Here is a 57,671-nt window from a genome sequence, read left to right as displayed (position 1 = left end):
TCTATGGGAAGCCGTTGTACATTATCTGCAAATACAATTGTAGAAGATGATGTTATTATGAAATACGGTTTTGTAGTAACAGATACTCCAAACCTTAACCAAAACGAGACTAAGAAAACTGGTGTATTAAAACGCAATAGTAAATTTGGAGCAAATGTAGTTATTATGCCAGCTGTTACTATCGGTGCTAATGTAGAAATTGGAGCTTGTTCTCAGGTTAGGCATGATGTACCAGATGATGAAATATGGTACGGAAGTCCTGCTAAATTTTACAGAAAAGTATAGTCTTAAAATATACTAATAATGGCATTAAATTAAACATTTTCTTTTTTAATCTTTATTAAGCAAAATACGTTTCTAATGGATAATAAAGAGATTTATTTAATAGGAGTAGGGAACTATACCGAAGTTATTATAGAGTTAGCTATAGATTGTGGTTACACTATAAAAGGTTTGTATCATTATAATAATGATAGAACAGGAGAACTGGTTATGGGCATAACTATTATTGGTAGTATTTACGATTTATATAAATCGAATTTAAAAGGTAAGCAATTTGCTGTTACAATAGGTGAAAATCAACAACGAAATAAAGTTGCCACAAAAATAAGAAACTTAAAAGGTGATACTCCAAACTTAATCCATCCCTCTGCCGTTATTAGTAAATCGGCAACCTTAAGTCTAGGCTGTTTTATTCATTTTAATGCAGTAGTTTGGACAAAAGCAAGTTTGGGTAACGATTGTTTAATAAGTCCAAATACTATGGTTGCGCATCATGCAACAATGAGTGATGCTTGCTCTGTAGCTTCATTCTCTGTAGTGGGAGCTTACTGTACAATAGGAAAGCGTGTACTTTTTGGAGTTAATTCTATCGTTTTGCCTAAAGTATTATCCATTGGCGACGATTGTATTGTTGGAGCTAAAGCAAATGTTACAAAAACGTTTCCAGCTAATTGTTTGCTTGTAGGAAATCCAGCAACAAAAATAAAAGATTTAAATTAAATGACGCCATTACTAAGTATTTGTTGCACAACATATAATCAGGAAAAATATATTGCACAAACTATAGATGGATTTCTAAATCAAAAAACCGATTTCCCTATAGAAATAATAATTCATGACGATGCTTCTACAGATGGCACTCAAAAAATTATTAAAGCTTACGCTGAAAAGGATGCAAGAATAAAATTAATTCTCCAAAAGGAAAATCAGTATTCTCAAAATATAAAGCCTTTACCTAATTTTTGTTTCCCAAAAGCTGAAGGTCAATATATTGCTTTGTGCGAAGGTGATGATTATTGGATAGACGATTTAAAACTACAAAAACAAGTGCATTTTCTGGAAGCTAACCCAGACTATGTAGTGTCTTGGACTAATTATAAAATTCTAAAAAATAACGAAATTATTGAAAATGATTTTAGTTATGATGAAGCAGAGGTAACCATAGATTACAACAATTTATTTACGCCATATTCTACCTATACTTTAACAACGGTATTTAAAAAAGAAGCATTAGATATAGAGTTGTATAAAACATTAAAGCATTCTAAAGACAACTCGTTATATATTATGTTTTTGCAAAAAGGAAAAGGGATTTTTCTTAATTTTTATGGAGCAGTATATAGAATACATGATGGTGGTGTATATTCTTTAAAATCAGATTTTTTTAAACACTATTCTTCGTATTTAAATATAAATGAGATTACCAAAGTAATTCCAGAATCTCAAACTAAAAACATTGAAAAAGTTCTTAAATCGTTAGCTAATGGCGCTGCATTTTCAGCTTTAAAAGCTAAATATACTGGAGAAAAACTAACCGAAGTTCAGGAGCAGTTTATGGAAAATCATTTTAAAAATGTACCATTAAAAACAAAGTTTAAATACTACAAAAGAATTTTTAAATATAAGTTTTTAAAATAAACATTTAAAAAAGAGAACAATAGCATCAAGAGTTGGGATTTTAGAATAATAACCCGAATCGTTTTTAATAAACTTATAGTAAGCCCTACTGTTTTCTTTACAGTTTCTAATAGTTCTTATCATTACCTTATCTATATGGGCAATAAATAACTCTTGATTGTAAACTTTTTTATCAGCGTTTAAAGCTATAATTTTTTTAGAGGCTTCAACAGTTTTAATTATTTCATCCTTAGTTAATCCTCTAGTTAAATTAACAGCTTTTAAATAAGAATCAATATTTGCATCGTTATAAGAAATCCCCAAATTAAGGAGTTGTTTTTTCTTAATAATAACCTCAGATTTTTTTAAATTCTCAGCCTTTGTTTGGCTAATGTTATTAGGGTGCCATCTGTACTTTAATAATGATTCTGGAATATTATAAAACTTAGTTTTAGCAATTAACTGACTCCAAAGCCCGTAATCTTCTGCAGGGACATACTCGTTTTCGAAACGTAATTCGCCTAAATGAGATTTTTTAAACATTACAGTAGGATTACCAATACAGCAGTTGTTTAACATTTGTATTTTCATTTTATCATGAGTTTCTTCATGCCTAACGGTTCTGTTTTCTTTGTCTCCAAAAAAGGTAAACCATGTGCCACAAACACCATAATCTGGATTACTTTTTAAAAAGTTTAATTGTTTTTCAAAACGTGTTGGTAATGCAATATCATCTGCATCAAGCAATGCAATATATTCTGTTTCAGCAAGCGCTATGCCTTCGTTTCTTAAATTTGCCGGACCAGCATTTTTAGACTTTGTAATTACTGTTATTCTAGAATCTCTTTGTTTATAATCTTCAAGAATTGAAGCGGTTTCATCTTGAGAGTTATCATTTAAAATTAATAATCTAAAATTAGAAAAAGTCTGATTTAAGACACTATCAATTGACTCTGCTATAAATTTTTCGCCATTGTAAACTGGCATAATTACCGTAAGTTCAGTCATAATTATTTAAATAAAAATTTTAATTGCTGAGCACTATTTTTTCCAAAAATAAAAGATTTAGAGACTTCTTTATCTTTAAAGTTTTTTATTATTTCATTAAAGTTTTTACCTTCAATGTATTCAAGAGTTGGCCATTCTTTTTTATCAAAAGGATGAAAATCTTTATGGTCCATATAATTATCTTTATTTATAGACTTCCAGAATTCAAAAAAGGAATCGACATCAAAATCGATGTTATGTCCCCAATTATCTAATTTAAATTTTAGTTCTTTTTCATCTCTACTCCACGATTGGTGAATTGAGATAAATGGAACATACCATTTTTCTTGATTCTTGTTTTTTCTAGCTCTAGTAAAGTTAGCTTTTGTTGTACCTAAATAATAGTTAGTGTACGTTGGGCAGTATAGAATACCATCCTCAAGAACCTTGTAAACATCTACCATGAAAGAACAAATTTGAACAGGTTTTCTTCCTGTTAATTTTTTTTCGTTTTTTCTTAAATAGGCTGTAAATCCTTCAAAATCTACAAAATATTCATCGGCATCTATTTGAATACAAATACCATCTCCCATTTTATCAGCAAGCATATTTCGCTCTCTGGTGTCATTCTCCATAGCATTAAGAGAAGCATCATAAAAATCGTCTTCGTAAATGGTAATCTTATTATCGGTATCAAATTCTTTAACCCATTCAAAAAAGCTTGGATCTACCGTAAACGTGTTTCCAGACCAAGTTTGTCTATTAATATCTAGTGCCAAAGTAATAGCATTTGTATGCTTGTAAACTAAGGGGATAGAGATTTTTAAAAGCTCATAATCGTATGCTACTAAGAAACCAACGTTTATTTTCATAATTTTTATTAAAGTACGAATATAAATAATTTTAGAATTTGTAAGTTGCAAAAAGTCAATTAATACTTTTTATGCAAACTAAATTAGTAACCGTAGTCATTCCTATTTATAAAACGAATTTAAAGGATTGGGAGCAAATGTCTTTAAACCAGTGTTTTAAGGTTTTAGGAGCATTTGATATTGTTTTTGCACATCCAGAAAATTTAGATGTATCCTCATTAAATGTTGATAACAAAGCGAGAACAGAAGCTTTTCCAGATCATTATTTTAAAACTGTTTTTGGTTATAATAGTTTAATGTTATCTCAAGAGTTTTACCAACGTTTTTTAGATTTTAAATACATGTTAGTCTATCAATTAGACGCTTTTGTTTTTAAAAATGAATTATTAGAATGGTGCGAAAAAGGATACGATTATATTGGAGCACCTTGGATAGCATCGCCAAATACACTATTAAATAAATTTTTAAGCCTATTCGATTCTAAAAAGAAAAAAGAACGCTCTAAAATATTTTTTAAAGTTGGTAATGGTGGGTTTTCATTAAGAAACGTTTCTAAAAGCTATGAAATAGCTAAAGCTTTAAAAGCAGAAATTGAAGTTAATTTAAAACGCGAACAAAACGATTTTTACATAATGGAAGATGTTTTTTGGTCTATAACCGTACCAAAACATTATCCAGATTTTAAAATTCCTGAATATAAAGAAGCCTTAGGTTTTGCTATGGATAGAAAACCAGATTTAGCATTAAAATTAAATAATAATAAATTACCGTTTGGATGTCATGGTTTCGATAAGTCAAAGGTTGAAGCCTTTTGGAAAGATATCTTAGCTTCAAATTATGTAGGTTAGAAATTTGCAATATATTTGTTTAACTTCCAAAAATTAAAGACTTCTATATTTGTTTAGCACATGCGTAAAGTAATAAATTCAACATATACAAAACATACCAAAACTCTAGACGATTTTATATTAAATTATGAGACTAGAGGAGAGGCCTTTGGTAATCAAGACCGAAATAGTCTGCGTCTTTTTAAATTAGAAGACAAAACACTAAATGTAAAGTCTTTTAAAAAACCAAACATTGTAAATAAAGTAGTCTATAAATTCTTTAGAAAAAGTAAAGCGCAGCGTTCTTTTGAATATGCTAATAGGCTAAAAGAATTATCTGTAGGCACGCCAGAACCAGTAGCGTTTTACGAAATTAATTCAGGGATATTATTCGGAAAAAGCTATTATATAAGCGAGCAGTTAAACGACGATATTACGTATCGAGAATTAACATCAGATTTTAATATTCCTAATTATGAAACGATATTAAGAGCCTTTACAAGGTTTACATTCGATTTACACGAAAAAGGAATTAATTTTTTAGATCATTCTCCTGGAAATACATTAATTAAATACAATAACGGAGATTATAAATTTTACTTGGTGGATTTAAATCGAATGAATTTTGAAACCATGACTTTCGAAAAGCGTATTAAAAACTTCGCAAAGCTTACCATTCATAAAAGTATGATTGAAATAATGAGTGATGAGTATGCTAAATTAATTAATGAGGATTACGAAAAAGTATTTAATTTAATGTGGCATGAAACACAAGAGTTTCAAGAGTCTTTTCACAGACGTAGAAGAATAAAGCAAAAAATTAAGTTCTGGAAAAAATACGATTAAGTTCTATTTTTTCTAAGTAACCACAATTTTATATAACGCATAAATACTACATAGCCTTGCACGTAGCCAATGGTTAAGCCTACAACGCCATCGCGAAAACCACTTTGTATAATATAATGTTTTACAAAGCCCCAAAAAGGTTTAATAAAAAAATGATAAGGAGTTAAACGGCCTGTTTTTTTGTCGTAATCTTTAGCTTGCAATGTGGCGTAACGATCCATTTTTTGCATGTAATGGTTAAAGCTACGGTAAGAGTAATGTAAGAATTTTTGTTTTAAGTGTCCAACACTTCCATTAACAATAAGTGCTTCATGTACGTGGCGATTATCGTATTTACAAACATCTCTTTTAAAAAGTCTAATCACACTATCGTTTCTCCAACCGCTATAATTAACGCGCTCTCCCATAAAATGGTTTATGCGTTTTATATTAAAAGCATCGTGTTCAATTTTATCTTGATTTAAAATAGAAAGTACCTCGGTTTTTAATTTTGGAGTAACGCGCTCATCTGCATCAACCAATAAAATCCACTCGTGTTTGGCTTGAGCAATAGCATGGTTCTTTTGAGTACCATAAAAATCAAACTTACGCTGTATAACTTTTGTTGCTAGAGTAGTTGCTTTTTCAAACGTACCATCATCACTAAAACTATCAATAACCAAAATCTCGTCTGCAAAATCTACCGATGCTATAACTGCTTCAATATTATCAATTTCGTTTTTAGTTGGTATTATAGCTGTTAGCTTCTGCATTTAAAGGTTTATAGTTTGTTGTAAAAATACATTTAATTTTTCATCAAAAAAGGCAGGAGAAAATTGTTGGTAAAGCTCCAAAGCTTCTTTTTTCATTTCCTTTTCTGTAGTATTACTATAAATTTCTGGCTTGTAATCTTTTAAATGTACAGAAACGTTTTGTTTATCATCTTCAAAAAGACTCCAATCGTCTTTACTAATCCAAGGTGAAAAAATGGCGAAGGTCTTTATATCTAAAGCTTTTGCCATATTTACAGCACCACCTTCATTACCAATTAAAGCATCGCAATGTTTGGTAATCGCTAGAAATTCACGAAGATTTTTTCCGAAGACATTAAAGAAAATAAGTTTTTGCGTTTCAGGTTTACACAAATCATAAATAGCCCGTGCTTGTTCTTTCTGGTTAGGTATATAATTGAATAATAACTGACCACCAGTTTGTTCTGCAACACGGTCTATAACCTTTGCCATAAAAGCAAAAGGATAGGTTTTGTTAGTGCCACTTCCTAAAACACTAATCATGTAAAGCGGCTTACTAAAATCTATAGCATGGTCTTTTAAAAACTGCTTGCTATTGGCAACCTCTTCGGGAGTTAAATATATTTTTGGTTTCGCTTCGGTAGTTTCAATACCTAGCGGATTTAATAATTGTAAACGGTTTACAATGGCTAAACCAGACTTAGATTCTGTTTTATTAAGCCTTTTAATATTGTGATTGTATACAAACGTAGTATAATGCTTGTAGTAAGAAATTTTTGTTTTTGCACCAGAAAAAAGAGTGATAATATTGCTAGAAATTTTAGAATAAACATCTATTATAACATCATATTTTTTCTGCTTTAAAGCTTTAGCAAATTTTAAAAGCCCAAGTTTGCTATTTTCTTCAGCTTTGGTGAACAGAACAAAATTATCGATGTTTTTATTATTTTCAACAACAGCTAATGTATGAGAATTGATAAGGTAATCTAACTGAGCTTCTGGATATTTTGTACGTAAAGCTTCAAATAATATGCTTGTTGTAAGCACATCACCAATCATTTTTTGTTGAATTACGAGAATCTTCATGCCAATTAGTTATAAGTCTATTGTTGTAAAATACAGACTATAAAGTTAAATTATTATTTATCATACGTTCATTAAACGATTGCACATAAGCCTTAATAAATTTTTCTAAAGACTTAGCTTTCTCAGGTTCTATTGAGAGTAAATTCTTTTTTAATAACGGATCGTTTTTAAAATTATACAATCCTAAAGTTTTAGTGCCGTTAAAGGCTAAATAGTAATCACCATCAATAAGGTGATAAATATTAGCAAGGTAATAAACTACAAAATCTTTATTAGAGGTGTAAGATTTACCATAGCTAATTATTTGTTTTTCAATTCCTAAATAATCTAAAACCGAAGGTAAAATATCAATTTGCTGAAAGTTCTTTTCGTGCGTACCAACTAATTCTTGGTTAGAAGGATCGAAAAATAAAACAGGAATTCTAAACTTACCAACGTTGGTATTATGTAATTCGTTTTTAATTATTGGTGAACTGTGATCGGCGGTAATAACAAAAAAGGTATTCTTGTACCAATCTTCTTTTTTTGCTGCTTCAAAAAAGCGCTTTAAAGCAAAGTCTGAATAAGCAACGGTCTCGTATATTTTAGAATTTCCTTTCGGGAATTTCCCAAGATATTTCTCTGGTATAATATAAGGATTGTGAGACGAAATTGTAAAAGCAGTACTAAAAAATGGCTCTTCAAAAGTTGTTAGTTTTGTATTAAAAAACTGTAGAAACTCTTCGTCAAATATTCCCCATCTACCATCAAAAGCTTCTGGACCGTCATATTCATCTTTTCCATAATAAGCATCGAAACCTGCGACTTTACAATATTGGTCGAAGTTTTGACTGCCATTAAAAGCACCATGAAAAAAGGACGTGTTATAGCCTTCTTCTTTTAAAATTCTAGGTAAACCATTTACTTTGTTTACGGCATAACTAGATGTAATAATAGAATGTTTTAATAAACTAGGTATACTTGTTAAAGTAGACGGTACAGCATCTATAGATAGTTTTCCGTTAGCAAAACCATTTTCAAAATAATAAGATTTTGTTATTAAAGAATCTAAAAAAGGAGTCGCTCCAATCTTCAGGTTTTCTTTTCCAAAACTTTCAAGTATTATTAAAACTACATTCTTTTTATTCGTCTCTTTTTCAGGACTAACATTTACTACTGGGCTAAAAACGGCATCTAATTCCGTCTTCGAAAAATATTTAGGACTACTTAAAGTTTCCTTTTTATTAAACGTTTTTAAAGCGCAAAAAGGAGTATTCAATACTAACGAAGCGTTGTTTAATGCTCCATAACTGCTAGAATCTATAATACGAAGTGGTTTTTTTTGTAAACCTCCTCTTCCTAAAAGTAATAAAAAACCCATTACCAGAATAAAGATAAGCGATTGTTTTGCGTAATCTATTTTAGACTGGTTTATATATAAACCAGGTCGTTTTAAGTTAGGAATAGCTTTATAAAAAGCAAAAGAAAGTATAACACCAAGTAAAGGCAAATACCAAAATTCTAATAAAAAAGAACACATAAGTCCTTTAACTTCCTTTTCCATACCTTGGGCAGTTAACATGCCGTAAGTACTACGTCTCCCAGTAAATTGATAGTAAACAAAGTCTACAAAATTGGTAAGTATAAAGAAAAGGTTTACACCGTAAAATAATATTTTAAGTACTTTTTGATAAATTACACTGTATTTAAACTTGCCAGGAATACAATGTAATAACGCAAAAAGTAAATTAGTATAAGCAATAGCAGAAAGGTCAAACCTTAAGCCTCCAATAAATGAACCTAGAAAAGGCGAATTAAAAGCATTAAAATTAAACCCTAAAAATAGTAATCTACATATTTGGTAAATTATTACAACTAATAAAATACGCTTAGCAAATAGCGTTAGACTTTTATAATAATTTGTCATTTTACTTTAATTAAACAGCCACGTTATACTCACGTAACGCATCATTTAAAGAAGTTTTTTTGTTAGTACTCTCTTTACGCTTTCCAATAATTAAAGCACAAGGTACTTGAAACTCTCCAGCAGGAAACTTTTTAGTATAACTACCAGGGATAACTACAGAGCGTGCAGGCACGCGGCCTTTCATTTCTACAGGCGCATCACCAGTAACATCTATAATTTTAGTACTCATTGTTAAAACAACATTAGCACCTAAAACCGCCTCTTTTTCTACATGTACACCTTCAACAACTATACAACGCGAACCAATAAAAGCACCATCTTCAATAATAACTGGAGCAGCTTGTAAAGGCTCTAAAACACCACCAATACCAACACCACCAGATAAATGTACATTTTTACCAATCTGTGCACAACTACCAACAGTAGCCCAAGTATCTACCATAGTACCCTCATCTACATAAGCACCAATATTTACATAACTAGGCATTAAAATAGTACCTGCAGAAATATAAGCACCATGTCTTGCAACCGCATTTGGTACCACACGGATTCCTTTTTCTTTGTAACCTGTTTTTAATGGAATTTTATCATGATATTCAAAAATACCAACCTCCAATGTTTCCATTTTCTGAATAGGGAAATACAACACAACAGCCTTCTTAACCCATTCGTTTACTTGCCAACCATCGGCAACAGGTTCTGCAACGCGTAAAGTACCTTCATCAAGTAAATCTACCACTTTTCTAATAGCAGTTTGTGTTGCATCTTCTTTTAATAAATCTCGGTTATCCCAAGCGTTTTCAATGGTTTGTTGTAATGCTTTCATTAATTGTGTGTTTTTCATTTCTGTGTTTAAGCAGAATTTATTTCAATAAAGACAGAAATCTAATCTTAAATCTATTTTTAATATTTTTTTTTGGCGTGCCCTAAAGGTCAGGCTGTCACTACTCAATCTTTTTTATTTGTTAATTCCGCTATGCGTAATCAAAAAATAAAAAAGGATTTCAAACAAACCGTTCCATCCTTCACGCAAATATAACCTCTATTTATAATTTGGCATAATATTTATGTATGTAGTATAGAATAACTAAATTTGCATAAAAATTAACAATGGCTCAAATTCTAGCAATAGATTATGGTAAAGTAAGAACAGGATTAGCTGTTACAGACGATATGCAAATTATCGCCTCAGGATTAACTACAGTGCCAACAGGAGAGTTGTTAGATTTTATAAAAAAATATACTAAAAAAGAAAACGTAGAGTTGTTTTTAGTGGGCGAACCCAAACAAATGAACAACGAAGCTAGCGAAAGCGAAGTTTTAATAGCACCTTTTATAAGTAAGCTAAGAACTTTTTTTCCAGATATCCCAGTTAAACGTGTAGACGAGCGTTTTACATCTAAAATGGCAGTACAAACCATGATTGATAGTGGGTTAAAGAAAAAGCAAAGACAAAACAAGGCATTGGTCGATGAGATTAGTGCAACAATAATATTACAAAGTTACCTTTACAATATATAATAATATGGTATTACCAATAGTCGCTTATGGCGATCCAGTTTTAAAAGTAAAAGCGAAAGAAATCGCAAAAGATTATCCTAATTTAAAGGAGTTAATAGTAAACATGCATGAAACTATGCACGGTGCTTTTGGTGTTGGTTTAGCAGCGCCACAAATAGGTTTACCAATACGTATGTTTTTGGTAGATGCATCTCCTTTTGCAGACGATGATATTCTTGATGATCAAGAGCGTGCTTTCTTAGAGACTTTCAAGCACACCTTTATAAATCCTGTTATTCTTGAAGAATCTGGAGACGAGTGGGCTTTTAACGAAGGTTGTTTAAGTATTCCAGACGTTCGCGAAGATGTGTTTAGAAAACCAAACATTAAAGTACAGTTTTTAGACGAAGACTTTAAAAAGCACACTATGGAATTAGATGGTTTAGCAGCAAGAGTGTTTCAACATGAGTACGATCATATAGAAGGTGTGCTGTTTACAGATAAATTATCTAGCCTAAAAAAACGTTTAATAAAAGGAAAGTTACTAAACATTTCTAAAGGGAAAATTGCTGTAGATTACAGAATGAAATTCCCTAACATGAAAAAGAAGCGTTAAAAACTTGCAAAACATAATCGAGTACAAGATATTTGCGCTCCTTAATAAAAAACAAATATGGCATTAGATAAAATATTAGCAATTTCAGGAAAACCAGGTTTATACGAATTAATCACGCAAACCAGAGGTGGATTTATTGCAAAGTCTTTATTAGATAATCGTAAAATTTCTGTTGGAATTCAACAAAACGTTAGTATACTAAGCGAAATAGCTATTTATACTTTAACTGAAGAAGTGCCATTACGCGAGGTTTTAGTTAAAATTAAAACTAAAGAAAATGGTGAGCAAACTTCTGTAAGTCATAAAGAATCTAAAGATAAATTAGAAGAGTATTTTTTCGAGGTGTTACCAGATTACGATGAAGATAGAGTTTATGCAAGCGATATCAAGAAAGTAATACAATGGTATAACATGCTTCAAAAAAATGATTTATTAGATTTAGAAGCTCCTAAAAAATCTGACGAAGAAGAATAGAAATTCTACTTCATTACTATAAATTAAAATCCAGCTTTTTAGCTGGATTTTTTTTGTTTTAAATATCTTTACAAAAACACTTTTTATATGAATTCTAGAGCCAATCAATTAAAAGCATTCGATCGTTTATTAACCATTATGGACGAGCTTCGTGAGCAATGTCCTTGGGATAAGAAACAAACCATGGAAACCTTACGTCACTTAACCATAGAAGAAACCTACGAACTGGGAGATGCTATTTTAGATAATGATTTAGAAGAAGTAAAAAACGAAGTTGGAGACTTACTATTACACCTCGTATTCTATGCGAAAATAGGAAGCGAAACCAACACCTTTGATATTGCAGACGTTTGTAACTCTATTTGCGAAAAACTAATACATAGACATCCACACATTTATGGAGATGTAAAAGTAAAAGACGAAGAAGAGGTGAAGCGTAATTGGGAAAAGCTAAAGCTAAAAGAAGGTAGAACAAGTGTTTTAGAAGGTGTGCCTAAAAGTTTACCCGCATTAGTAAAAGCAAGTAGAATTCAGGATAAAGTAGCAGGAGTTGGTTTCGATTGGGATGAACCAGAACAAGTTTGGGAAAAAGTAGAGGAGGAGCTTGAGGAGTTTAAAGTAGAGGTTGCTAAAAACGATGCAGATGCTATGGAAAGCGAATTTGGAGATGTTTTATTCTCATTAGTTAATTATGCGCGTTATAAAAATATAAACCCTGAAAACGCTTTAGAAAGAACCAACAAAAAATTCACAAAACGATTTCAATACTTAGAATCTAAGGCAAAAATTCTAAACAAAGATTTAAAAGACATGACACTTGCTGAAATGGATGTTTTTTGGGAGGAAGCCAAAAAACTGTAATTAAATATTTTTTTATTAAGCTAAAATTTATGTCTTTTCTCTTCTGTCATAGGCTTTTTGGACTTTTAATATATCATTCTAACTAATAAAACAAAACTTTTTTTACTCTTCGTGATCCAAAAGAGGAATGTCTGCGTATATAATACAAATGGTCTATACCTTTCATAGGAAAATTGGTTAATAGCGTAAACTTTTTAATAGATCATTTTATAAAAAAAAAATTATTTCTAGTAAGCGAAATAGAAATAATTGGTTAGTTTAGTTAGGAGCCAAAATCCTGTTTGATGTATAATCGAGCAGGATTTGGTTTTTATTATATTTTGCATTTACAAAAACAAAATCTGATTAAATACAGTTAGTGAAACTAATCTTAACGAATATTGGGATTTTATTTAGTATTTGAAGATAGTATTTGTTTAACACCTAAGTAGGTTAATAGTATCCCATTTACAAATAGAAACCAGTAGATTACATCAAAATTAGTACCAAATAACCAATGGTTATTTGAGTATTCCATGCTTACACTTATTATGAAAACAAGATTAAAAATAAAATGTAATACTATTGAATAACCTATTTTTTGAGTTTTTAGATAAATCAATCCTAGAATCATTCCAACTATAAAAGAAGGTATTAAATTATTAGGAGTTTCAATATGTATAATTGAAAAGCATAAACTTGAAATTAATAATGATACTAATTTCCCGTTTTTTTGTGCTAATTTTTCTAATAGGAATTTTCTATAAAATAATTCTTCTATTATTGGAGCAATTATAATTAATGAAATTATATTAAAAATAGAAAGGTTTATTGTTTTAGAGTTTCCTCTAAACACTGCGTTTTGAAAGTAATCTGATATTATTAATTCAAAATTCCAAAATGGTCTTAGTGCTAAATTTAATCCAAGTACAATTAACAGTATGTATAAATAAATGTTAGGATTATAATTTTTTAAAATTTGAGTTTTTTTAAAATCAAAATTTGGCTTCCAAAAGAAAACATATATTAATAAAAATGCGCCAACTTTAGATGTAATATCTATTATTCCAAAAGCGGTCGAGTTGTATTCAATTTTATAAAAAAAACCTTTAAAAGGCAATAATATTATTAGTTGAATTGCTACCCAGAAAACAAATATTAAAACTGTGTAGAAAAAAGCTTTTATTATATTCATTTTTTTTTGAAATTATAATGTCAAAAAAATGCTCATCACTAAGGACAAGCATTTGTATATTATATAATGTAAATAAAACCTTATTCTGTAGCGTCAGTATTTTCTTTAGCTTCAGCCTCAGCAGCGGCTTTTTCTTCAGCTTCAGCTTTCGCTTTAGCATTTTCCATAACCTTGATTTTTTTCAGCTTAGCTTTCCAAATTTTTAAAGATTCTGTGTGCTTTTTGATGTTATCGTAAACCGATTTTACAAGCGGATTTTTTTCATCGGCATGTTTAAAAAATAATAAGTTGTTTTCCAACTGATTGATTTCACCATTGATTTCGCTAATTTTCTGACGAATAAAGTTGTATTCATTTTCTAAAGCTCTTTGGTCTTTAGCAGAAGATAAATCTTGAAGTTTGTTTTCAAACTTCATCATTTCAACTTCATTTTTATTCATATCTAAAGCGCCAAATAAAGTGTCTAATGCTTTATTAAAATCACTTTCAATTTTTCTTTTATTTCCAGGAACACGACCAATAGTTTTCCATTTTGCAATGTAATCTTTAATGATAGCTAAATCTGCTTTTTGCTCTCCAGATAGTTTTGTGTCTGTAACAGTCTTTAAAAAAGTTTCTTTTTCAGTGTATGCTTTTTCCTCTTCAGCACTAGCTTCATTTCTTTTGGCATGAATACGATCGAAATAATGGTTACATGCAGCTCTAAATTTCTTCCAAATTTTATCGCTATCCTTTCTTGGTACATGACCAATTTTTTTCCAATCGCCTTGTATTTTTTTCATTAACTGCGTTGTAGCTTCAAAATCGTCACTGTCTTTATTGGCTTCGGCAATTTTAATTAAATCTAGTTTTTTATCAAGGTTATCGTATTGGTCTTTCTTTAGACTCTTGTAATACGAGTTCTTTTTGTGGTTAAATTCGCGCACAGCAACTTTAAATTTAGTCCAAGTTGCCTCGTTAACTTTAAGTGGTACTTTACCAGCTTTAAAAAATTCTTCACGAAGCATTTCTACTTCTTTTATCTTTTTTTGCCAATCTTTATGCGAGTTTCCTGGATCATTGGTTTTTTCTTCAATAATTGCAATAATACCATGTTTAAACTCTAAATTCTTCTCGTAAAGGCTATCTAAGTGGTTGTAATATTCTTGACGTTTATCATTAATAATCTTTGTAGCTTCTTTAAAGCGATCCCAAATAGGTTCTCTATGTTCTCTTGCAACTGGACCTAACTCTTCTTTCCACATTTTGTGTAAAGCTTGTAGTTCTCTAAATGCACGATTGTTATTTTCTTCTTTTGCTAATTCTTCGGCACGCTCAATAATTTTGGTCTTCTTTTCAAGATTGTGTTCAAAATCTTTATCGCGTAAATCTCTATCTAAGTGTAATAAATCGTAAAAACGTTCTACATTAAAATGGTAGCTATTCCAAGCATTATTATACTTGTCTCTAGGTATAGAACCTGCAGCTTTCCATTGGTCTTGTAGTTCTTTAAATTGCTTATACTTTGTGTTCATAGTTTCGTCAAGGTCCGTAAGGGCCTTAATGTCTTCTATAATTTGAAGTCTCGTAGATAAATTATCTTTTAAGCCTTTTTCTAGACTTTTAAAGTGTGCTTTTATTTTTTGACGATATTCTTTGTAAGCATCATTAAAGCTACGTTTTAATGGTGTTGTGTAATGAAAATCTATTTCGTTACCACCTTGGTCTAAAAACTCTTGTTTTTTCTCTTCTACAAGGACATTGAATTTTTCGTTAAATTCATTCTTTATAGCTTCTACATGCTTTTTTATGGCTTGTACTTTTTGGTTTTCAACCAGTTTTTCTAGCTCGATAACTAAAGCATCTAAAGACATTTCACTGTAGTCTTTATCTTCGATATTGTGACGCTCACTTACACCTTCGTCTTCTGCATCTTCTGCATTAGAGTCGTCAATCTCGTTAATTACATCATCTTCAGTACTCTTTTTTTGAGCCTCTTGTGAGTTTGTTGTTTGTTCAACTACTTCTTCAGTTGTTGTTTCAACGTTCTCATTAGATGTGTTTTCTTGTGCTTTTTTTTCTTCGTTTCCGTCTGCGTTATGCAGGTTATCTTGCTCTGACATTTTATAAAATGTTATTTGTTAAATATAATTTAGACTTTAAAGATACTAAAACTTGAGTTTTAATATGGCTTTCAAATTGTTTTTTGGTTAAAATGCTATTTTTTACTTGTTCCAAATTTCCCAAGATTTCTCAGCTTGGAATTCTAACATTCTTTGACCATTGATAATTGTTGCGTTTCTTATTTTTCCAATAGTTAAAAATTTTGTCTCGCTAGGATTGTAAATTAAATCGAATAGAATGTGTTTCTTTGAGATAAAATCGTAAGGAATATCTGGACAGATGTTAATGTTTGGATATGTTCCTAATGGCGTGCAGTTTATTATTATTTGATGTTTTGTAATAATTTTTTCTGAAAGCTCTGCATAAGAAATTTCATCTTCCTTTGATGGGTTTCTTGAAACAAATAAATATTTAATGTTTAACGTCTTTAAAGCATAGGCAATGGCTTTGCTTGCACCGCCAGTACCAAGGATAAGTGCTTTTTTGTGATGTGATTTTAAATGAGGTTTTATTGTGTTTTTAAATCCGTAAAAATCTGTATTGTAGCCAGTTAGTTTTCCTTTTTTACTTATTTTAATAGTGTTTACTGCACCAATAGCTTTTGCTTTTTTATTTAATTTATCTAAAAAAGGCATGATACTTTCCTTATAAGGTATAGTAACGTTAAAGCCTTTTATATTGTTTTCTTGTTTTAATTTTGATTGAAATAAAGTAATGTTGTCTAGATCAAAATTCTCATATGTTGTCTTTTTTATGTTTTCAGTTTCAAATTTATTTTTAAAATAGTTTTTTGAAAATGAATAAGAGATATCTTTACCTATTAATCCAAATCTACGCATATATTTTTTTTGTTTTTCTGCCGTACCATTCTAAACCTAAAACGATAATAATGCCTATAATAATATAAAATATAGCAATAAAAGTTTCGATATTATGTTCTGGAATATAACGGTAATAATTTTCTATAATATGTTTTCCGCGAGTATCTAAAATTTCGCTGCCAAAGCTATTAGTTTTAAAAATAGTTTCTTTCCATGGCCAAACAACACCTAGCGATCCTATAATAAACCCAATAATTGATGCTGTTGTAACGCTTTTGTAATGTTTTAAAATATAACTTAGTACATGCGAGAATGTAACGAGTCCAACAACAGAACCTAAAGTAAAAACACCAAGTACTTGTAGCATTCTTATGCGTTCTATATTTGCAGTAAAGCTAAAATCTCCTATAATAACTTCGGAAAAAGTATCAAAAAGCGCATTTACAGAGTCTACTAAAAGTAACACATAATTACCTAAAAGAATTAAGATGAAGGAACCCGAAAAACCAGGTAACGTCATCCCGGAAACACTAATAATTCCACAAATAAATACAAACCAAAGATTATCATTTTCCATTGCTGGATCTAGAAAACTGATGCTAATACCTATAATTGCTCCAATAATTAGTGCTAAATATGTAGTGATTTTCCAGTCTTTAAAATCTTTGCTTATGTAATAAATGGAACCGATAATCATACCAAAGAAAACGCTCCAAACATAGAGTTCATAATGTTTTATAAAGTAATCTAATATTTTAGAAATACTAAAATAACTAACCAACATTCCTAAGAATAATAAGCTTAAAAATCGCCCATTTATATAGTTAAAGAACGCTTTAAATCTACCGTTAAACAATAGTTTAAAAGCAGTGAAGTTTACACGTTTTAGTGAGTGAATAAACTCTTCGTAAAATCCTGCAACAAAAGCAACAACACCTCCAGACACACCAGGAACTTTATTGGCAGCTCCCATTCCTAATCCTTTTAAGATTAAGAAAAGTTTGTCTTTAAATGTTCGCGTGCTTTGCATTATCCTTTTTTAGAACCTATTTTTTCTAAAATAAAAATAGTTAAAAAACCTAATATTATTAATACAATAGATAATCCTAATTGATGGTTTCCTTCAAAATTAAAAGGTGATATACTTTGCTCTATAAAAGGTACTTTTTCTCCATGTGAGTTTGTGCGAAATTCTAGCACTTTTTTCCAAGGCCAAATTTTATTTAAAGAACCAATCATAAATCCAGTTAAAATAGCCAGAGTTAAATTTTTATGGTTTTTAAACATCCAATTTAATATTTTCGAAAACGCTTTAATACCAATAACTGCTCCAACTGAAAGCATTAGAAATTTAATAAAAGCATCTTTGAATAGCTCAAAATTTAAAGTAATTACACTTTGAAGTAAATCGTCTACTGTATTAATAGCTGTTTGGTAGGCTCCTAAGATAAGTAATATAAAAGCACCTGAAATGCCTGGTAATATCATAGCTATTATAGCGATAGCTCCACAAAACAACAAATAAAGGTTACTATCTGGTGAAGCAAAAGGTTCTGCAATTGTAATAAAATAAGATCCAACTGCTGCTAAACTTAATAATAAGATTACTGGAAGATTCCATGATTTAATTTGTTTTCCAATAAATAATATACTTGACAACACTAACCCAAAGAAAAAAGACCATAATAAAATAGGTTCGTTAAATAATAACCATTTTATTGCTTTTGCTAGAGAGAAAATACTAATTGCAATTCCTGAAAACAAAGAGAGTAAAAAATTACCGTTAATTTTATTCCATGCTATTTTAAAACCTTGAGTTTTCCATACTTTAAAAAAACTTAAATTTAAATTATCTATACTTTCTAATAGCTCTTCGTAAATTCCTGAAATAAAAGCGATTGTTCCTCCAGAAACACCAGGAACAACATCTGCTGCTCCCATTGCAATACCTTTAAAGGCGATTATAAAATAGTCTTGAAGTTTTCTTTGCATGCTTTAAATTTTGTGTCAAATCAAAGGTATGCAAATATTTAGGCTTTTGTAAATGCTATTGTTTCTTTTTTAATAAGTTTTTTACAGCTGTAGACTTGTAAATTTCTGGAAATAATTCTTCTAGAATAATAATATGTTCGGCATCAAAACGCATAGCATTTCTAAAATGATATGTTGCTTTTTCTGTTTCCAATAATTGAAAATACAAACCTGCTAATCTAAATTCTATTTCAGCATTCTCTGGGAAAAAGTCCTGAGCTTGAATTAAATTTAATGCAGCTGATTCCACTTCACCTAACTCTGATAATAAATCACTACGAATTAGCCAAGATTCTAATTCATAATGCTCTAATTCTAATACTTGTTTATAACCACGTTCTGCTTCTTCTAGAAAATTTAATTTATGATTTATTTTTGCATAATAATTCCAGTAAATTACATTTTCACCATCAATATTTATAGCTTTATTTATGTAATGTAATGCTTTTTCGTAGTTTTCTTGTTTACAACAAAACTTAGTTATTGCAATCCAGCCTTTATCTAAAAGTGGGTCTTCATGTACTGTTTTGTAGTAGTAATGCAGTGCTAAATCATCGTTGCCTAATTTTTCATGACAACTTGCAATTCTAAGTAAAGCAAAAGATGTTGGGTCTTCTAAAGAGAGTGTAATGCTATAGTTTTCTATAGCTTCATTGTATAGGTTAAGTTTTTCTAAAACTTTACCTTTTTCTATATATGCTCCAACAAAAGTATCATCCGAAATAATAGCAAAATCATAAGCGTTTAATGCTTTTTCGTAGTCTTTAAGCTCATAATATTGACGCCCAAGTTGATGCCAAGCGACTTCACAATATGGATTTTTGTCTAAATAAGTGTTTAGATATTCTATAGCTTCGCTGTTTTTGTCTAAAAAATCGAAGCAATATATAATATTATAAAGTGATGCATAATCTTCTGGATTAGAATCTAAACACTCCATAAAACTATCTCTAGCCTTATCGAATTGGTCTAAAAATAAATATTCCATTCCTATAAGTGAATATAAATCTGCAGTATCTTCAGCAAGGCTTAACGCGCGTTTTAAAACATCAATAGCTTCTTCGTGTTTATTTTCTTTAGAGAAAATATTGGCTTTTTGAATATAAATTTCTTCGTTTGAAGGCTCAAGAATATAGAGCTCGTTTAAAAGTGAATTAGCTTTACCTAACTCATTTTCAAAAACAAAAATTTCAACTTTAAAAAGCTTTAAACTTACAGAGCTAGGATGCTGTTGTAAACCTAGTTTTATTGCTTTTTTTGCAAGCGCTACTTTACCTTGATTAAGGTAGTGATGAATGATATTCTCGAATTCGCTAGAGTCAAAAAACAACACATTGTTTGTTTTAAGCATAGACTCAAATTTGGTAAGCGATACGTTATTATTTTCTTCTTCTTGGCTAAAATCCATAGGCATTAATTTAACGCATTTAATACAATAAAAGTAACGCTCAAAGCGCTATTTTTAATAGGTTGCAAACAAATGTTTTTAACAAAGTAATGAACAACCATTTGATGTAACGTGATTTTTATTGCTTTATCATTGATAATTAATAAGTTGCTATTGCCTATCTAATTTGTATGTTATTTAATACTTCAACAATAATGCCACAGCCTTTTATAATCTCTTCGTTGCTAATGGTAAGTGGTGGTGTAATTCTAATGGCTTTTGGTTCGAATAATAACCAAAAAAGTATTAAGCCGTTATCTTGAGATTTTAATATCAATTGGTTAACGATTTCTGCAGAAGGTAATATAGCAGCTAGCATTAATCCTTTTCCTCTAATCTCGTTTATTAAAGGATGTTTTAAATGGGATCTTATTAACTTTTCTTTTTCTAGAGTTTGCGACATTAAGTCACTTTCTGTAATTTCTTGTAATGTTGCTAAAGCAGCCGAAGCTATAACAGGATTCCCTCCAAAAGTAGTAATATGTCCTAGTTTAGGATTGTCTTGTAAAGTTTCCATTAATTTGGTAGAAGCCGTGAATGCTCCAATGGGTAAACCACCTCCTAAGCCTTTTCCTGTAACTAAAATATCCGGAATGCAATTGTAATTTTCAAAGCCAAATAATTTTCCTGTTCTACCTATTCCTGGCTGAATCTCATCTAATATTAACAACGCACCAACGTCATTACAGCGCTCTCTAACTTTTTGTAGATAGTCATTTTTAGGTTCAATAAATCCAGCACCACCTTGTATTGTTTCTAAAATTACACAAGCTGTTTTTGTTGTAATATGTTTTAAATGCGCTTCGTTATTAAAAGTAATATGACTAATTTCTGGAAGTAATGGTCTAAAAGGTGCCTTGCGTTCTTCAAAATCCATTAAACTTAAAGAACCCATTGTGTTACCATGGTAAGCACTATGTGCAGCAATAATTTCACTTCTGCCAGTTGCACGTCTCGCTAGTTTTAATGCGCCTTCGATTGCTTCTGTTCCAGAGTTTACTAAATATGTTTTTTCTAGAGGAAAAGGTAAGTTTTTAGCTAATAACTCGCAAAGGTCTACTGCCGGCTTTTGGATGTATTCTCCATAAACCATGACATGTAAATATTTGTCTATTTGAGTTTTTATAGCTGAAACTACTCTTGGATGCGAATGTCCTAAGGGACAAGCAGAAACACCTGCAACAAAATCTAAATAGACTTTGTTGTTGGTATCATATATATACGATCCTTTAGCATGAGAAATCTCCATGGCTAAAGGATGTGGTGTCGTTTGTGCTTGGTATTTAAAGAAATCGTCTTTCATTATTCCTTTTCTAATACTTTTCCAAGCGAAGGTTTTATGTTTTTTGGCTTGCTTTGCTTTGGAAGGTTCTTTTTAATCTCCTCTTTTTTTAGTTGTTTGCTAGGAAGTTGCCTTGATGCTTTTAAAGGTTTATCATCACGATCATCTCCATAACGGACTTTTGGTTTGCTTTCTTGATCGGCTAAATCAATACGATTTAATAAATTTTTATCAAAAAATTCTTCATCAGGAACAGCAGGAGCCAAGCCTTTTATTATTGGTAATTCTAAAGGCGGATCGTCTTTAAATAAATCATCAACGCTTAATGGTCTTTCATCTTCACGCCAATCGAAATCTTTTAATCTTAATGCACCTTTTAATATATCTTTTTCAGGGTAAGTGTTCGCTTCTGGAGCAATTAGTCGTTTGTAATAATAAATATCTCCAGCTTCAAAATAGATTTCAATATTTGCAGAACGTGCTTTGTCTAAGCCAATAAATTCATCTTCTTCATTTCTAAGAATAAAAACAGATTCTGCATTTTTGTAGATGTTAACTTGCTTCATTTGGTTATTGTCATCAAACAAGCTAACCAATCGTTTTCCTTTTATCTGGCTATAATAGTCTGTGCTTAATGTATCTTTACTAATAACAAATGCATTTTCGAAAACAATTAATGAATCGATTTTTTCGGTTTCGGTATTAGATTTTAAATGAATGGTATCACCTGTAATTTGGTTTGTTAAATTCCAAAGAATAGGTCTTCTTTTTACAGCAAATACATCTTTAGAATCTAAACGCGATAGATTAATTAGTTGTGTTAAACCAGTTTGATGGTTAAGATGAATTGAATCTGATTTTCCACTAATATCAGACTTAAACAATTTTGCATTTCTAAAAGCTCTAGTTATTCTATTGTCTTCTTTTCCGGTAATCATTAAAGTATCAGAATGAATATAAATAGAATCGTTGTCTTGAACAGAAATCGCTAATGCACGTTTTGTTACAAAAGCCGAATCTTTAGATTTGTAAACCTCGGCATAATGACCTTTAATAATACTATTATTTATGGTATCTGTAATTGTAATGTTGTTTGTTGCTGATGCAAAATCTTTATTCCTATCAAAAAACATACTATCTCCAACCACTACACGATTATCGTAGTCTATTCTTGAGTTTTTTGTAAAATAACCGGTGTCGTTATTAGTGTTGTAAAAGCCACGCTCGCAATAAACAGTACTTGTTTCTCCTACAATTTTTGATGGCCCATACATGTAGGCATGCCCAGTTTCTGAAAAGAAATCTAATTGGTTTGTAGTTAATACGTATTCCGGATTTACCAGTTTTACAGTATTTAAAAAGCGGTATTTTTTTTGAGACATATAGTAACGACCAACAGTACTTGTAATTGTTCCTGAAGAATCTCTAACCACCATTCCTTCTTCGTTATAAAAGGCTTCTTGTTTAGCACGATCGAAAAAGAGCTTGTCTGTAGTTAACACAGAGCTTGGTTCTGTTAAAACTACATCTCCCTTAGCATAAGCTAGTTGTGTTTTACCACTATATTCAGCATATCTAGCAACCATAGTAATGGTATCTCCTTGTATCATTTTTACGTTTCCGTAAGCTTCTACAAAATTCTCCTTACCATATAGTACAGCTTGATCGCAATACATATCTATACCGTCATGATATACATGCACTTGTCCAGCATCACTACGTGTTAGAATTCTTGCACCAGGATAATTTTTTTCGTCTATTTCTCCAAAAGCTCCAGAATCTTTAATTTCTATGTTTTTGCGTTGTTGTGCAAAACCATTGAAAGAGAATAGGCTAAGTAGAAATACTATTATTAAGTTTTTAAACATCTTGTAATTAGTGTTTCAGCAAAAATAACGATTAATATGAGTTAGCATTATCTATTAGGAAAATTTTAATATGAAAAAACCTGTTTAAGTATTAACTTAAACAGGTTTTAAAATGCTTTTATAGATTGAAATTAATCTCTAAAAATGGTCTGTTTTCTATCTGGTCCAACAGAAACAATTGTAATAGGAATTTCTAATTCTTTTTCAAGAAACTCTATATATTCGTTTAATGCTTTTGGTAGTTGAGAGTACTCAGTCATTCCTGTTAAGTCTTCACTCCAACCATTAAATTCAGTATAAACTGGCTCTACATTTTCTGGTTCGATATTAAACGGTAAATGCTCAATAGTTTCACCTTTATATTTATAAGCAGTGGCTACTTTTAAGGTTTTAAAACCAGAAAGCACATCACTTTTCATCATCATTAATTGTGTAACACCATTAACACGACATGTGTATTTTAAGGCTACTAAATCTAACCATCCACAACGTCTTGCTCTACCTGTTACCGCTCCAAATTCTTGGCCAACTCTAGCCATTTCTTCACCATCTGCATCAAATAATTCTGTTGGAAAAGGTCCAGAACCAACACGAGTAGTGTAAGCTTTAAAAATACCAAAGACTTCTTTTATTTGGTTTGGTGCAATACCTAAACCTGTACAAGCTCCGGCTGCTGTTGTGTTTGAAGATGTAACAAATGGATATGTTCCAAAGTCAATATCTAAAAGTGAACCTTGAGCACCTTCTGCTAAAATGGTTTTTCCATCTTTTAAAGATTGGTGTAAGTAGGCTTCACTATCTATAAATTGTAATTCTTTTAAGCGTTCTATAGACTCAAAGAATTCAACTTCCATTTCTTCTAAATCGTACTGAATTTCTACATTGTGAAAAGCAATCATAGCTTCGTGCTTGTTTGCTAATTCTCTGTATTTTTCTTTCCAGTCTGGCATCTCTAAATCACCAACACGAATACCGTTTCTGCCGGTTTTATCCATATAAGTTGGTCCAATACCTTTTAAAGTAGAACCAATTTTTGCTTTTCCTTTAGAAGCTTCACTTGCAGCATCTAATAAACGATGTGTTGGTAAGATTAAATGGGCTTTGCGAGACAAAATTAGCTTTGCTTTATAATCAATATTAAATTGATCTAAGCCTTCTAATTCTTTAATAAATACTACAGGATCGACAACAACGCCATTTCCGATAATATTCATTGAATCTTTATGAAAAATTCCAGAAGGAATTGTTCTAAGTACATGTTTTATACCATCAAATTTAAGTGTATGTCCTGCATTTGGACCACCTTGAAATCGTGCGATAATGTTGTAATTCTTGGTTAATACATCAACAATTTTTCCTTTGCCTTCGTCTCCCCATTGTAAACCTAGTAGTAAATCTACTGCCATTGTAGTAAGTTTTTTTTAGTTGTCTTCTGTTTTATTTTTTGTACCATAAAAATAGAGCGAGTGGTTTGTGATTGTGATATCAAAAACCTCTTCGATTGTTTTTTTTATGGATTGTATTCTAGGATCGCAAAATTCGATAACTTCACCTGTATCTGTTAAAATAACATGATCGTGTTGTTTATCGAAATACGATTTTTCGTAATGTGCTTGATTTTTTCCAAATTGGTGTTTACGCACCAAACCACAGTCTAAAAGTAATTCTATGGTATTATAAAGTGTAGCGCGACTTACACGATATTTTTTGTTTTTCATTTTTAAATACAAAGATTCAATATCAAAATGTTCTTTGTTATTATAAATTTCTTGAAGTATAGCGTAACGTTCAGGCGTTTTCCTGTGACCATTACCTTCTAAAAAAGCTGTAAAAACATTTTTTACAATCTCTTGATTTTTTGTGTCTGTATTTGCGCTCATAATTTAAACGACAAATTTACGTATTTTTTTGGGGTAATTCTACAATTTTAAGAGATAGAATAACGTGTTATCAAGCAGTTATTAACAAGAATGATTTTATGCTCTCGAAACCTTCTCGATACCGTTAATTTTTTTAAGATTATCCATTAATTTTTTAAGCAAGGCTTTGTTTTTAACACTCACATTAATTTTACCAGAAAAGACACCATGATTACTTTGAAAGCTAATACTCGTCATGTTTACATGCATGTTTTCTGATATAATCTTAGTAATATCGTTTACCAAACCTAAATTATCGATACCAGAAAGGTTAATATTTGCATAGTATTCTTGTTTAGAAGAGTCAATCCACTTAGCAAGCATTATTCTGTAGGCGTAATTAGACTGCATGCTTAGTGCATTTGGACAGTTTTTTTTATGCACTTTTATACCATCGTTAATAGTAAGGAATCCAAAAACAGGATCACCAGGAATAGGATTGCAACAGGTTGCTAATTTATAATCCAAGGTTTCTTCTTCTTTACCAAAAACAAGCATATCGTAACTGCTTGTAATTTCGTCTTTTTCGAGTTCTTCTTTTGAAATCGAATTTTTCCGATTTATTTTATTCTTAATAAAACTTACCAAAGCATTACTTCTCGATGCCGCGTAGTCTTTAAGCATTGGATTACTTATGGTACCAATTCCAACACGGTAAAATAAATCTAAACTAGTTTTAAGTTTAAAGTGGCTAACCATTTCGTTAACCGATTTCTCATCAAGTGTTATTTTAAGCTGCTTTAATTTTCTGCGTAAAATCTCTTTACCATCTTCGGCAATTAGTTTTTCGTCTTCACGTAGTAGCGATTTTATTTTACCTCTTGCACGAGAGGTTGTAGCGTAATCTAACCAGTTAGAGTTTGGTTTAATATTTTCACTTGTTAAAATATCGACTTGATCTCCGCTATTAAGTTCATGACTTAATGGTACTAGTTTACCGTTAACTTTCGCACCACGTGTTTTCATACCTATTTCTGTATGAATACTAAATGCAAAATCTAAAGGCGTTGCACCTTTTGGTAACGATTTTAAATCTCCTTTAGGTGTAAAAACAAATATTTCTTTAGAGTAGAGGTTAAGTTTAAATTGTTCTACAAAATCAACAGCATTTGTAGAGTGGTTTTCTAGTGCTTCTTGAAGCCTATTAATCCACATATCTAAATTATCTTCTTTATCGTCGTTATTTTTGTATTTGTAGTGTGCAGCATAACCTTTTTCGGCAATTTCGTTCATGCGCTCACTTCTAATTTGTACTTCTACCCAACGTCCTTTTGGTCCCATTACAGTAATGTGTAAAGCTTCGTAACCTGTAGATTTTGGAGAAGAAATCCAATCTCGTAATCGTGTTGGATTTGGTCTAAAGTGGTCTGTAACGACTGAGTATATTTTCCAAGCTAGAAATTTTTCGTTTTCCTTATCGGATTTATAAATAATTCTAACAGCAAATTTATCGTATACTTCATCATAGGAAACGCCTTGTTTTTCCATTTTTCTTTTAATAGAAAAAATAGATTTTGGACGTCCTTTTATTTCATAATTTAAACTTTCTTTATCTAAAGATGTTTTTATAACACTATTAAACTCTTGAATATACGCATCTTGTTCTTGCTTACTTTCTTTTGTTTTATGTAGAATATCGTTATAGATTTCTGGCTCTGTATACTTTAAACTTAAATCTTCAAGTTCCGTTTTAATGTTATAAAGTCCAATTCTATGTGCTAAAGGCGCATAAATATATAGCGTTTCGCTTGCAATTTTCTCTTGCTTATCAGGACGCATGGAATCCATGGTTTGCATGTTGTGGAGTCTGTCGGCAATTTTAATAATAATCACACGTACATCATCATTAAGCGTTAGCAGCATTTTTCTAAAATTCTCTGCTTGAAGAGACACGTCCATGTCTTTCTCCTTACTTAAAGATGAAATTTTAGTTAAACCATCAACAATTCTTGCAACGGTTTCACCAAATAGTTTTTCAATATCTTTTACAGTATAATCGTCGCTATCTTCTACAACATCATGAAGCAGAGCAGCAGCAATAGAGGTGGCATCCATTCCTATTTCTGAAGCCACAATACGTGCTACAGCAATAGGATGAAATATATAAGCTTCACCACTTTTTCTACGTTGCGTTTTATGTGCATCTACAGCAACATCAAAAGCTTTACGAATTAGTTTTTTATCGTCATCTGTTAACGAGGTATAACTAACCTTTAATAAGTCTTTATAGGCTTTTGCAATTGTTGCGTTTTCTTTTTCTATTTCTGCTTCCGTCATATTAATAAAAATAAGAATTAAATATGAATGTGCAAGCCCTTTTTTTTATTTTTTAAATGAAGAAATAAAGATGGGCAGAAAAGTTCTGATTTTAATTAATCTTCCTTGTAGACTTCTAAGTTTAAGCCTAATCCGTAATTGTTTAAACCTGCTTTAAGTAAGTTCGATTTTTCAACATTTTGTTTATCGAAAAGCGTCCATTCTCCACCATTTAAGAAAATACGTCTTACAAAGGTTCTTTTTTCTGAAATTTCGTCTGTAAAAGGTAAGAGTGGTCTAAACGTAGTCGATACTTTAACAATACCTCGTTTTGTTTTAATTTCTTGATATTTTTTATTCGGTAATAATTTTCCTTTTGCATCTGTATAGCCCAATACTTGAAGCGAAATAAATAAACCGTTTTTAGGCATATAGATATCGTTTTCAGTAATATCGAATTCTAAAATCTTATCATTCTTTTCATTTGCTATAAAAACAATATTCTCATATGTTAAAACATCGCCAGGTAAACCGTTGTTGTTTTTGTAAAAATTGACTTTAAATAAAGTAGAGAATGGTCTTTTTTTAGACGATTTCTTTTTGCGTTTATCCCAATCTTTAGCTTCTACTTTTATTGGAATTTGTAAGCTAGATAATCGTTTTGTTTTAGTTGAATTATTTGGGAAATACACAGCAATTTCACTTTCTATCGTTGGTAGCCAACATTTGTAATAATCTTCGTGTACAGTTGGTTTTATTTTATCTATTTTAAATTTGCCTTTTGGTTTGGTTAAAAAGACTTCGTCAAGTGTATTTACACTTGATTTCATTATAATTGTAGCAGATAAATCTTGAGTTGCAAGTTTAAGATCGTTAAAGCCAATAGCAGAAATAAATAAAGAATCTATATCCTTATATAATTTTTTCGTGAAATAAAACTGACCTGCATCATCTGCAAATAATCCATTACCATTACCAAAAGATATCGTTGCGTAAGAAACAGGTTCTTCAGTCTCAGAAACTATAGTTGTGTTTTGTGCTTGTGTATTAAAGCACAAAAGAGTTAGTGAAATAAAAGATAAGAATCTATTCATATTATTGTTATTACATATTTAATACCAGCGTTTTTTCTTCTTTTTAGAAGCTTCGCTTTTACGTCCTTTTCTGTGTTTAGAACCTTGTTTTTTATGTACAACAGGTTTTTCCTTTGGATCTAATGGGTGAGGATGATCTTCTACAACATCCAATTGTAAACTAATAAGTTGTTGTATAGCCTTAACATATTCTTTTTCGTCTGCCGAACATAAAGAGTAAGCAGTTCCTGTATTTCCTGCTCTTGCCGTTCTACCAATTCTATGTACGTAAGTTTCTGGTACGTTTGGCATATCGAAATTAACAACAGCATCTACATCGTCTACATCAATACCACGTGCAGCAACATCTGTTGCAATTAAAATATCGACCTTATTTTTCTTGAAATTATTTAAAGCTTCTTGTCTTAGAGTTTGGCTTTTATCGCCATGTATACTATCGGCTTTATAATTATTTTTAAGTAGTGTTTGTTCTAATTTATCGACACCATATTTAGTACGACGAAAAATAATAACTCTACCATTTATAGTACTGCGAAGTAAATGCAAGCATAATTCTATTTTGTCTTTTTTAGGAACATAATACAAAGCCTGATTTACATTTTTAGAGGTTGAAGAATTTTGTGATACTTCAACACGTCTTGGATTATTTAAAATAGTTTCAGCTAATTGTTCCACCTTGTAAGGCATAGTTGCCGAAAATAAAAGTGTTTGTTTTTCTTTAGGACATAGTCTTTCAATTTTATTAACATCGTCTATAAAACCCATGTCAAGCATTAAATCTGCTTCATCTAAAACCAAAGTTTCTACATAATCCAAGTTTATAATATCTTGCTTGTGTAAATCTAGTAACCTTCCTGGTGTTGCAATTAAAATATCTACACCTTTTTTAAGTGTTTCTTTTTGTGGTTCTATAGATGCACCTCCAAAAACGACAGTCGATTTTAAGTTGGTATGTGTAGCGTATTCTTGAAAATTCTCCTGAATTTGTATTGCTAGTTCACGTGTTGGACTAATAATTAACGCGCGAATTTTCTTTTGACTTTTTCCAGCATCTTGCTTATCGTACAATAATTGTAAAATAGGTAAGGCAAAAGCAGCAGTTTTTCCTGTTCCTGTTTGGGCAGAAGCGATTACATCTTTTTTATCTAAAACCAACGGAATCGTACGCTCTTGAATAAGTGTTGGGTTGTCGTAGCCTTTCTCGGCAATGGCACGAAGTAATGGTCTGTTTAATTTTAGATCTTTAAATGACATGTAATAAATATTTGATGCAAAGGTAGTTCTATAATTTAACTTTTCGTCACCTCAATTGTGTAAGTAGCAACAATGTTATTGTCTATTTTTAAATGCACATCGAAAAAGCCTTTTCTTTTAAACTGATGTTTAAATGTTGTTACTTTATTTTCGTGCTTAAGGTCGTGTAATTTTAAAGTACGCTCTTTATTTCCTGAAAAGTAAACTAGGGATATAGTATTAGAATTTTCTTTTTTTAGAGCTTTAAAACTGAATATTATTTCTTCATCTTTTTCAATTTTAAAATCCATTAATTTTGGGCTTACAGGAATTATTTTCTGCTTAAAAGTTTCACCATAAACTAGAGGAGAAGCTATAAAATTAGATTGCATTAATTCATTATTTAGTAGCCACTTTTTATTTAAAGGATAATGGTTTTTAGCAAATAAAATAGGATCTGTTAAAAAGTAACCATCATTATAATCGTTTATAAAAAGAGCGTTTGCAACTATATATCCGCTAGACCAAGTGGCATCGCATAAATACCATTTGTTATTTAATTTTACGGCATTCCATGAGTGGTTTGCCATTTCAAGACTATTAACGTTTGCGATTGTGGAACGTCCGTAACCATCTACAATTTCACATTCTATATTAGCAAAAAAGCATAACTCTTTAATTAAGTAAGCATAGCCAGTACACATGGTTTTTTTATTATTAATTAACCTTTTGTAAACTGTTTTCTTGTACTTGTTATTCCATTTTATGTAAGCTAAACTGTCGTTGTTTAATTTTTTACGTTGCTTACTTACTTTATCATTTTGGTAAATATCTCCTTTAATATTATTACAAACCCAAGTGTAAATAGCTCTAAATTTTTCAACATCAGTTGGAAGTTTATAGGTGAGATTATGTGCAAGCAATGGCAAATTACTTAAATCACTTCCTTTATATAGTTTCGCTACATTGTTAGCAATAGTGAAATCGGTAGATTTAAAATCGGAAACCTGAGCAATCGCATTATTGAAAATTAAAAGCGAGAATAAAAGAAGTGTGTTTTTCATATTTAAAAAAGGATTTATTTAGTTCTTGTAAACTTCTTTTACAGCAATCTTTCCCATTAAAATAACAGAATCCATTTTCATGTTTATTTTCAAATCTATGGTTTCAGAAGCATCTTTATTATCAATTACTATTTTTTGAGAATCCATTCCTACGGAGCTAAAAACTAATACGTCTCCTTTTTTTTAATTTTTGAGGAAATGTAAAGTTGCCATCAAAGTCTGATGTCGCACCAATAGCTGTTCCTTCAAGTAAAATATTTACACCAGGTAATGGTAGAGAATCTTCAAATATATTTCCTTTTACAAGAATATTATTTTTAAACTTTGAAGTATTAATTGCTAAATCGCTCTCAGAAGTTTTCGAGATTGTTTTAGCATCTTGAGCTTGAGCCATGTTAAATGAAAACAATGATAAACAAGCCAATCCAATGCCAGTTAATAGTCTGTATCTTTTTCTTTGTTGTGTTATTGGGCTAGGAATGTTAAGTTGACTCGCTTTAAATCTACCACAAGTATCTTGTTTGTTTTCTGTTTTGAAATATTTTGCAATTTCTGAGTTTTCAAATTTTGTAAAATCGATGACTTCCTTTTCACAAGAGCCACAAAAACCACCTTTTGGTGCTGGAGCAAATGTATTAAAGTTTTCTTGGCAAGGTGTTTTAATGTTTAAGCTAAGTTGATTTTTCATGGTGTACGTTTTATGTGTTAATATACATCAAACATATGTTTAACATTAGTAGTATAAAATGAAGAACGAGTAAACCATGCGTTTCAATGAGTGAAACGTTCCTTTTAATGAGTTTGGAGAATTGGAAAATTAAATTTGAGACCGTTTTAACTACCTAATAGGTTAATTAAAAACAGATTTGTACTTTAATGTTACATTGTTTAAATTAACAGATAGAGACTTTAACCATAATAATTGATTGCTAATTAAATGTGCTTCTTGCAAGTTTAAAAGCGTTTTATTGTCTATCTCGGTTTGTCCGGCTTCAATATCGCTATCACGTTTTAGAGATAAATTATTGTAACGTTTTTGAAGTTTTTCATGCGCTTGGTGTATTTCTTTTTCTTCGGAAAAGTGAACGGTTTCATTATGTTCTAATTTTGAAGCAGCATGTTTTAAGGACGATGTAATATCTTTAATAATAGTATCGAATTCTGCAGAAGCTGGAGTTGTATTATGATTTAATACATAACTCCCAATAGACGCTATCGCCGATAGTATAGTATGGTTTAAGGTTACCATATCATAAATTAAAGCAGATTCTTTCTGTTTAGATTTTGGATCTTGTGTTAAACGTTGAAAAGCTGCATTTAAATTACTCATTGCTAGAAAAGCCTTTTTTCTTGAGACTTTGTACTCTAAGCTATTTTCTTCTTTATTATGGTATAGATGTTTTGTGGCTTCTAAGTAATCGCTGTTAGTGGTAATTACATTTAATATTACCGAGTCTAAATTTTTATACTCCCAACTTGGGAATAATAAATAGTTTGCTAAAACCGCAATTCCGGCACCTAAAACGGTATCGATAACACGATATTGAATAACGGTAAAGGCATTAGGATCTATAAGTGCGTAAACAAAAACAATGTTTAAGGTTATAAAAGCAGCACCTGCTTTATAGCTTTGTTGTATTAAAGAAAAGGCGAAGGTTAGTGAGATAACAGCCAACACCATATAAATAATTGTGTTTTGTGTAATTAAAACAATTGCTGTTGCTATTACAGCTCCAATTATGGTACCTATAATTCGGTTTTTTGAACGTTCTTTGGTTAGTCCATAGTTAGGACGCATAATAACTATAATGGTTAAAATAATCCAATAAGCGTTTTTAAGATCTAATAAACTACCTAGTAAAAAGCCAAAAATAATAGCAATAGTTAATCTTAAGGCATGCCTTAACATTGGCGATTTTAAACTAAAATGTTGTAATAATATATTAAATCTATAATCTTGAGAGGTTAAAAAAGGTACAGACTCTTTTGTTTTTAAAAAGGCTTTAGAGTTGTTTTTTACTTTTCTTAAAACGCGCCTAATCGCTTTTACTTCTTGGAGTAATTGCTTTTGGTAATCTTGAAGATTTCTTAACGAAATTGCACCTTCGCGAGCCTTTGGTAAAGAAATTTCATCTACATAATCTAATATGGCTTTATCAGTCTCTTTATAGATGTCGTTAAATAATTCTATATCTGGTAATTTGCCTTTTTTTATTAATAATTCGGATAAAGCAATAAGGTGTTTTCCCATTTCTTTATTCATTTTCTTAAAGCTATTCAAATGCTTTTTTCGTAAACCAAATAAAGAATCTATTTTAGAATAGTCTAAAGAATTCGCTAAAGCCAATTCGAAAATATCGACTAAAGATATAAATATTAATAAACGTCTTTCGTTAGAGTGGGACCTTCCAGAACGTTTTCTACCTTCTAAAAGTAACTCTCTTAATGTTTCGTGTTTCTCGCTTATTTGCGTTTGTAGAATTAATGCTTTTTTAGAAAACTTTTCACGCTTATTAGGCTTTACTAAAAGCTTAGCTCTCACTTTTAAAAACTGTCCGGTAAGTTGTAAGGTGTCAGACAGTAATTGGTCGTCGTCTTTTTTAGGAAAAATCCAATTTGCAAGTAGTGAGAAGCTTAAATACCATAAACCTCCTAAACCTAAAAGACTAACATGTATAGCAATCGATTTTATATCTGGTTTGTCTATTGCTAAAGCTAGAACAATTGCCAGTAGACCAGAAAAAGAGATTAAAGAAGCTCTAAAACCATACACAGATATTAAACTAATACCAAAACTTAAAATAGTAATAGCGATTACTAGTAAAGCAAAAATAGGTTTGGTTAACAATATTATAAACGTAACCAACATGGTTAATGCAATACTAATAAAGATACCGTTAATTTTGCGCCTTAAACTTCCGGGTACATCGCTGGGAGCATTTAAAAAAGTACCTAAAGCAATTGCCGGAGCAAAAACAAATAAATCTATAGCATTAAAAACAATTAAGGGTAAAATTACTGCAACTGTAAGTACAACACCTCTATAAAAGCTAGAGCCTTTAAGAAATAATTCGGTAGTTTTTATGTACGCCTTTAACTTGTTTTGCATAGTAACTCAAAGATAGTTTTTAATGCCTTTTATTGAGATTATTCTTGTGTTATTTATAATTGTAACAAACCAAAATCTTTAAGTTTTTGCATTTGTTTAGAAAACCAAAATAATTCAAAATCTTCAAACTGAGTTTCAAAATCTTTTTTTAATGTAGAAAAAGATAAGGCTTTACCATGCGAAGGTTTCAATGTTTCTAGTGTGTCTAATAGCCATTCGCCTTCTGGTTTGTTTACTGTAATTTGAAGACTTTCGGTTTTATCGTGAAACGTCATTTCTAACAATTCATTAGTAAAACCTTTTTTAGTTTTTGTGCGTTCTGCAACTAAAGGTAAATGCCCTAAATAAACAATTTTAGCTGTCGGTTTTGTGCTTAATGTAGTTTCAGTATTTAGGCAATCTTCAATATAATATGGTGTAATTGTACTTTCAGGAATATCGAAATCGAACCATTCTTGCAAGCCCATGTCAAAGCCAATACCATGCATGAAATTAAATAATGATTTTTTTAAGCCGAAGCTGAACATATTATGGTCTATGCCTGTTTTGTCTGTAAAATCAATGTCATTATTGGCAAACGAAATAGACTTGTAATTTGGTGTAATACCATATTCTGAAGGATTTAAACCAATAGGACTATGTGCTGTTAATGCAAACTGATGCCAAAAACCAGATTGAATAATTCCCAACTCAAACAACTGCCTCACCATTTCTAAACTATCAATAGTTTCTTGTACCGTTTGTGTAGGATAGCCATACATTAAATAGGAGTGCACCATAATATTGGCCTGCGTAAAATTACGCGTTACTTGTGCCACTTGTTCTACGGTTACACCTTTGTCTATAAGTTTAAGCAATCTGTCTGAAGCGACTTCTAAACCACCAGAAACGGCAATGCAGCCAGACGCTTTTAGTAAGTAACATAAATCTTGAGTAAAGTTTTTTTCAAATCTAATGTTAGTCCACCAAGTAACAGTAAGTTTTCGTTTTATAATCTCTAATGCCAACGCTTTCATTAGCGCAGGAGGCGCAGCTTCATCTACAAAATGAAAACCATTTTCGCTAGTTTGTGCAATTAATTGCTCCATTCTATCTACTAAAAGGGCAGCGGCAATAGGTTCGTAAATTTTAATATAATCTAAAGATATGTCGCAAAATGTGCATTTTCCCCAATAACAACCATGCGCCATGGTGAGTTTATTCCATCGGCCATCGCTCCATAAACTATGCATTGGATTTGCAATTTCTATAACAGAAATATAATCTTCTAATAACAAATCTGAATAATCAGGAGTACCAACTTCCAGCTGTTTGTATTCTGGTTTTGTGGTGTTGTTTTTATAAACAACTTTGTCGTTTTCGAGTATAAAAGTGCGTTTGAATTGTTTTTCTAAGATTTCTTCGCTTTGCTCTGAATGACATACGTTTTCAAAAAGTAACTCTATTGGTAATTCGCCATCATCGAGTGTAATAAAGTCGAAAAAATCAAAAACACGTTTGTCTGTTACTTGTCGTAATTCGGTATTAGGAAAACCACCACCAATGGCGATTTTAATTTCAGGATAATTAGCTTTTATAAATTGTGCACATCTAAAGGCACTGTATAGATTCCCCGGAAAAGGTACCGAAAAACAGATTAGTTTTGGCTGTACCGTTTTTAGTTTATCTTCTAAAAGTGCAAGCGTTATCTCGTCTATAAAAGTAGGTTCGTTTTGTAAACTGTCGTAAAGCTCATCAAACGCATTGGCACTTTGCCCTAAACGTTCGGCATACCTGCTAAAACCAAAATTAGGATCGATACATTCAATAATAAAATCGGATAAATCTTCAAGATACAAGGTTGCTAAATGTTTGGCTTTGTCTTGCATTCCCATTTCACCAAAAGCCCAATCCATATCTTCTAATTGCTCGAAACGAGACGCTTGTGGTAGAAAATTTGTAGTACAAATTTGTCTGGATAAGGTTTGGTTTTTGCCTTGTAAAAATAGAATAATAGCATCTAGAGGTTGTAAGTAATCGTCTTTTAAGATGTAAATACGTTGACAATTTTCGCTTGAAATGGTATCGTTCTCAATTGCTAAATCAAATAACTTTTCGAATGTTTTTTTACTGAATAACTCCAGAATAACCTCAATACCTAAATCCATCTGAAAAGCAGAAATGTTTTTAGTATTTAAAAACCCTTTTAAATATGCGGTTGCAGGATAAGGTGTGTTTAATTGTGTAAAAGGTGGCGTTATTAGTAAAAGGTCTTTCAATTGAAAAATTTTAATTCGAGAACAAAGGTAATTGAAAATTGATTAGTACTCGACTGTGTTTAAGGGTGAGAAAGCGACTGATTTTCTATAGATTATTGATCGTGCAATAATTAGAAATTACTTCTCATTATTTAAAATAGTAGCAACTGCTTGTTTGTATTTTACAGGATTACCAGCTTTTTTAATAGCTTTGTATGTTTTTTGCGGATTAGAAAATGACTGAGAAAAGAACTCCCAAAAGCCTAACATTTTCATTTTTATAGGTGTTGGCCCAGATAAGTATTCATCGTATTGCTGATAGATAGTATCGTGGAATTCTCTAAAAATCTCCCAACGGTTTTTAGGGTATTCTGTTGTATCGTTTTTAATCATGTTTGGTAAAAACGGATCTGCAATTAAGCCACGACCAATCATAAAATGATCGATACTTGGAAAGCGCGCTTCCATCTTTTTAAAAGCATCCACGCTAGTAATATCGCCATTGTAATATAACTTGTGTTTTGTACTTGTTATACAACGCTCGAATGCATCTAAATCTACAGGACCTTTGTATAATTGTTTTCCAATTCGAGCATGAATAGCAATGTTTTTAAGCGGATAGCTATCAAGAATAGGGAAGGTGTCTAAAATTTCTCCAGCGTGTTCGTATCCCATTCTCATTTTCATGGATACTGTAATATCGCTTTCGTTGTGTGCTTTTTTTAGAATCTCGTCAATTTTTGTAGGATTACAAATTAAACCAGAGCCCATTCCAGATTTTGTAACCATAGGATATGGGCAACCTAAATTCCAGTTCAGTTCTTTATAACCTAAACTTTGCACATATTTTACAACAAACAAAAACTCATCGACATCATTTGTCATTACTTGCGGAATAACATTTAATGTAGTGTTATTTTCTGGTTGTAAATCTAATTGATACGATTGTTTAATCTTCAATTTCCCATTTAGCCGAATATAAGGTGCATAAAAAGTATCAATACCACCAAAATAATGATGAAATGCGTTACGAAACCTAAAGTCTGTAAAGCCTTGTAAAGGAGAAGAAAGTAAAGTAATTGACATCTAAAAATATTAGTTGCGCAAATATAGTTTAAAAAGAAAAACCACTTCTAGCAGAAGTGGTTTTAAAATATATAGATTGTATTACTTATTTAAAATAAAGATAGAGGACTATAATAAGGCAGGTTATTAAAACTAGTAAAATACTCTTTTTAGTTTTGCTTTGTCCTTCCTGTATTATGTGACCAGCTCTTTTTCTTTTAGGTTTTGATAGTTTTACTTTTTCAGCTTCAATATCAAAACGTGGATGTTGTATTTCAATATCCGTTTGACCACTATAAAAACCAGGATCATTAATTAAATTATCTGCAATATCCTTAGCTTCTTTTAAACCTATTTGTGCTTCTTCTCTAATGTATTTAATAGCGTTTAGTGTTTTGCCTTTAGCAATTAAAGCATTTGCAACTTGTAAATCTAAAATGGTATTATTAATTCTAATACTCACGTGATTATTTTGTTGCTCTTGTAAAAGCTTCTAAACCACCAACTACTGGTATTGTTAAACTTGTTTTGTCTAAATCGATAGTAAGTTCAGTTCCAGGTTTAGGGTGTAATGTAAATTCTTTATCACTAGAAAATATAATGATTCCTATTTGTTGTCCTGCTCTTATAATTTGATCGTCTGGTTGTAATTTAAAAGTAACATCGTAAAATTTACCTTTTTCTAATGGCTCACTATCTCTTATCGATTTATAGTTTTGTGGATCTGCCCAACCACGTGTAATAATATTATCTGTAATTACTTTTGCATCGTTCTCGTAAGGTAAAGACACTAACATTATAGATAAGTTTGCGGCAGATTTACTACTCGATAAGCTAATAGTAACTTCTGCTTCACCAGAAATATGAAGATCTCTTGTAAGATTTGGTGTTGCATATAATAATCGGTTTTTAGAACCCACAATTTGTGCATGTTCTTTAGCCGAAATTCTAAAGTCATCAACCAGAGTTTCTGTTTTCTGTCTTTTATTCTTTTTAGTTGTTAATGTTCCAATACTGTTTCCGCCTTTGTTTGGAAAAAGTGTAACATCTTTTGCATTAGGATTTGGATATGCATCGTAAGCTGTAGGATTCTCATGTTTATCGTTTTCTCTAACAATCCAAACTTGTTTATCGTTTTCAACACCATTATCTACACCGTGTAAATAATGTGTAAACCAACGGTTCATCATTGTCATTGGTGGTGGTCCACCATGTCCGTTTTGGTGATAATATAATTGCGTTGGTAATCCCATCTCTTTAGCTTTTTGGTAAATACGGTTACTATGTTCTGGCATAACATTCCAATCGTTAAAACCATGAGACATTAATAAAGCCGCTTTCATAGGTGCCATTTGGTTTAAATAATCTCTATTATTCCAAAAGTCGTTTAAATCTCCTGTTTGTCTGTCCATACCATTTTTCATTTCGGTATCTCTTACACGCTTGTTATTTCCAGCACGTTTATCTTCTGCACCACTGTGTACAAAATCGTAAAGTACATCTATATCTTCACCTAAATAACCACCTGGAGAACGTACTAAACCATTAGATCTGTAGTAATGGTAAGATGAGGTATTTGGAGCAATTGGAATAATAGCTTCTAAACCTGCAACACCAGTAGTTGCAGCCGCTAGAGGTAAAGTACCGTTGTACGATGTACCTGTCATTCCTACTTTTCCTGTAGACCAAAAAGCTTCAACAGGTTCGTTTCCATCTCTTTCTGTAAAACCTTTTGCTCTACCACATAACCAATCGATTACTGCTTTAGGAGCTAAAGCTTCGTTTGGTCCACCTATAGTTGGAGCACCATCACTTAATCCTGTTCCAGGAGAAGACGAGTGTACCACAATATAACCACGTGGCACCCATTTTCTAAGGTGAGAATTAGATATAATTGGGCGTTCTCCTCTACGTATTACTTCTGGGTGTACGCGTTCTTTTCCTATGTCTCCAAGTTCGTGTTCTACATCCCACATAACACCAGGTACATCTCCTGCTACTCCAGCAAAATAAGGACTTGTAACATAAATTATTGGTAATTTTAAACCTTCGGTATCTGTTTGTTTTGGTCTTGTAACGGCAACATGCATACGGTCTAGTTTTCCATCTTTGTCTGTATCGAAAGTAGTTTCAACCCAAAGGTCGTGCCTAATCCAATCGTTAGTGTCTGTAAAACCTTGAACAGGTTGTGCTTCTCCATCTTTAAAAACAGGAACCGTTTTGTCTTGTGCAAAACCAATAGTTACTGTTAAAAATAAGATTGAAAATAAGCCTAATACATTGTACTTTTTTGTCATGATATCTGCTTGTATAGTTTGTAGGCTACAATTTAGTTGTTTTATTTTGAATAGCGGAGCAGTTAAATGTTAAGGGAATTGTAAAATTTAAATAAAATAGTATAGTAACAAAAACCACTTTTTTAAAATATTTTATTAATTAGATATTCTTTTTTTTAGAAATTAGAAAAGCGAAGAACTTTTGGAAAGTTGTGAAAATTATGGAACGTAATATTGGTTCGTTCGTTGAACGTTGTTGTGTATGATTAGTGGCGTGTTTAAGCACCTAATTTAGCAAATAAAAACTGAATAGAAAATCCGCGAGGATTTTCGTAAGTAGGCGATAACCAGCCATTAATTATACACGGTGTTGTAGCACGTTTTTATTCCACAACTTTCCTTTTGTTTCCGCAATTTGCACAGAGTTTTGCTTTTGGTGTTCTGTATGGTTTTCCACAATTTTCACAATCAGGTCCAATTTGTTCAAGTGAGTGATGCATAATTGCATTCGGTTCAGTTTCTCCAAATCCAGTCAAATTATTATAGTATTCTAATAACTCTTTAAATCTCTCTTTTCTATCCGCTTTTGCTATTTTAAATCCGTTAGAGTATAATTCGGAAGCGATTGCAAACTCTTCTTTGTCCAACATTGGAATATCTATTTTACATCTCCAGCAATATTTAATTTCCATTTTATTCGATTGTTTGATTTTCTAAAACAAATTCATCGAACAATATCTGTTCATTTTGTTTTTCAGTCGACATTTCAGATAATTTTAAATCACTCATTCCTCTTGGTGAATAGAAAAACGTTTTCCAAATCGGTCTATGCTTAATAAAAACAACTTTTCCTCCAAACTCATCGTGAGTAAAGATTCCAATCCAGAATTTCGAGACTATTAAAATTCCGATTATTAATATTATTATTCCTGTTTTTCTTTTCAATTCGTGAGTTTTCTCAAATGTGCTACAATGTTTCTCTGATAAAAAATCGTTTTAATGTTTTTTATCAATCGTTCAACGAAGTTAGCTGTTTTAAGTTAGAAAATATATACGTAGAACTACGTATTTTTTCCTAACAAAAACCAATTTAAAACAACCCAAAGAATCTATTTTATGGTTTTCCGTAATCGTAAAATAAAAGCATAAAAAAACCACCTAAAAAGATGGTTTAGTATTTCCGCGAAAGCGTTATTTAAACCAAAGCGCCATTGGCACCTATAATTTGGCCCGAAATCCATTTAGAGTCGTCACTAGCTAAAAACAGTACTACTTTTGCAATGTCTATAGGTTTTGCTAATCTATTAAAAGCATTCATGCTGCTTAACTTATCTATTTGTTCTTGAGATTTTCCGTTTAAAAACAACTCAGTTTCTGTAGCTCCAGGCGCAATGGCATTAACCGATATTCCGCGTCCTATTTCTTTAGAAAACACTCTTGTTATTTGCTCTACAGCTGCCTTTGTTGCAGAATAAAGCGCATAAGTTGGCAACATTAATTTAGTAGTACTAGAGGAGAAGTTTATAATAATACCATTATCTGCTAGCTTACTATCTGCTTCTTGTAACGTATTAAAAACACCTCTTACATTAACATTAAATTGTTTAGTGAAATCGTCTTGTGTATTGTCTTTTAATTTTTTTGAAATCATTGTTCCAGCATTATTAACTAAAACATCAATTTTACCAAATTCTTGTATGGCTTTATCAAATAATTGGGTGACTTGCTCTCTATCGCTAACATCTGCTTTTACAGCAATTGCTTTGCCACCATTTTCTATAATTGTATTTACAGTCGCATCTGCTTCTTTCTGGCTGTTAGAGTGGTTTACTATAACTTTAGCTCCGTTTTTAGCTAATAGTATGGCTACTTCTTTTCCAATGCCTTTAGATGAACCTGTAACAATAATAACTTTGTTGTCTACTTTTTTCATGATTCTGCGTTTGTTTTAATTTATAAAAAAATTGACTTTTATTTATAGGACACTAAAATATCTGTTACTAATTTTAAATCGGACGCATTAATTTCTGGATCAGGCGCAAGCGGATATAATTGTGCTCCAGGTCTGCTAATAAATGCCGTTCTCCAGTTTGCCCAAATGGCACCTGCAATATCCCAACCGTGTGCTGCTACTAATAGGCATTCGTTAGGTTGAATTCCCATTTTTCTAGAAGCCCATGCGTATGCATCTTGATCTGGTTTAAATTTTCCCATATCTTCAATACTTAATCTCTCGTCAAAATACTCTAATAATCCAGCATTTTTAAACTGAGTTTCCACACCTTTATTAGACGAGTTTGTAAATGAAACCAATTTGTAACCAGCATCTTTTAATCGCTGTAGCGATGCTTTTACTTCTGGATGTGCCGGTAAAGAGCGAATAGGCGTAAGGATAGCTTCTCTAGCTTCGGTTTCGGTTAATTTAATGTTATGGTTTGCTGCTACCATTTGTAAAGCGGCTGCGCCAATAATTCCAAAATCGTTATACTGCCTACCAACTGTAGATACTAAAGAGTATTGTAGCATGGTTGTAAACCAAAGTGGTAGTAAATCGCTTCTATTACCAAGTACTTTCCCAACGCTATCTTTCATGGCTGTTAGGTCTAAAAGTGTTTCGTTTACATCGAAAAATAACACTTTAGGTCTTGTTTCTGTAATTCCGGTAGTTTCATCTGAAGTATTTACTGCCGTTGCCGCACTGGCAAGTTGAGATGTTGTTGCAAGTCCTAATCCTAATAAGGTCGATTTTTTAATAAAATCTCTTCTGTTATTTTTCATTATAGTGTGTATTTAAATAAACATACTAATAGGTATGTTTTTAGATTAAAAAAAAATTATTTCTTTATTTGATTTAAGTAAAAAGTAAGGCCAGAGATGTACTCGTTTAAAACAGTATCGTTAGTATATAATTTTCTGATGCCTCTAATGCCTTCGAAAGCACTTATTAAATAGGTAGCAACTGCTTGACTTGAGACGTCTTCTTTTATTGTATGTTCTTGTTTGCCTCTTTCTATTATTTGTACTAAAGCAGTTTTCCAGAGCTCTATAATGTTTTTTAGAGCATTTTGATAAGCGAGTTCGTTATTTCCAATTTCGTTAATTAGGTTGTTCATTGGGCAACCTTGTTGTTTTTCGTTATTAGAAAATTCTTTTAATCTATTTGTAAAAACATCTTTAATAATCTGATAGGCATTACCAGGTTGCTTTAAAGGTGCAATCATGCCTTTAACAACTCTTTTTTCAACCTTTAAACTAATAACCTCTAAACCTAACTCTTTTTTGCTTTTGTAATGGTGATAGAATGCACCTTTACTTAATGTGGTTTCTTTCATTATTTTATCGATACTGGTTGTTTTAAAACCATTCTGATAAAATAAATTAAAGGCCTTATCAATAATTAACTGTTTAGTAATTTCCGATTTTAGTTCCTGTTGCATGCTACAAATTTAATAAAAAATACTAGTTGGTATGTTTATGTTTTGTTAATTGTTTTATTGGGTTGAAAGGTTTTGTGGATTTTCTAAAAAAGCGCAAATTTTAGTCTTAGCAATAACTTGTGCTATTTTTTATATGCAGTGTTGTAAGTGGTTTTTATTCAGCCAGAAATTCGTTCATTTCGTTCGGTTGAGGATATTTGTTCTTCTGTCTTGCAATTAGTATTATTTCTCCTAAATGAAATGATAAATGCGTGCTTGAATCTTGAATCAACTTGAGTTTTTCCTCTAATCTCAAATCTGATAAATCAAGATTTTTAATTTGATTTTCAATTTGTTCTGACTGACTTTTAAATATGCTTATCTTTTTTTTCCAATCATTGGGATTCTTTGGTTCTAATTCGGTAATCCAAGATTCAGATTCTATAAAATCATTTTTTTTCTCAATATCTGCAATTTTTAATATTTGAAATTCTCTCCATTTTATTAAATGATTTAAAGTCTGCCAAATAGTTTTAGAGTGTCCTTCTATTAAAATTCCGCTTATTTCAATCGGAATCGTTTCGAAAACCTTGAAGGAATCGAATGCGTTCTGAAAAATAAATTTAAAGTTAAGTTTTGTCATTGTTTTTTATTTCCGCGAAAGCGATAAACTCTTATTTATAAACGAGTTCAATAATTTTATCTTTTACTTTTAGAGCACTTATTTTTTCTTTTTTATCTATGGGGATTTCAAACTCTACGGCAAAAATTCGCTTTTTGTTTCCTTTTAAACTTTGCTCGTAACGATTTAATTTTGAGGTTAGTTTTAAAGCTTTTACAACCATATCTATTTTAATTAGATTTTGGTTTTTATCGACTAATTGTATGTTTGCGAAATCTATAATTTGTTTTTCGCTACTGTTATTTTTAAACTGAAACATCATTGAGATAAACCGTTTTCCTTTTTCAGCAATATAACTCACGTTTCCTCTATCGGTCATGCGTGTTCTACCAATTTTGTAGATAGTAAATTCTAAGTTTTCAGAATAGTTATAGATTTGGTCTCTGTCTATTTTTTCTTTTTTCTGTGCCACAACACTTGCTGTTATAAAGAATAGGAGGATGGCTAGTTTTTTCATTTTTGGTTAGTTTTTATAAATGTAGTAAATTTATATTATACTTGTTATTAGGTTTTTAGTATTGTTTATAAAAACAAAAAACCACCCTTTTAGGTGGTTTTGTATTTCCGCGAAAGCGATATTTATCTTATAATAAGACAAAGTCGTTTTTTATTTAAACTCAATAATTTCGGCAGACATTGTAGCGTTTATTCTTTTTTTAGTTTCAATAATATCTATAGATACGTTAACTAAACTTCTGCTACCTATTAATTCTACACCGGCAGCTTTTGCGTTTTCAAGTAATTTAGTTTTTGCTTGAGAAATAATACCTTCTTTATTAGTAATATTACCTGTTGTTATTTTTACCGTAGCTGTACCTTTAAAACTACCAAGTACGTTAAAATTATTGCTTGTTAATACGGTTTGTGTTTGGTTTATTTGGTTGTAGCCTCCACGGTGTAAGCTTGTTCTACAAGAAGTAAGAGTTGCAATTAATGCAAACGATAGGATAAGTTTTTTCATTTTAATGGTTGATTTAGTTTGTTCCTTTTAAAGGTTTAAAAATTATTTTTTAATAAAGTGCGAATGTAAAACTTTGAGTTTAATGTTTATTGTATAAAATCGTAATACTGTTTTTTTTATATAAAAACACCACCTGATTTAGATGGTTTTTAGTATTTCCGCGAAAGCGTTATTTAAATTTCAGCTACATCTTGTTTGTATAGTTTGTAAAACAAGGTTGGCAAAAAGGCAAAATTAAAGAGTAGAAAGCCAATAAATAGTATCCAAGCTGCATAAGGCCAATGTAAAGTTTCGAATAAAACTCCTGTGCTAAGTGTAAATAATGCTAGAAAGCATAAAACATAAATTGATTTTTTCATTTTGATTGATTTTAATGTTCGTATTAAGATTGATGTTTAAGTGATTGCTCTTTATGTTTATTGTAAAAATAAAGTGGTAGTGGTAAGGCTATTAAAAAAGCAAAACCGGCAAATATTATTGTGGAAGCATAAGGCCAATGCATAATTTTGAATAGACAACCGGTAGTAATTAGTATTGTCGTTAAAAGCTCTGAAATAGATAACAGTCTTTTTCGGTTTTTAGCCGATTTAAAATAGAGTTGTGCGTTGGTTTCTCTTTCTATTTGATTGATGTTTAAATAACCACCAAATTGCTGAATTGCCTTTTTATAAGCGTGGTCGAAATTACTGTGTTCGGTTTGTTCTATATAGGTGCAAATATGATCTAAAAGATCTTCTTTTAGTGCTTTGTTTTTTAAACCGTATAACTCTAAATTGGTTTGTATGTAGTCTATTTGTTGGTCTGTTAATATCATTTTGCTATAGATTTAGAGTTAAATATTAAGGATAGTGTTTTTATAAAATCGTTAATCTGTTCGGTTTGGTCTTTTATAACTTGCTCTCCAGTTTTTGTTACCGAGTAGTATTTTCGAACGCGTTTACCAATGTATACCTTTTCGGTTTCTAAAACTTTATTGTGTTCTAGTTTATGCAAAATAGGATATAAGGCACCTTCTGAGATGTCTATTTTTCCTTTGGTAAGTTCTTTTACCTTTTGGGTAATCTCGTAACCGTACATTTTATCATGCTGACTTAACAGCTTTAAAATGATAGGTTTTAATGTTCCTTTTGTGAGTTCTTTGCTATACATATGTCAAATATACATTTTTTATCAATACATTTTAATAAAATGTATTATGATTTGTTTTGAGGTATAAAAAAACCACCTGATTTAGGTGGTTTTTAGTGTTTGTTATTTAGAGATTCTTTGCTTCGCTCTGAAAGACAGTTTTGTTTTGTAGTATCTATTATTAATTAAAGAAATACTACTCTATAGTCACAATTAAATCGTCCTGTTTAACCATATTGCCTTCTTTTAGACTGACCGATTTTACTGTTCCAGATTTAAAGGCAGTTACCGTTGTTTCCATTTTCATGGCTTCGATAATAAAAAGCGGATCGTTTTCTTTTACTTCCTGTCCCTTTTTTACCAACACTTTGTAAAGCGAGCCTTGTAAAGGTGCTCCAATTTGGTTAGTGTCTGCTGGATCTATTTTTGTATTGGTTTCAATTTTAATGTTAAGTGATTTGTCTAAAATTTCAACAAAACGATTTTCGCCATTAACTTTAAAAAAGACGGTTCTCATACCTTCTTCATTAGGAATACCAATAGACAGTAATTTAATAATAACTGTTTTTCCAGGTTCTAATTCTATTAAAATCTCCTCACGAAGTTTCATACCATAGAAAAAGTTTTTTGTTGGAACTAAAGCTAAATTACCATAGGTTTTATAGTTTTCGTGCGCTTGCTCAAATACTTTTGGGTATAAGGTGTACGATAAGAAATCTTCCATTTCGATAGCACGAGTAAAGCCTTTTTGGAATTTCTTTTTGAAAGCTTTAAACTCTTCGTCAAAATCTATAGGTTCTAAATGTGCGTTTGGTCTGTTTGTGTATGGTTTTCTGTTTTTTAGAATTATTTTCTGAAGCTTTTTTGGGAAACCACCAGATGGTTGACCTAAATCTCCAATAAAGAAACTAATTACAGAATCTGGAAACGAAATTTCTTCGCCACGCTCCATAACATCTTCTGTGGTTAGGTTATTGGTAACCATAAAAATGGCCATGTCTCCAACCACTTTCGAGCTTGGTGTTACTTTTACCAAATTACCAAAGAGTTTATTAACTGCGGCATACATTTTTTTAACCTCATCAAATCTATCTGCTAAACCTAAAGCAGTAGCTTGCGGACGCAAATTACTATATTGTCCACCAGGAATTTCGTGCTCGAAAACCTCAGCAGTTCCTGCTTTTAAACCAGACTCGAACGGATAATATAATTCGCGTGTATCTTCCCAAAAATTAGAAAACTGATTTAGTTTAGGCATATCGAAATCGTTTGCTCTTGGTTGGCCTTTCATCATTTCTACAACCGCATTAAAGTTGGGTTGCGAGGTTAAACCAGATAAACCACTTAATGCTACGTCTACAACATCTACACCGGCTTCAATAGCTTTTAAATACGTTGCTGTTTGTAATGAAGAGGTGTCGTGTGTGTGTAAGTGTATTGGTACGTTTACGGTATCTTTTAATGCTGCAACTAATTCTGTTGCGGCATACGGTTTTAATAATCCTGCCATGTCTTTAATAGCAATCATATGTGCACCTGCATTTTCTAAATCTTTAGCCAGTTGTGTGTAATATTTTAGGTTGTATTTTGTTTCGTTTACATCTAAAATATCGCCAGTATAACTTAAGGCTGCTTCTGCAATTCCGCCAGTTTTATTACGGACATAACTAATGCTTGGTTCCATGGCTTTTACCCAGTTTAGGGAATCGAAAATTCTGAAAATATCGACACCATTCTCCCAAGATTTTTCTACAAATTTCTCGATTAAATTATCTGGATATGCTTTATAACCAACACCGTTAGAGCCACGCAATAACATTTGGAATAATATATTTGGTACTGCTTTACGCAATTCTCTTAATCGTGTCCACGGACTTTCGTGCAGGAAACGTAAGCAAACATCGAACGTTGCACCTCCCCAAACTTCCATACTAAAAGTATTGGGATGGTTTTTTGCGAAGCTTTCGGCTACCTTAAGCATATCGAAAGAACGCATTCTGGTTGCTAATAACGATTGGTGCGCATCGCGCATTGTAGTATCTGTAAAATGAATTTTTTTCTCGTCTTTTAACCAAGCACAGAATTTTTCTGGACCTAATTCTGTTAGCATATCTTTTGTGCCTTTTGGATAGGCTTCAGATAAACTGAACTTTGGAACTTTAGGATTTCTAAAGACTTTATTTTCTTCAATGTTTTTTACGTCCGAATTTCCGTTAACGGTGACTTCAGCTAAAAAATTAACCACTTTAGAGGTTCTATCTTGTGGTAGTTTTATTTTAAATAGGGCAGGAGTATTCTGAATAAAATTAACAGTGACTTTACCGTCTTTAAATGTTGGATGCTGAATGACGTTTTGTAAAAAATGAATGTTGGTTTTTACACCTCTAATTCTAAATTCCTTTAAAGCACGTACCATTTTACGTGTTGCGCCATCTAAAGTTCTACCATGAGAAGATACTTTTACTAACATAGAATCGAAAAACGGGCTCACTTGATACCCTTGATAAATGCTTCCAGCATCTAAACGAATGCCCATTCCGGAGGCGCTTCTATAGGTGGTTACGTTACCATAATCTGGCGTGAAGTTATTTGAAGGATCTTCGGTTGTTAAGCGACACTGTAGTGCAAACCCATAGGTTGCAATAGTATCTTGACCGTATATTTTTATTTGCTGACTGTCTAATGCGTAATTGCCAGCAACAAAAATTTGTGTTTTTACTAAATCTATTCCGGTTACCATTTCGGTAACGGTATGTTCTACTTGTATTCTTGGATTAACTTCTATAAAGTAAATATTATCGTCTCCATCTACTAAAAATTCTACGGTACCAATATTATTGTAGTTTACCTCTTTTGCAATGACAACGGCGTATTTGTATAAATCTTGTTTTACAGAATCGCTTACATTATGCGATGGTGCAATTTCTACTACTTTTTGGTGACGACGTTGTACAGAGCAATCGCGCTCGTGTAAATGACGAATATTACCATGATTATCTGCTACAATTTGTACTTCTATATGTTTTGGATTTTCTACATATTTTTCTAAAAACATGGTGTCGTCTCCAAAGGCATTTAAGGCTTCGTTTCTAGCAGAATCGAAATTGAATTCTAAATCCTCATCTTTTCTAATAATTCGCATACCACGACCACCACCACCAGAGGCTGCTTTTAGCATTAAAGGATAGCCAATAGTTGCCGCTTGAGATAAAGCGACTTTAAGAGAGGTTAGTTTTTTCTTGTTACTTTCTATAATAGGAACGTTACATTTTACGGCTACTTTTTTAGCTGTAATTTTATCACCTAAAGCATCCATAACTTCGGGTTCTGGACCTATAAAAATAATACCGTTTGCAGCACATTGTCTTGCAAACTCAGAGTTTTCGGATAGAAAACCATAACCAGGATGTATGGCATCTACGTTTTTAGCTTTTGCCAAATCTATAATTTGAGCAATGTCTAAATAGGGTTTTAAAGGCTGATTGTCTTCTCCAATTTGGTAAGATTCATCAGCTTTATTTCTGTGTTGAGAATAACGATCTTCGTAAGTGTAAATGGCGACAGTAGTTATGTTTAACTCTGTACACGCGCGCAAAACACGAATAGCAATTTCTCCTCTGTTGGCAACAAGAACCTTTTTAATTTTCATTAGTAGTTGTGTGTTATTTAATGATATATGGATTTTCGTTTTGGTAATTCCTGATAACAAAATCTAGGGCAGCTTTAAGTAGTTCTCCCATATTTCTGGCACGTTTAAATTTAACATCTCCAGTTAAATCGAATAAGCCAAGTTTTAATTGTTTAATTTTTTCGGGTGAAGAAATTTCGTCTCTCTTCATGCATAATATTAAATGGCGTAAACGCTTTTGTTCACTTTTAGCACGTTTTGCAAGTAGTGAGCGTTCCTCTTTTTCGTATTGTTTTATAGAGCCTCTAGTTAATACCTCTGCACTCATTTCTACCAATGGATTGTTTTCTTTTAAAAACTGAGGTTTATATACTTTAGGGTTGCCTTCGTAACTTTGTTGATCGAAATCGACAGCACGAATACGGTATTGTTTACGGTCGAAATCGTGTGTAATTACAATAACGTAGTTGTAGGAACGCATATCGGCTAATAGCCTTACAAAACAACGTTCGTTAAACTTAACAAACTCTTTTGCTAAAGCTCTTCTGTCTTGTTCTGTAATGGTGTGTAAATGTTCTTTTATATAAATATCTCCAGGAATTCCAGAGATGTGTTCTTCAATTAATGTGTCTTTATGAACTAAAAAATTAATGTGGTTAGGTGATAGAATATCCTCTAATTCTAAACCATAAATACGTGAAGCATCGGCTTTTTTAATGTAAAGAAAGATGTAGTTATCGTTTAATACGTTTCTCACCTTAACACGAAAAGGTTTGGTGTTACCAAAGGTGCAAAAATCGATACTATCGATATTTAAATAGGGTAGAATACTATCGCTACCATCGGAATGTAAGATGGAATACATTTGCTTTAAGCTATTTTGTATTTCCTCGCGTTCGTGCTCTGCATAATAGCAGCTTACCCAAAGGGTGTCCTCATCTTTATCATCAAAAATTTCTACTGCACCTTGAAAACGCAGTAAATCGTCGTAGAAAATTGGGATTTTTATATTCCTGCCTTGTGCAGTTAAGTAGTTAGATAGTTGAGCAGTAATTGGATAGGCAGGCTTTTTTTTAGAAATTAATTTTTCGTTCATAGTTATATTGGAAAGTCTATAAGTTAGCTAAAAATTATGTAAAATACAATGCATGCATAATATATTTTGAATAATAGATTTATAGTAAATACGAAATTGAAATAGAAGTGGATTTTTTACAAATGCTAATTTTCTGAGTAAGAATGATTTGTTTATTAAAAATAATTATACCTTTGCTTCATAATTATGAAAAACAACAATTTAAATAGTATTTGTAAACAGGCCTGGATGTCAAATTCCGGAGGCTAGAGCGCATACTATTATTACATATTTAATAAGCGTTCTATTTTTTTATAGAACGCTTTTTTTTTTACATAAAACTGAATGAATATTTTAAACCTAATTTCGAATAATACCAGTAAGATTACACGTGTTTATATGTGTAAGAAGTCTTATATGTCCCGATATCAAAGTGTTTAGATCGAGTTAAAACTTAAATTTTTAATCCCTTTGATTTTATTTTAAATCAAAGGGATTTTTTTATACCTAGTATTATGAAAAAAAGAATCACATTATTATTACAAAGAGAAGAAGTGCTTACAGAGCTTAAAAGTTATACAAACGTTTTAATAGGCTCGTTTATATTATCTATAGCCTATGTAATATTTATTATACCGCACAATATAGTGCCGGGCGGTATTTTGGGATTAAGTATTGTTATTAATAAGCTTACAGGTATGTCTATAGGTGTAGTTGCTTTACTTATAAATATTCCTTTATTACTTTGGGGAACAAAAGTATTAGGCGGAAAAACAGGTGTTAAAACTGCTTTTTCTATGGTATTGGTTTCTTTTTATATCGATATTTTTTCAAAAATTTTAGGAGATAAAATTTTTGTTGAAGACGTTTTGGTCTCTTGTTTGTTTGGCGGAGTTATTGTTGGTTTTTCTGTTTTTATGGTAATGAAGGCAGGAGCAACAACGGGAGGAAACGATATTTTAGTTCGTATTCTGGCAACTAAAATAAAACTTCCTTTTAGTCAGCTTATTTTAATAGTTGATGGTGTAATTATTTTTCTAGGGATTTTTGTGTTTAAAGATTTTACAATGGCAGCCTATAGTATTGTTGCTATAATTGCGATTAGTAAAACAATAGGATATTATATTAAAAAATCGACAACACATATGACTGTTTTTGTGTTCTCTAAAAAGAACTTACTTATTCAAGAAGCTTTTTTAAACTATCAAGAATATACCAATACTATTTTAAAGCTGATTCATCATGATTCTCAAGGAAAGTTAATATTAATAACCAGAAACGCTAAACAGTTAGAAGCTATTAAAAGCGTTGTTTATAGTGTTGATGCCAATGCTAATATTAGTGCATTAGAATCTAATACAGAATCTATTTAAAGTGTTTAAAATAAAAAAAACCACCTTGAAAGGTGGTTTTTTGTGTTTCCGCGAAAGCGTAGAAAAAGGAGCGTTATGAGTTTTCGAACTTTTCTATCATTTCTTTGAATAAGCCTAGTAAAAAAGTAAGTTTTCCAGAATCGCCAGAGGCATTAAATATTTGGTTTTCAATTTTTACACTATACCAATCTTGTTTACTATTTTCATTAAGAATCCTTGGTATTTCTATATTTTTTAATGAAGTATTTGATAAATCAATTTCTACATCCCAACCTGGATTGTCAAGTGTTGAAATATGTATTCCGTCACCATGTTCCCAATCTCCATCACAATTGTTTTTAAACCAATGTTGTATCCACTCTGTAATCTCCATTTGTATTAAGTTGTTTTGATATTATTTAAGCTCGTTTTAGGCTTAGCTGCTAAAGAATAAATGTAAAATAATTTTAAACGAAATTAGCTTAAAAAAAGATAATAAAGTCAAGTATGAAAAAACCACCTTGAAAGGTGGTTTTTTGAAATTTCGTTTAACGTTGTTGTGTATGATTAGTGGCGTGTTTAAGCACCTAATTTAGTAAATAAAAATTGAATAGAAAATCCGCGAGGATTTTCGTAAGTAGGCGATAACCAAGCCATAAATTATACACGGTGTTACCAACTGGCTTTTATCAGAGTTTAATCCAATTTAATTCGTTTTCCTTAATGTTCTTTAAAAAATCAGCGTCAATATTTTCCGCTGAATTCGTTTTTTCGTTTTCTATTTTTATTCGTTCGTTTTGTAATTCGCCAGAAAATTGGTGGTAAAAAAATCCGATTTCGTTTAGTTTGCTTTTCAGTCGTTTGTCGGTCAGAAATTCAATCCATTTTTTCGCCTCTTTGTTTTCCGCTTTTAATTCGCTTGAGTTTTTTTCGGTAAATTCTTTTCGTTTTTGTTCCAGAAGTAATTCAATTCGGCGTTTTGAGAATCGTTTTCTTTCAAGTTTTTTCTGTTCTTTTTTCCAGTCAGGTTCAGATGAATCGTCCGAATATTTTTTTCCTAAAACAGAACCACAATCGCAATCTTTAGTTGTCGTTAAGAAAGTCCGAATTTCATTAGAATTTGGTGTGTCCAAAGTATATTCTGCGTAATTCAATCCGAATTCAGAAGCAATTTCCTTGATTTCTGAATTGTTAGATTTTTCTTTTGTAACTAAAAAGTTGAATTGGCACATAATTTTTTTCAGCTTGTTGGTAATGTTTCGTTGATATAAAATCGTTTCAATGTTTTATATCAGACGTTAAACGAAGTTAGCCTAAAAAAATGACAAAGTCAAGCATAAAAAAACCACCTTGAAAGGTGGTTTTTGAAATTTCGTTTAACGTTTATGTATAAGAATAGTTGCGGGTTTGTATGCGAGGATTTTCCGAAGGAAAATCAGACGTTACAAACACGCAACGACCTTTGATTAAGCACTAACCGCAATTATTTTTATACGGTGTTGGCAACTGTTATTTTTTACTATCACAATATTCGTTGTATAATTTAACAAGTTCAATAATTTCCTGCTGAGATAGTTTTTTTCTTGTTTTAATGAATTCTTTTGCTTTCGCGCAATCGTCAAAATAATCAATTCTTTTAGTTTTGATAAATTCGCCTAAACCTTTGAAAAGTGTGCTCTTCCATTCGTTTTTTCGATGGACATAGTAATAATTATTCACATTATAAAGATTAAAGTCGATAGCAGAGGTAATAACAATAAAATCTATATATAAATCACATTTTCCTTCAACTAATGATTCCAAAAGTCTTAGTTTTCCATTTGGTAATACTACAGTTTTTCGCTCTGAACGAGAATGAACCCATACCTTTCTTTTATGATTATTTGTTTCTGATTCCCAAATCACATCATTTTCATTCAAAAATTTACGCTTTTTAATATATATACTATTATTAATTACTTTATCTATATCTTTTAAGGGTATTGCTATCTTTTTTAAGTGATTATCATTTATACTCTTTATTTTTTCCATACTTAACTCATATTTACTAGTTATTAAATATTCATTATGGACAATTATTGTTTTGAAATTTTCAATGATTTTAGTCCCGTCTTTTTTAACAATAGTATCATTTGGTATACTTTGAGAAAACGAATTTAGATATGTTAAAAATAAGATTGTATAAGCTATAAATTTATTTGACATGATTTGTTTATTTAATTGTTGCTTAATGTTTCGTTGACACAAAATCGTTTCAATGTTTTATATCAGACGTTAAACGAAGTTAGCCTAAAAAAATGACAAAGTCAATCATAAAAAAACCACCTCGAAAGGTGGTTTTAGTCTTTCCGCGAAAGCGAAAAAATAGTTTTATTTAAGTAGTTTCTGGCTAAACAGAATAACTTACTTAATCATCGCGTAAGAACGCTTTATAAAATCACTAAGCTCTTTTCCTTTTAATAAACCTTGAGATAGTCTTGCTAAGTCTAAACTTTGGTTTATTAAACGTTCTTGAATCTCTTTGTTGTCTGTATTTAAAATCTCGCTAACAAGATCAGAGTTTGTGTTTACGGTAAGGTTATACATTTCTGGCATAGCACCAAACATTTGCATTCCACCGCCACCACCAGAAGCTTGCATTTCTTTCATTCTACGCATAAACTCAGGCTGCGTAATCATAAATGGAGAAGCATCGCTATCTTGAGGCTCTAATTGTACCATGAATTTTTCTGAAGGTATTACACTTTTCAATAATTCGTCTAATACTTTAGTTTGATCTTCGTCTAATTTAGAAATCGTTGTTTCGTCTTTCTTAATTAGCTTGTCTATAGAATCTGCATCTACACGAGCAAATGTTATGTTCTCTTTAGTGCTCTCTAATTTCTGCATTAAATGCGAAATAATAGGCGAGTCTAATAACAATACTTCGTAACCTTTAGTTTTTGCAGCTTCAATATACGTGTGCTGTGCATCTTGATCGCTTGTATAAAGAATTACCATTTTACCATCCTTATCTGTTTGGTTGGCTTTAATAGTGTTTTCTAATTCTTCGTATATGTAATATTTATTATCTACAGTTGGGTATAAAGTAAATGAGTCTGCTTTTTCGAAGAATTTATCTTCAGATAGCATACCATATTCTATTACCACTTTAATATCGTTCCATTTTGCTTCAAAATCTTCACGATTTTCTTTAAATAAAGATTTTAATTTATCTGCAACCTTACGTGTAATGTAAGATGAAATCTTTTTTACAGCACCATCTGCTTGTAAGTAAGAACGCGATACGTTTAAAGGAATATCTGGAGAATCGATTACACCACGTAACATGGTTAAAAATTCTGGTACAATACCTTCTACATTATCCGTTACATAAACCTGGTTTTGGTATAACTGAATTTTATCCTTTTGCATGCTCATATCTTGAGACATCTTTGGGAAATATAAAATTCCTGTTAGGTTAAAAGGATAATCTACATTTAAATGAATGTGGAATAATGGCTCTTCTAACTGTGCAGGATATAATTCTCTGTAAAAACTCTTGTAGTCTGTATCTTCTAATTCTGTTGGTTGTTTTGTCCAAGCTGGATTAGGATTGTTGATAATGTTATCTACAGTAATTTTTTTCTGTGGCTCAGTTGTTTCTTTACCTTCAGCATCTTTTGTAGTTGCAGGCGTGTGCTCTGGATCGTTAATTTCTTTAGTTCCAAATTTAATTGGAATAGGCATAAACTTGTTATACTTATATAGTAAAGTGTTAATACGAGATTCTTCTAAAAACTCTGTAGAGTCTTCTGCAATATGAAGAATAATTTCTGTTCCTCTATCTGTTTTATCTGAAGCTTCTAATGTGAATTCTGGAGAACCATCGCAAGTCCAATGTGCACCAGTTGTTCCTTCTTTATGAGATTTAGTAATAATCTCTACTTTTTCTGCTACCATAAATGCAGAATAAAAACCAAGACCAAAATGACCAATAATTCCTGAATCTTTAGCAGAATCTTTATACTGATCTAAAAACTCTTCGGCACCAGAAAATGCAATTTGGTTAATGTATTTTTCAACTTCGTCTTCCGTCATCCCTAAACCTTGATCGATAATGTGAAGTTTTTTACCTTCTTTATCAATTTTAATCTCGATTACAGGATTTCCGTATTCAGATTTAGATTCTCCAATACTCGTTAAATGCTTTAACTTTAAAGTTGCATCTGTACCATTACTTATAAGCTCACGTAAAAATATTTCGTGATCACTGTACAAGAATTTTTTAATTAATGGGAAAATGTTTTCTACCGAAACATTAATATTTCCTTTTGCCATAATTATAATATTTATTTTTATTTCCGCTTGAGCGAAAATTTCTTATTAATTATTGTTTTAATATACTTTGATAGAATAGACAACAAAAATGCCAATTGACAAAAAGTGACAAGATGACACTGTTATAAATATATTTTGAGGATTTCATAATTAAAGCAAGTTATTATGCATGCATAATTAATTAAAACAAATTTGAGATACATTATAGTTGAAAAACTTAAATTGCGCTTCAGATTACTTGTAATAATACAGTCTTGAGATTTCCGTCTTCGCGGAAGAAATAAAATAGCATTCTATGTACAATTCAAAAATAATAGGACTTGGTAAATATGTCCCAGATAATGTAGTAACCAACAACGATCTATCTAAATTGATGGATACTAATGACGAGTGGATTACCGAACGCACCGGTATTAAAGAACGTCGTTGGGTAAAAGAAGGTTCTGGAGATACCACAGCAACAATGGGAGTAAAGGCTGCCAAACAAGCTATTGAACGTTCTGGAATTGATAAAGATGATATCGATTTTATAATTTTTGCAACCTTAAGTCCAGATATGTATTTTCCTGGTCCAGGAGTACAAGTACAGCATGCTTTAGGTATTAAAACAGTTGGTGCTTTAGATGTGCGTAACCAGTGCTCTGGGTTTGTATATGCAATTTCTGTAGCAGATAATTTTATTAAAACTGGAATGTATAAAAACATTTTAGTTATTGGTAGTGAATTGCATTCTCGCGGATTGGATAAAACAACAAGAGGAAGAGGTGTAACTGTTATTTTTGGAGATGGAGCAGGAGCAGCTATTTTAACTAGAGAAGAAGATACTACAAAAGGAATTTTATCTACGCACTTACATTCTCAAGGAGAACATGCCGAAGAATTGGTACTTGTTGCACCAGGAATGGGAAAACGTTGGGTTAGTGATATTTTAGCAGAAAATGATCCTAATGACGAGAGTTATTTTCCGCACATGAATGGGCAATTTGTATTTAAAAATGCAGTGGTTCGTTTTAGTGAAGTTATAATGGAAGGTTTAGCTAAAAACAATTTAGATAAAGAGGCTATAGATATGTTGATTCCGCATCAAGCGAATTTACGTATTGCACAGTTTATACAGAAGAAATTTGGACTAAGTGATGACCAGGTTTTTAATAACATACAAAAATACGGAAACACAACCGCTGCTTCTATTCCAATAGCTTTAACCGAAGCTTGGGAACAAGGAAAAATTAAAGAAGGAGATAATGTCGTTTTAGCTGCCTTTGGTAGTGGATTTACTTGGGGAAGTGTTATTATTAAATGGTAACAAATTCCTTAGAAAAAAGGAAACTCATTAAAGAGTAATTTAAAAATTATTGTCATTTCATTCTTGTTACTGAATACATAATAAAATTATTGTCATTTGGTACTTAATGTTGAAACTACAATAAACGGTTTGTCATTCCTGCGAAGGCAGGAATCCATTACAAACAATACTTAAAAGTAGATTCCTGCCTCTGCAGGAATGACAGAAATACAACAAAAA

55 protein-coding genes (1 of these 55 running past the window's edge) are annotated in these 57,671 nt (G+C 31.3%); 11 read left to right on the top strand and 44 right to left on the bottom strand.

What is annotated here, in order from left to right; genetic code table 11:
- The 3 genes from ASC41_RS05035 to ASC41_RS05025 all read left to right on the top strand — a co-directional run.
- Positions 1-285, top strand: partial view of a DapH/DapD/GlmU-related protein gene (locus ASC41_RS05035; RefSeq protein ID WP_055435550.1) — the 3' portion only. The gene continues 264 nt to the left of window position 1, outside the view; only the last 285 of its 549 coding nucleotides appear in the window; the start codon falls outside the window, past its left edge; it ends in the stop codon at positions 283-285.
- Between the two features lie 75 nt (positions 286-360).
- Positions 361-1,002, top strand: coding sequence for a PglD-related sugar-binding protein (locus ASC41_RS05030; RefSeq protein WP_055435549.1), 642 nt, complete (start codon positions 361-363; stop codon positions 1,000-1,002).
- Positions 1,003-1,920, top strand: a complete 918-nt coding sequence (locus tag ASC41_RS05025) for a glycosyltransferase family 2 protein (protein WP_055435548.1) — start codon at positions 1,003-1,005, stop codon at positions 1,918-1,920. It abuts the gene before it with no gap.
- On the opposite strand, the gene ASC41_RS05020 is transcribed toward ASC41_RS05025, so the two are convergent.
- Together ASC41_RS05020 and ASC41_RS05015 are read right to left on the bottom strand one after the other, a co-directional pair.
- The gene (locus ASC41_RS05020) at positions 1,912-2,907 is read right to left on the bottom strand and encodes a glycosyltransferase family 2 protein (protein WP_055435547.1); all 996 of its coding nucleotides are present in this window, start codon (positions 2,905-2,907) and stop codon (positions 1,912-1,914) included. The two genes, ASC41_RS05025 and ASC41_RS05020, sit on opposite strands and share 9 nt — an antisense overlap.
- A 2-nt stretch (positions 2,908-2,909) precedes the next feature.
- Positions 2,910-3,758 carry a hypothetical protein gene (locus ASC41_RS05015; RefSeq protein WP_152971421.1) on the bottom strand — a complete coding sequence of 283 codons (849 nt, stop codon included), beginning with the start codon at positions 3,756-3,758 and terminating at the stop codon, positions 2,910-2,912.
- 71 nt (positions 3,759-3,829) lie between these two features.
- Here ASC41_RS05015 and ASC41_RS05010 point away from each other — a divergent pair, with 71 nt between their 5' ends.
- Complete coding sequence (locus tag ASC41_RS05010; RefSeq protein WP_055435546.1) at positions 3,830-4,606, top strand: DUF5672 family protein; 777 nt, start codon at positions 3,830-3,832, stop codon at positions 4,604-4,606.
- Between the two features lie 60 nt (positions 4,607-4,666).
- A complete protein-coding gene (locus ASC41_RS05005; protein WP_055435545.1) occupies positions 4,667-5,431 on the top strand; it encodes a lipopolysaccharide kinase InaA family protein in 765 nt (254 codons plus the stop codon).
- Here ASC41_RS05005 and ASC41_RS05000 read toward each other — a convergent pair.
- The 4 genes from ASC41_RS05000 to ASC41_RS04985 are packed head-to-tail and all read right to left on the bottom strand — an operon-like array spanning position 5,428 to position 9,980.
- Positions 5,428-6,183 carry a glycosyltransferase family 2 protein gene (locus ASC41_RS05000; protein ID WP_055435544.1) on the bottom strand — a complete coding sequence of 252 codons (756 nt, stop codon included), beginning with the start codon at positions 6,181-6,183 and terminating at the stop codon, positions 5,428-5,430. The two genes, ASC41_RS05005 and ASC41_RS05000, sit on opposite strands and share 4 nt — an antisense overlap.
- Positions 6,184-7,248 (bottom strand): glycosyltransferase family 9 protein, encoded by a 1,065-nt coding sequence (locus ASC41_RS04995; RefSeq protein WP_055435543.1) that lies wholly within the window; start codon positions 7,246-7,248, stop codon positions 6,184-6,186.
- Positions 7,249-7,285: 37 nt separating this feature from the next.
- Positions 7,286-9,154, bottom strand: a complete 1,869-nt coding sequence (locus ASC41_RS04990) for an LTA synthase family protein (RefSeq protein WP_055435542.1) — start codon at positions 9,152-9,154, stop codon at positions 7,286-7,288.
- 10 nt (positions 9,155-9,164) lie between these two features.
- On the bottom strand, positions 9,165-9,980 hold the full coding sequence (locus ASC41_RS04985) for a 2,3,4,5-tetrahydropyridine-2,6-dicarboxylate N-succinyltransferase (protein ID WP_055435565.1): 816 nt from the start codon (positions 9,978-9,980) through the stop codon (positions 9,165-9,167).
- Positions 9,981-10,264: 284 nt separating this feature from the next.
- Here ASC41_RS04985 and ruvX point away from each other — a divergent pair, with 284 nt between their 5' ends.
- From ruvX to mazG, 4 genes are all read left to right on the top strand, one after another.
- Positions 10,265-10,675: a Holliday junction resolvase RuvX gene (gene ruvX / locus ASC41_RS04980; RefSeq protein ID WP_055435541.1), complete on the top strand. Its 411-nt coding sequence runs from the start codon at positions 10,265-10,267 to the stop codon at positions 10,673-10,675.
- Between the two features lie 4 nt (positions 10,676-10,679).
- Positions 10,680-11,270 carry a peptide deformylase gene (gene def / locus ASC41_RS04975; RefSeq protein WP_055435540.1) on the top strand — a complete coding sequence of 197 codons (591 nt, stop codon included), beginning with the start codon at positions 10,680-10,682 and terminating at the stop codon, positions 11,268-11,270.
- A gap of 57 nt (positions 11,271-11,327) precedes the next feature.
- Complete coding sequence (locus ASC41_RS04970) at positions 11,328-11,744, top strand: DUF5606 family protein (protein ID WP_055435539.1); 417 nt, start codon at positions 11,328-11,330, stop codon at positions 11,742-11,744.
- Positions 11,745-11,831: 87 nt separating this feature from the next.
- Positions 11,832-12,605 carry a nucleoside triphosphate pyrophosphohydrolase gene (gene mazG / locus ASC41_RS04965; protein WP_055435538.1) on the top strand — a complete coding sequence of 258 codons (774 nt, stop codon included), beginning with the start codon at positions 11,832-11,834 and terminating at the stop codon, positions 12,603-12,605.
- 388 nt (positions 12,606-12,993) lie between these two features.
- Here mazG and ASC41_RS04960 read toward each other — a convergent pair whose 3' ends face one another.
- From ASC41_RS04960 to ASC41_RS04800, 34 genes are all read right to left on the bottom strand, one after another.
- On the bottom strand, positions 12,994-13,779 hold the full coding sequence (locus ASC41_RS04960) for a CPBP family intramembrane glutamic endopeptidase (protein WP_055435537.1): 786 nt from the start codon (positions 13,777-13,779) through the stop codon (positions 12,994-12,996).
- An 80-nt stretch (positions 13,780-13,859) separates the two neighbouring features.
- Positions 13,860-15,881, bottom strand: a complete 2,022-nt coding sequence (locus tag ASC41_RS04955; RefSeq protein WP_055435536.1) for a DUF349 domain-containing protein — start codon at positions 15,879-15,881, stop codon at positions 13,860-13,862.
- Between the two features lie 102 nt (positions 15,882-15,983).
- Positions 15,984-16,721, bottom strand: a complete 738-nt coding sequence (locus ASC41_RS04950; protein WP_055435535.1) for a shikimate dehydrogenase family protein — start codon at positions 16,719-16,721, stop codon at positions 15,984-15,986.
- Positions 16,714-17,733 (bottom strand): DUF368 domain-containing protein, encoded by a 1,020-nt coding sequence (locus tag ASC41_RS04945; RefSeq protein WP_055435534.1) that lies wholly within the window; start codon positions 17,731-17,733, stop codon positions 16,714-16,716. The genes ASC41_RS04950 and ASC41_RS04945 overlap by 8 nt, the downstream gene beginning before the upstream one ends.
- Entirely contained in the window at positions 17,733-18,695 is a 963-nt protein-coding gene (locus ASC41_RS04940; protein ID WP_055435533.1) for a DUF368 domain-containing protein, read from the bottom strand. Before ASC41_RS04940 ends, ASC41_RS04945 begins: the two co-directional genes overlap by 1 nt.
- A 55-nt stretch (positions 18,696-18,750) precedes the next feature.
- Positions 18,751-20,142 (bottom strand): tetratricopeptide repeat protein, encoded by a 1,392-nt coding sequence (locus tag ASC41_RS04935; RefSeq protein ID WP_055435564.1) that lies wholly within the window; start codon positions 20,140-20,142, stop codon positions 18,751-18,753.
- Between the two features lie 157 nt (positions 20,143-20,299).
- Complete coding sequence (locus ASC41_RS04930; RefSeq protein WP_055435532.1) at positions 20,300-21,484, bottom strand: aspartate aminotransferase family protein; 1,185 nt, start codon at positions 21,482-21,484, stop codon at positions 20,300-20,302.
- A complete protein-coding gene (locus ASC41_RS04925; protein WP_055435531.1) occupies positions 21,484-23,331 on the bottom strand; it encodes an OstA-like protein in 1,848 nt (615 codons plus the stop codon). The genes ASC41_RS04930 and ASC41_RS04925 overlap by 1 nt, the downstream gene beginning before the upstream one ends.
- Before the next feature lie 131 nt (positions 23,332-23,462).
- The gene (locus ASC41_RS04920) at positions 23,463-24,737 is read right to left on the bottom strand and encodes an adenylosuccinate synthase (protein ID WP_055435530.1); all 1,275 of its coding nucleotides are present in this window, start codon (positions 24,735-24,737) and stop codon (positions 23,463-23,465) included.
- A gap of 15 nt (positions 24,738-24,752) precedes the next feature.
- Positions 24,753-25,211, bottom strand: a complete 459-nt coding sequence (locus ASC41_RS04915) for a Fur family transcriptional regulator (protein WP_055435529.1) — start codon at positions 25,209-25,211, stop codon at positions 24,753-24,755.
- Between the two features lie 96 nt (positions 25,212-25,307).
- Positions 25,308-27,527, bottom strand: a complete 2,220-nt coding sequence (locus tag ASC41_RS04910; protein ID WP_055435528.1) for a RelA/SpoT family protein — start codon at positions 27,525-27,527, stop codon at positions 25,308-25,310.
- Between the two features lie 95 nt (positions 27,528-27,622).
- Positions 27,623-28,600 carry a peptidase associated/transthyretin-like domain-containing protein gene (locus ASC41_RS04905; RefSeq protein WP_055435527.1) on the bottom strand — a complete coding sequence of 326 codons (978 nt, stop codon included), beginning with the start codon at positions 28,598-28,600 and terminating at the stop codon, positions 27,623-27,625.
- Positions 28,601-28,618: 18 nt separating this feature from the next.
- Positions 28,619-29,854: a DEAD/DEAH box helicase gene (locus ASC41_RS04900; protein ID WP_055435526.1), complete on the bottom strand. Its 1,236-nt coding sequence runs from the start codon at positions 29,852-29,854 to the stop codon at positions 28,619-28,621.
- A gap of 35 nt (positions 29,855-29,889) precedes the next feature.
- Positions 29,890-30,897, bottom strand: a complete 1,008-nt coding sequence (locus ASC41_RS04895; protein ID WP_055435525.1) for a transglutaminase domain-containing protein — start codon at positions 30,895-30,897, stop codon at positions 29,890-29,892.
- An 18-nt stretch (positions 30,898-30,915) separates the two neighbouring features.
- The gene (locus tag ASC41_RS17235; RefSeq protein WP_262494952.1) at positions 30,916-31,044 is read right to left on the bottom strand and encodes a hypothetical protein; all 129 of its coding nucleotides are present in this window, start codon (positions 31,042-31,044) and stop codon (positions 30,916-30,918) included.
- A 10-nt stretch (positions 31,045-31,054) separates the two neighbouring features.
- On the bottom strand, positions 31,055-31,585 hold the full coding sequence (locus ASC41_RS04890; RefSeq protein WP_055435524.1) for a peptidase associated/transthyretin-like domain-containing protein: 531 nt from the start codon (positions 31,583-31,585) through the stop codon (positions 31,055-31,057).
- Between the two features lie 162 nt (positions 31,586-31,747).
- Positions 31,748-34,006 carry an FUSC family protein gene (locus ASC41_RS04885; protein ID WP_055435523.1) on the bottom strand — a complete coding sequence of 753 codons (2,259 nt, stop codon included), beginning with the start codon at positions 34,004-34,006 and terminating at the stop codon, positions 31,748-31,750.
- 53 nt (positions 34,007-34,059) lie between these two features.
- Positions 34,060-36,264 carry a B12-binding domain-containing radical SAM protein gene (locus ASC41_RS04880; protein WP_055435522.1) on the bottom strand — a complete coding sequence of 735 codons (2,205 nt, stop codon included), beginning with the start codon at positions 36,262-36,264 and terminating at the stop codon, positions 34,060-34,062.
- Between the two features lie 117 nt (positions 36,265-36,381).
- Positions 36,382-37,329: a tRNA dihydrouridine synthase gene (locus ASC41_RS04875; protein ID WP_055435521.1), complete on the bottom strand. Its 948-nt coding sequence runs from the start codon at positions 37,327-37,329 to the stop codon at positions 36,382-36,384.
- Between the two features lie 85 nt (positions 37,330-37,414).
- A complete protein-coding gene (locus ASC41_RS04870; RefSeq protein ID WP_055435520.1) occupies positions 37,415-37,771 on the bottom strand; it encodes a hypothetical protein in 357 nt (118 codons plus the stop codon).
- A 4-nt stretch (positions 37,772-37,775) separates the two neighbouring features.
- Positions 37,776-39,605: a Xaa-Pro dipeptidyl-peptidase gene (locus ASC41_RS04865; protein WP_055435519.1), complete on the bottom strand. Its 1,830-nt coding sequence runs from the start codon at positions 39,603-39,605 to the stop codon at positions 37,776-37,778.
- Positions 39,606-39,967: 362 nt separating this feature from the next.
- A complete protein-coding gene (locus ASC41_RS04860; protein ID WP_055435518.1) occupies positions 39,968-40,276 on the bottom strand; it encodes a hypothetical protein in 309 nt (102 codons plus the stop codon).
- Position 40,277: 1 nt separating this feature from the next.
- On the bottom strand, positions 40,278-40,529 hold the full coding sequence (locus ASC41_RS04855; RefSeq protein WP_055435517.1) for a hypothetical protein: 252 nt from the start codon (positions 40,527-40,529) through the stop codon (positions 40,278-40,280).
- 250 nt (positions 40,530-40,779) lie between these two features.
- Entirely contained in the window at positions 40,780-41,517 is a 738-nt protein-coding gene (locus ASC41_RS04850) for an SDR family oxidoreductase (protein ID WP_055435516.1), read from the bottom strand.
- Positions 41,518-41,555: 38 nt separating this feature from the next.
- Entirely contained in the window at positions 41,556-42,362 is an 807-nt protein-coding gene (locus ASC41_RS04845) for a haloacid dehalogenase type II (RefSeq protein WP_055435515.1), read from the bottom strand.
- 56 nt (positions 42,363-42,418) lie between these two features.
- A complete protein-coding gene (locus ASC41_RS04840) occupies positions 42,419-43,021 on the bottom strand; it encodes a TetR/AcrR family transcriptional regulator (RefSeq protein WP_055435514.1) in 603 nt (200 codons plus the stop codon).
- 154 nt (positions 43,022-43,175) lie between these two features.
- A complete protein-coding gene (locus tag ASC41_RS04835) occupies positions 43,176-43,643 on the bottom strand; it encodes a hypothetical protein (RefSeq protein ID WP_055435513.1) in 468 nt (155 codons plus the stop codon).
- Between the two features lie 31 nt (positions 43,644-43,674).
- Positions 43,675-44,139 carry a hypothetical protein gene (locus ASC41_RS04830; RefSeq protein ID WP_055435512.1) on the bottom strand — a complete coding sequence of 155 codons (465 nt, stop codon included), beginning with the start codon at positions 44,137-44,139 and terminating at the stop codon, positions 43,675-43,677.
- A 150-nt stretch (positions 44,140-44,289) separates the two neighbouring features.
- On the bottom strand, positions 44,290-44,643 hold the full coding sequence (locus ASC41_RS04825) for a DUF6567 family protein (protein WP_055435511.1): 354 nt from the start codon (positions 44,641-44,643) through the stop codon (positions 44,290-44,292).
- Positions 44,644-44,816: 173 nt separating this feature from the next.
- Entirely contained in the window at positions 44,817-45,002 is a 186-nt protein-coding gene (locus ASC41_RS04820; protein ID WP_055435510.1) for a hypothetical protein, read from the bottom strand.
- A 23-nt stretch (positions 45,003-45,025) separates the two neighbouring features.
- A complete protein-coding gene (locus ASC41_RS17105) occupies positions 45,026-45,457 on the bottom strand; it encodes a hypothetical protein (RefSeq protein WP_055435509.1) in 432 nt (143 codons plus the stop codon).
- Entirely contained in the window at positions 45,454-45,792 is a 339-nt protein-coding gene (locus ASC41_RS04810) for a PadR family transcriptional regulator (RefSeq protein ID WP_055435508.1), read from the bottom strand. Before ASC41_RS04810 ends, ASC41_RS17105 begins: the two co-directional genes overlap by 4 nt.
- Before the next feature lie 175 nt (positions 45,793-45,967).
- Positions 45,968-49,420 (bottom strand): pyruvate carboxylase, encoded by a 3,453-nt coding sequence (locus ASC41_RS04805; RefSeq protein ID WP_055435563.1) that lies wholly within the window; start codon positions 49,418-49,420, stop codon positions 45,968-45,970.
- Positions 49,421-49,433: 13 nt separating this feature from the next.
- Entirely contained in the window at positions 49,434-50,495 is a 1,062-nt protein-coding gene (locus tag ASC41_RS04800; RefSeq protein ID WP_055435507.1) for a hypothetical protein, read from the bottom strand.
- 494 nt (positions 50,496-50,989) lie between these two features.
- Between ASC41_RS04800 and ASC41_RS04795 the strand changes: the two genes are divergently transcribed.
- Complete coding sequence (locus ASC41_RS04795) at positions 50,990-51,847, top strand: YitT family protein (RefSeq protein ID WP_055435506.1); 858 nt, start codon at positions 50,990-50,992, stop codon at positions 51,845-51,847.
- 73 nt (positions 51,848-51,920) lie between these two features.
- Here ASC41_RS04795 and ASC41_RS04790 read toward each other — a convergent pair whose 3' ends face one another.
- From ASC41_RS04790 to htpG, 4 genes are all read right to left on the bottom strand, one after another.
- The gene (locus ASC41_RS04790; protein WP_055435505.1) at positions 51,921-52,220 is read right to left on the bottom strand and encodes an immunity 53 family protein; all 300 of its coding nucleotides are present in this window, start codon (positions 52,218-52,220) and stop codon (positions 51,921-51,923) included.
- Positions 52,221-52,515: 295 nt separating this feature from the next.
- Entirely contained in the window at positions 52,516-53,058 is a 543-nt protein-coding gene (locus ASC41_RS04785) for a hypothetical protein (RefSeq protein WP_055435504.1), read from the bottom strand.
- Between the two features lie 277 nt (positions 53,059-53,335).
- Positions 53,336-54,031, bottom strand: coding sequence for a hypothetical protein (locus ASC41_RS04780; protein WP_152971420.1), 696 nt, complete (start codon positions 54,029-54,031; stop codon positions 53,336-53,338).
- Between the two features lie 198 nt (positions 54,032-54,229).
- On the bottom strand, positions 54,230-56,146 hold the full coding sequence (gene htpG, locus ASC41_RS04775) for a molecular chaperone HtpG (protein WP_055435502.1): 1,917 nt from the start codon (positions 56,144-56,146) through the stop codon (positions 54,230-54,232).
- Positions 56,147-56,441: 295 nt separating this feature from the next.
- Between htpG and ASC41_RS04770 the strand changes: the two genes are divergently transcribed.
- A complete protein-coding gene (locus ASC41_RS04770) occupies positions 56,442-57,452 on the top strand; it encodes a 3-oxoacyl-ACP synthase III family protein (protein WP_055435501.1) in 1,011 nt (336 codons plus the stop codon).
- Positions 57,453-57,671: the final 219 nt, after the last annotated feature.

The organism is Lacinutrix algicola (assembly GCF_001418085.1).
Classification (GTDB): domain Bacteria; phylum Bacteroidota; class Bacteroidia; order Flavobacteriales; family Flavobacteriaceae; genus Lacinutrix; species Lacinutrix algicola.
The sequence above is the reverse complement of the archived record's forward strand: the minus strand, read 5'-3'. Positions and strand labels throughout refer to the sequence as shown.

What these genes read in the sequence shown, in the direction of transcription:
- ASC41_RS05030 (WP_055435549.1), top strand. Translation starts at nt 361, where the DNA reads ATGGATAATAAAGAGATTTATTTAATAGGAGTAGGGAACTATACCGAA.
- ASC41_RS05025 (WP_055435548.1), top strand. Translation starts at nt 1,003, where the DNA reads ATGACGCCATTACTAAGTATTTGTTGCACAACATATAATCAGGAAAAA.
- ASC41_RS05020 (WP_055435547.1), bottom strand. Translation starts at nt 2,907, where the DNA reads ATGACTGAACTTACGGTAATTATGCCAGTTTACAATGGCGAAAAATTT.
- ASC41_RS05015 (WP_152971421.1), bottom strand. Translation starts at nt 3,758, where the DNA reads ATGAAAATAAACGTTGGTTTCTTAGTAGCATACGATTATGAGCTTTTA.
- ASC41_RS05010 (WP_055435546.1), top strand. Translation starts at nt 3,830, where the DNA reads ATGCAAACTAAATTAGTAACCGTAGTCATTCCTATTTATAAAACGAAT.
- ASC41_RS05005 (WP_055435545.1), top strand. Translation starts at nt 4,667, where the DNA reads ATGCGTAAAGTAATAAATTCAACATATACAAAACATACCAAAACTCTA.
- ASC41_RS05000 (WP_055435544.1), bottom strand. Translation starts at nt 6,183, where the DNA reads ATGCAGAAGCTAACAGCTATAATACCAACTAAAAACGAAATTGATAAT.
- ASC41_RS04995 (WP_055435543.1), bottom strand. Translation starts at nt 7,248, where the DNA reads ATGAAGATTCTCGTAATTCAACAAAAAATGATTGGTGATGTGCTTACA.
- ASC41_RS04990 (WP_055435542.1), bottom strand. Translation starts at nt 9,154, where the DNA reads ATGACAAATTATTATAAAAGTCTAACGCTATTTGCTAAGCGTATTTTA.
- ASC41_RS04985 (WP_055435565.1), bottom strand. Translation starts at nt 9,980, where the DNA reads ATGAAAGCATTACAACAAACCATTGAAAACGCTTGGGATAACCGAGAT.
- ruvX (WP_055435541.1), top strand. Translation starts at nt 10,265, where the DNA reads ATGGCTCAAATTCTAGCAATAGATTATGGTAAAGTAAGAACAGGATTA.
- def (WP_055435540.1), top strand. Translation starts at nt 10,680, where the DNA reads ATGGTATTACCAATAGTCGCTTATGGCGATCCAGTTTTAAAAGTAAAA.
- ASC41_RS04970 (WP_055435539.1), top strand. Translation starts at nt 11,328, where the DNA reads ATGGCATTAGATAAAATATTAGCAATTTCAGGAAAACCAGGTTTATAC.
- mazG (WP_055435538.1), top strand. Translation starts at nt 11,832, where the DNA reads ATGAATTCTAGAGCCAATCAATTAAAAGCATTCGATCGTTTATTAACC.
- ASC41_RS04960 (WP_055435537.1), bottom strand. Translation starts at nt 13,779, where the DNA reads ATGAATATAATAAAAGCTTTTTTCTACACAGTTTTAATATTTGTTTTC.
- ASC41_RS04955 (WP_055435536.1), bottom strand. Translation starts at nt 15,881, where the DNA reads ATGTCAGAGCAAGATAACCTGCATAACGCAGACGGAAACGAAGAAAAA.
- ASC41_RS04950 (WP_055435535.1), bottom strand. Translation starts at nt 16,721, where the DNA reads ATGCGTAGATTTGGATTAATAGGTAAAGATATCTCTTATTCATTTTCA.
- ASC41_RS04945 (WP_055435534.1), bottom strand. Translation starts at nt 17,733, where the DNA reads ATGCAAAGCACGCGAACATTTAAAGACAAACTTTTCTTAATCTTAAAA.
- ASC41_RS04940 (WP_055435533.1), bottom strand. Translation starts at nt 18,695, where the DNA reads ATGCAAAGAAAACTTCAAGACTATTTTATAATCGCCTTTAAAGGTATT.
- ASC41_RS04935 (WP_055435564.1), bottom strand. Translation starts at nt 20,142, where the DNA reads ATGGATTTTAGCCAAGAAGAAGAAAATAATAACGTATCGCTTACCAAA.
- ASC41_RS04930 (WP_055435532.1), bottom strand. Translation starts at nt 21,484, where the DNA reads ATGAAAGACGATTTCTTTAAATACCAAGCACAAACGACACCACATCCT.
- ASC41_RS04925 (WP_055435531.1), bottom strand. Translation starts at nt 23,331, where the DNA reads ATGTTTAAAAACTTAATAATAGTATTTCTACTTAGCCTATTCTCTTTC.
- ASC41_RS04920 (WP_055435530.1), bottom strand. Translation starts at nt 24,737, where the DNA reads ATGGCAGTAGATTTACTACTAGGTTTACAATGGGGAGACGAAGGCAAA.
- ASC41_RS04915 (WP_055435529.1), bottom strand. Translation starts at nt 25,211, where the DNA reads ATGAGCGCAAATACAGACACAAAAAATCAAGAGATTGTAAAAAATGTT.
- ASC41_RS04910 (WP_055435528.1), bottom strand. Translation starts at nt 27,527, where the DNA reads ATGACGGAAGCAGAAATAGAAAAAGAAAACGCAACAATTGCAAAAGCC.
- ASC41_RS04905 (WP_055435527.1), bottom strand. Translation starts at nt 28,600, where the DNA reads ATGAATAGATTCTTATCTTTTATTTCACTAACTCTTTTGTGCTTTAAT.
- ASC41_RS04900 (WP_055435526.1), bottom strand. Translation starts at nt 29,854, where the DNA reads ATGTCATTTAAAGATCTAAAATTAAACAGACCATTACTTCGTGCCATT.
- ASC41_RS04895 (WP_055435525.1), bottom strand. Translation starts at nt 30,897, where the DNA reads ATGAAAAACACACTTCTTTTATTCTCGCTTTTAATTTTCAATAATGCG.
- ASC41_RS17235 (WP_262494952.1), bottom strand. Translation starts at nt 31,044, where the DNA reads ATGGATTCTCAAAAAATAGTAATTGATAATAAAGATGCTTCTGAAACC.
- ASC41_RS04890 (WP_055435524.1), bottom strand. Translation starts at nt 31,585, where the DNA reads ATGAAAAATCAACTTAGCTTAAACATTAAAACACCTTGCCAAGAAAAC.
- ASC41_RS04885 (WP_055435523.1), bottom strand. Translation starts at nt 34,006, where the DNA reads ATGCAAAACAAGTTAAAGGCGTACATAAAAACTACCGAATTATTTCTT.
- ASC41_RS04875 (WP_055435521.1), bottom strand. Translation starts at nt 37,329, where the DNA reads ATGTCAATTACTTTACTTTCTTCTCCTTTACAAGGCTTTACAGACTTT.
- ASC41_RS04865 (WP_055435519.1), bottom strand. Translation starts at nt 39,605, where the DNA reads ATGACAAAAAAGTACAATGTATTAGGCTTATTTTCAATCTTATTTTTA.
- ASC41_RS04860 (WP_055435518.1), bottom strand. Translation starts at nt 40,276, where the DNA reads ATGGAAATTAAATATTGCTGGAGATGTAAAATAGATATTCCAATGTTG.
- ASC41_RS04850 (WP_055435516.1), bottom strand. Translation starts at nt 41,517, where the DNA reads ATGAAAAAAGTAGACAACAAAGTTATTATTGTTACAGGTTCATCTAAA.
- ASC41_RS04845 (WP_055435515.1), bottom strand. Translation starts at nt 42,362, where the DNA reads ATGAAAAATAACAGAAGAGATTTTATTAAAAAATCGACCTTATTAGGA.
- ASC41_RS04840 (WP_055435514.1), bottom strand. Translation starts at nt 43,021, where the DNA reads ATGCAACAGGAACTAAAATCGGAAATTACTAAACAGTTAATTATTGAT.
- ASC41_RS04835 (WP_055435513.1), bottom strand. Translation starts at nt 43,643, where the DNA reads ATGACAAAACTTAACTTTAAATTTATTTTTCAGAACGCATTCGATTCC.
- ASC41_RS04830 (WP_055435512.1), bottom strand. Translation starts at nt 44,139, where the DNA reads ATGAAAAAACTAGCCATCCTCCTATTCTTTATAACAGCAAGTGTTGTG.
- ASC41_RS04825 (WP_055435511.1), bottom strand. Translation starts at nt 44,643, where the DNA reads ATGAAAAAACTTATCCTATCGTTTGCATTAATTGCAACTCTTACTTCT.
- ASC41_RS04820 (WP_055435510.1), bottom strand. Translation starts at nt 45,002, where the DNA reads ATGAAAAAATCAATTTATGTTTTATGCTTTCTAGCATTATTTACACTT.
- ASC41_RS17105 (WP_055435509.1), bottom strand. Translation starts at nt 45,457, where the DNA reads ATGATATTAACAGACCAACAAATAGACTACATACAAACCAATTTAGAG.
- ASC41_RS04810 (WP_055435508.1), bottom strand. Translation starts at nt 45,792, where the DNA reads ATGTATAGCAAAGAACTCACAAAAGGAACATTAAAACCTATCATTTTA.
- ASC41_RS04805 (WP_055435563.1), bottom strand. Translation starts at nt 49,420, where the DNA reads ATGAAAATTAAAAAGGTTCTTGTTGCCAACAGAGGAGAAATTGCTATT.
- ASC41_RS04800 (WP_055435507.1), bottom strand. Translation starts at nt 50,495, where the DNA reads ATGAACGAAAAATTAATTTCTAAAAAAAAGCCTGCCTATCCAATTACT.
- ASC41_RS04795 (WP_055435506.1), top strand. Translation starts at nt 50,990, where the DNA reads ATGAAAAAAAGAATCACATTATTATTACAAAGAGAAGAAGTGCTTACA.
- ASC41_RS04790 (WP_055435505.1), bottom strand. Translation starts at nt 52,220, where the DNA reads ATGGAGATTACAGAGTGGATACAACATTGGTTTAAAAACAATTGTGAT.
- ASC41_RS04785 (WP_055435504.1), bottom strand. Translation starts at nt 53,058, where the DNA reads ATGTGCCAATTCAACTTTTTAGTTACAAAAGAAAAATCTAACAATTCA.
- ASC41_RS04780 (WP_152971420.1), bottom strand. Translation starts at nt 54,031, where the DNA reads ATGTCAAATAAATTTATAGCTTATACAATCTTATTTTTAACATATCTA.
- htpG (WP_055435502.1), bottom strand. Translation starts at nt 56,146, where the DNA reads ATGGCAAAAGGAAATATTAATGTTTCGGTAGAAAACATTTTCCCATTA.
- ASC41_RS04770 (WP_055435501.1), top strand. Translation starts at nt 56,442, where the DNA reads ATGTACAATTCAAAAATAATAGGACTTGGTAAATATGTCCCAGATAAT.